Consider the following 57,671-nt stretch of genomic DNA (forward strand, 5'->3'; position numbering starts at 1 on the left):
CACTATATTGTATTTTTATTTTGTTATAATACTCTAAAACTTCTTTTATAGTAGCTCCATATTTTTTCTTATATTGATTAATTTCATATATTCTTGCATTTATCTTTTCCAATTCATCATCATCATAAACAACTTCTTCTGCTAAACTTCTTATATCTCTAGAAGCTTCTTCTATTGTATAAAAAGCTTCTTCTATTAATTGTCTATTTTTTTTAACTTTTTCAAAATTACTTTCGATGTTAGATAATTCTTGAATAACTTTTGAAATTGAATTTATAACGCTATTTTCACCATCAACACCGTTTAATAAAGTATATGATAATTTTAAACCATTACTAATCTTTTCAGCATTTGATAATAAATTAAATTGATCTTTTAAAATCTCTTCTTCATCTTCTTTTAATTTTCCATTTTCTATATCTTCAATTTGAAATTTAAGATAATCTAAAAGCTTATCTCTATCCTCATTGCCATATATCTCTTGAATTTTATTTTCAATTTGTAATAAACTATCTTTTAAAGAAGCAAATACATCTAAATGTTTAAAAATCTCTTCTCCTACAAATTCATCTAAATATATAATATGACTGCTTCTTTGAAGAAGATTTTGATTTTGATGTTGACCATGTATATCTAATAACTTTTCTCTTATTTTTTTTAATTGAGATGTTAAAAAAGTTTTTCCATTAATTTTAATCAAACTTCTTCCACTTTGATGAGTTTCTCTTGAAATGATTAACATATCATCATCACTTTCAATATCTAATTCAATTAATGCATTTTTTAATAAGCTATTTTCTACAGTAAATATAGCCTCAACATAAGTCTTATCTTCTCCAGTTCTTATTAAACTTTTAGAAAATTTACCACCTAATACATAATCTATTGCGTCAATTAAAATAGATTTACCTGCACCTGTTTCACCAGAAAGAATATTAAAACCTTCGTTGAAATTCATAGTTACTTCTTGTATCAATGCAAAATTTTTAATGTTTAATTGAATTAACATATATACCCATCCTTACAATTATAGTGATATTCTTTTTCTTATTTTTGCTACTAATTCTTCTGCTTTTTCTAAGCTTCTAAGAAGTATAAATATTGTATTATCTCCTGCTACTGTTCCTGCAATATCAGTTCCTTCTAAATTATCTATAGCTTCAGCTGCTGCTGATCCTGAACCACTTATTGTCTTTATTACAACCATTTTGTCTACATTTTCTGCACTTATAACTGTATTAGATAGTATATTACTTAATCTATCAATTATATTCTTTTCTTCACCTGAAGATACAACATATTTATAGTTTCCAGATGCTCCTTGTACTTTTATAAGCTTTAAATTTTTAATATCTCTTGAAACAGTTGCTTGTGTTACATCAAAACCTTGTAATTTTAATTCTTCAGCTAACTCTTCTTGCGTTTCTATCTCTTTAGATGATATAATTTCTAATATCTTGGTATGTCTTTTTGATTTCAAATTTCTTCACCATCACATTCCTTAGAATTATTTAATACCTTATTTCTTATTACTCTAAAATAATCATAATCATTAAATAATAGTAATTTTAATGATTTTGGATTCTTTTTCACAGTTATAATAGGATTATCTTTCATTTCTATTGCTCTTTGTCCATCTACTGTTAAATATATTTCGTCTCCACTATTTTCTGCTACTATCTTTACAGTACTATCACCTTTTATTACGATTGGATGCATACTCTTTGTGTGAGCACATATTGGTACTATACTAACGACTTCTAAATCTGGATATAAAAACGGTCCTCCTGCTGAAAAAGAATAAGCTGTTGATCCTGTTGGAGTTGAAACAATAAGTCCATCTCCTTTAAATATAGCATATAACTTTTCATCAATAAATATCTTAAATTTAACCATTCTTGATAGTGTTCCTCTAGCTACAACTACTTCATTTAATGTTTTAATATTCTTTATTGACTCATTTATACTTACTTCACAATTTAGCATCATTCTTTTATGAATTTTACAATCTTTAATCATGAGTTTTTTTAATGCCAAATCTAAATCTGATATTTCTATACTAGACAAAACACCCAAATTTCCTATATTTATTCCTAATATAGGTGCTTTAAAGTCATCATTTAATTCTCTTGCTACTCCAAGTAGTGTACCATCTCCACCTAAAACAATTAGCAAATCTAAAAAACTTAAATCTAAATTTTTTATATCAAAGCTATTATATACCTTAATATTTTTTACATTACAAATAGTTTCAATCTTTTTTGTTACCATATTTAAAATTGTATTCTTATGATCTTTTGATGGATTTATAGCAATACCTATATTCTTCATAACCCCTCCAAAAATCCCTATAATTCTTTATGAGATTCTTCTACAACCCTTTCTATATCTTCAAGTTCAAAATTGCTTTCTTTTTCATTGTCTTTTGTGAAATAAACTAAGTACTCTCTATTTCCTTCTGGGCCCTTTATTGGAGAATATCCTACTCCTAAAATATTTAAATTTTCATTTTTAAGAAATTCAACTATTTCATATACAACTTCTTTATGTGTGCTAATTTCTCTAACGACACCCTTTTTACCTACTTTTTCACGTCCTGCCTCAAATTGTGGCTTTATCAATGCAACCACTTCACCATTATCCTTTAAAAGACCTAATGTTGCAGGCATTATCTTTTTTAATGATATAAATGATACATCTATTGATGCAAAATCTAAAGGCTCTCCAATATCTTCTAATGTAACATATCTTATATTAGTTCTTTCCATGCATACAACTCTTTCATCAGTCCTTAACTTCCAAGCAAACTGTCCATATCCTACATCAACTGAATATACCTTTTTAGCCCCATTTTGAAGCATACAATCAGTAAATCCCCCTGTAGATGCTCCTATGTCCATACATACCTTATCTTCTAAAGATATGTTATAAGATTTCATTGCTTTTTCTAATTTAAGTCCACCTCGACTTACATACTTAAGCGTCGGCCCTTTGTATTCTATATTAGCATTTATATTTATCTTTTCTCCAGCTTTATCAACTCTTTGACCATCGACAAATACTTTACCTTCCATAATACAAGCTTTAGCTTTTTCTCTAGAAGTAATTATACCCTTTTCTACTAAAAGTATATCCAGTCTTTCTTTTTTTTCTGCCATATATTATATTCTCCTTATTAATTATAAAGTTTAAGTATGGTACTACTTATACTTTCAGGATCTAATCCATATTTTTTATAAAGTACTTCTACATTTCCTTGTGGAATAAATTCATCATTATATCCTAATAATTTTATATTCCCATTATAATTTATGCAATTTAGATGTTGTAAAATAGCCGTTCCAAGTCCACCAGATATAATATTATCTTCTATAGTTATAATATCATATCCCTTTTCTTTTAAATCATTTAATAAATCTTTATCTATAGGTTTAATAAAAGTTGCATTTATAATTTTAGGATTTAGTCCTCTTTCTTTTAATATTTCTTTAGCTAAAATTGCATGTTGAAGCATCCTTCCACTAGCAATTATACATATTTTATTTCCTTCACTTATAACTTCCCATTTTCCATAATTTATTTCTGTTAAAACATTTAAATTATGTAAAATATCTTTACCTCTTGGATATCTTATTGCCACAGGTGAATTTTTATTTATTGCCCATTTTAGCATACTATATACTTCTTTTGTACACTTTGGTGCTATTATAGTCATATTAGGTATCATAGACAAATAACTTACATCCATAATTCCTTGATGAGTTTCCCCATCTTCTCCTACTATTCCAGCCCTATCCACAGCAAATATTACAGGTAAATTTTGAATGCACACATCATGTATTACCTGATCAAATCCTCGTTGTAAAAAAGTAGAGTATACTGCAAATACAGGCTTTAATCCATTGGCTGCCATTCCTGCTGCTAATGTGACAGCATGTTGTTCTGCTATACCAACATCAAAAAAACGTTCTGGATAAGTAGTGGCAAACTCTTTTAATCCTGTTCCATCCGGCATTGCTGCTGTTATAGCTACTACTTCCTTTTCTTCTTTTGATATATCAATTAATGCATTACCAAAAGCTTTAGAATATGTATATTTACAAGTTTTATTAATCTCTTCTTTTTTATTATTGCTAGGAGGTATTCCATGATACTTAGAAGGACTTTTTTCTGCTAATGAATATCCCTTGCCTTTTTGCGTAACCGTATGTATTATAACAGGTCCTTCCATATCTTTAACTCTGCTAAATACTTCATTCATTGCTTTTACATCATGCCCATCAACTGGGCCTATATATTTTATCCCCATATTTTCAAAAAACATAGAAGGCACAACTAATTGTTTTATACTATCTTTTATTTTTGATATTTTAGAAATAATATCTTTCCCTAAATCTGAAGAGCTAAGAGATGTATTTATATTAGTTTTTAACTTATTATATCTTTCACCAGTTCTTAATTTATTTAAGTATCTAGACAAACCTCCAACATTAAGAGAAATGGACATTTGATTATCATTTAAAATAATTATCATTTTAGTTTTTCTAAAACCTATATCATTTAAGGCTTCTAATGCCATACCTCCTGTTAAAGCTCCATCACCAATTACAGCAACTACAATATACTTTTCCTTTTTTAAATCCCTTGCCCTTGCCATTCCAAGTGCTGATGAGATTGATGTACTGCTATGTCCAGTATCGAAATAATCATATTTACTTTCATTTCTTTTTGGAAATCCACTTAAACCATCTAATTGTCTAAGATTTTTAAAATCATCTTTTCTACCAGTTAAAATCTTGTATACATAACTTTGATGTCCTACATCCCATACTATTTTATCTCTTTCAAAATCAAAAGATTTTATAAGACTTAATGTAAGCTCTACAACACCTAAATTAGATGATAAGTGACCTCCTGTTTTTGAAACACTCTCTATCAAAAATTGTCTTATTTCATTACTTAATCTTTTTGTATCACTAGCGCTTAAATTTTTTAAATCTTTTGGGAAATTTAAACTATCTAATAACGACTTCATAATAACCATTCCCTTTTTTAATTTAGTCTATTTAAAAGATTATAAGTTAATTCTTTTAATAAACTAGAATCTACACTTAAGTTGTCTAAAATTTTTATACATTCTTCAGTTAATATTTTACAAAGTTCTTCACACTTTTCCAACCCATAAACAGTTATGAAATTAGTTTTATTTAATTCTGTATCTTTATTTATTGCTTTACCTAATTCTTCTTCAGTTCCTATTACATCTAATATATCATCTTTTATCTGAAATGCTAACCCTAATTTTTTACCATATTCATTTAAAGCCTCTATATCTCTACTTGGAACATTAGCTAAAATCCCCCCTGATACTATAGAAACTCTTATAAGTTCGCCAGTCTTCTTTTTATGCATATATTCTAATTCTTCTTTTGATATTTCTTTTCCTTCACTTAATACATCAACAACTTGACCACCTATCATTCCTTCTGGCCCTGCTGCCTTTGAAATTTCATAAGAAGCTTTTAATACATTTTTTTCTAATTGCAAAGAACTTTTCATAAGTAATGTCATAGCTTCATTTAATAAAGCATCTCCTGCTAAAACTGCAATATTTTCACCAAAGATCCTATGATTTGTTGGCTTTCCTCTTCTTAAATCATCATTATCCATACATGGAAGGTCATCATGAATTAAAGAATACGTGTGAATCATTTCTATTGCAGCTGCTATTGGTAATACTTTTTTTATATCATCTTTATATAAAGAATAAGTTAACATAAGTAGTATTGGACGAATTCTTTTTCCTCCTATATTTACGCTATATGCTGCTGACTCATAAACAGTTTTATTATAAGAATTTTTGTTTGCAAAATAATTTTTTAAATATTCATCTATTATATTTTTTAAATTATCTATCTCCATCTTGACCTTCAAACTCCACTTCTTTCTCATCCTTAATTACAGATATTTTTCCTTCATATGAATTTAAAGTCTTATAAAGTTTATTAACTAATTTAACCCCATCTTCATATGCTTTCATACCCTCTTCAAGATTTAAGTTATTACCCTCTAATGTACTTAAAATGTCTTGAAGTTTATTTAACATATCTTCATAACTTTCTTTTCTTGGCATATAATATTCTCCTTACTTAATAGGTATAAAATTCCCTTTAACTTTACCATCACTTAAAGAAATTCGAATTTCTTTTTGGTCTTTTAATCTTGATGTTTCTTTAATGATTTCTTGATTTTCATCTTCTATTATAGCATATCCTTTATTAAGTACCTTTATAGGATTATTTGCGCTTAATAAACTATTTAATGATTCTATTTTTTGCTTTTCTCTCTTTATTTTTGTGTCTATTGCAAAATATAATCTATCTTTTAATTTATCAACTTCTATATACGAGTTTACTATTCTAGTCATTGGAGAATGTAATTTTAAAAGTCTCTTATTCGCTTCTAATTTATCCTTACATTCTCTTAATTTTCTTTGAATTTCACTATCCAATGTTTTAGATATGTCATAAATCCTTGTATTTATATCACTTAAGAGTGGAACTGCTATTTCAGCTGCTTGTGAAGGTGTTGCAGCTCTTATATCAGAAACAAAATCTGAAATTGTAAAATCTACTTCATGACCTACTGCTGAAATAATAGGAAGTTTTGAATTAAATATGACTTCTGCAAGCTCTTCTTCATTAAAATTCCAGAGTTCTTCTATAGAACCTCCGCCTCTTCCAATTATTATAAGATCAATATCTTGCTTATTATTAAAATATTCAATTCCTTCAATTATTTCTTTATATGCACCATCGCCTTGAACCTTTGCAGGATATAAAACTATATCTACTAATGAATTTCTTCTCTTAGTTACATTTATTATATCTCTTATTACTGCACCTGTTGATGAGGTTACAACACCTATTTTTTTAGCATACATTGGAATACTTTTCTTATATATCTCATCAAAATATCCTGCTTTTGATAGTTTCTCTTTAAGAGCTTCAAATTTTATAAAAAGTTCTCCTTGACCTTCTTTTTTAATTTCATCACAATAAAGTTGAAAACTGCCTGCAGCTGTATAAATAGATGCTCTACCTTTTACTATAACTTCCATACCATCTTCTAAAGCAATATTTAAAAGACTTGCTTTACCTTTAAACATAACACAGTTTACTTTGCTATTACTATCTTTTAAAGAAAAGTAAATATGTCCACTGCTATGAAACTTTAAATTAGAAATCTCCCCTTTTACAGAGAGATTATTTAAAATAAAGTCATTATCTATTATTTTTTTTATATAGCTTGTTAAGTCTGAAACAGTTAAAGTTTTAATCTTCATATTCCTTTAAAGCCTCACATGAATTTTTTATTAAAAGTGTTGTAGTTAAAGCTCCAACTCCCCCTGGTACTGGTGTTACAAAAGAAGCTTTATCTATTACCTTATCAAAATTAACATCCCCAGTTATTTTACCCTCAAAAGATGAAGTTCCAACATCAATAACTATTGCATCTTCTTTTACATATTCTCCATCTATAAACTTAGGTTTACCAATTGCCACTACTAATATATCTGCTTTACTACAAACTTCTTTTAAATTCTTTGTTTTAGAATGACATATAGTAACTGTTGCATTTTCATTTAATAAAAGTTGTGCTACTGGCTTACCTACTATGTTACTTCTTCCAAGTACAACTACTTCTTTACCAGTTATATCAATATTAAGGCTCTTAATTAAAGTTACAACTGAATTAGGTGTACATGGTAAAAATCCTTTTTCACCCATATACAATTTACCTTGACTTTCAAATGTAAGACAATCTATATCCTTTTTAATAGATATCTCTTTTATTATTTTCTTTTCATCTAAATGCTTAGGTAAAGGTAATTGTAATATAATTCCTTGAATACTAGAATCATCATTTAATTTATGTATTTCATTTATAACATCTTCATCATTAACCTTTTCTTCCAGTACAATTTTCAAAAAATCTACTCCTAAAGAATTAGCTACTTTTTCTTGACTTGACATATAATAAATTGATCCACCATCATTTCCAACTAATATAGATGCAATCTTTGGAATACTTAATTTATTGTTTTTTCTTTCTTCTACAAAAGTTTTTATTTCCTCTTTTATTTTTAATGCTACTTCTTTTCCATTTATAATTTGCCCCATTTTTTTCGCCCCTTCTAATCTATTTTTTTAAAATTTTATCTAAAACTCCATTTATAAACGAAACACTTTTTTCATCTGAATATTTCTTTGTTATTTCTAATGCTTCATTTATTGCAACTTTATTAGGAATTTCTTCATCATATAATAATTCATATACAGCTAATCTTAATATACACAAATTAACTTTTGATATTCTATCTATTTTCCAATTACATAAGTTATTTGATATAGCTTCATCTATATTGTCTTTATTATTTTCTACACCTATTAATATTCTTTTTATGTATGTTAAATCTAATTCTTTTATATTACCTTCATAATTATCTACAAAATTTTCTAAAGTTTCCTCACAATTATCAGTATTTAATGTCATTCCAAATAATAATTCCATTGCTTTTTCTCTTGATAGTTTTCTGTTCATCTGATCCTCCATGTACTTTAATTTCTTCTTAAATTCTTGTCATTTTTATTAAAATTTATTCTCTAAATAATATCTAGCATGGAAACACCCTCTGAAATTCAGAGGGTGAAATTAAATATTAATTAGATTCACTTTCTTCTTTTTTAGGCATATATATGTTCTGAACATACACATTCACAGCCTCTACCACTAATCCTGTCATAGCTTCAACTGTTCTTTTTACATTGTCTTGAACTTGTGAAACTACCTCCATTATTTTTACACCATACTCGACACTTAAATTTATATCTATAGTTGCTTTATCCTCAAGCAAAGTAACCTTTGTTGACTTACCTAATGATTTCTTACCTTTTAAAATACTTGATAAATTATTTGAGGCCCCTACTGGGTAATCACTAACACCTTCAATTTCTTGTGCTGCAATACCTGAAATAACGCTTACTACTTCATCTGATATCTTTACTATACCAACGTTATCTTCTCTATTCAAACTTTCCATGCTTTTCACCCTCCTAGGTTTTGTAATAACAAAACATGTTAATCTTACGTTTATTATAACAAATATGATTTAATATTACAATTACAATTAAACTTATATTATTTTTTTATACTATAATTATGTTATCTTTGAACTTGTATTATTACATCTTTTATCTTTGATACATTTTGAACTATTTCTTGGATAGCAACACTATCTTTTTCTTCAATAGTATTTGGTGACTTTACTATTACTGTTGCTTTATTATCATCTATCATACATAATGCATCTTCATAACCTTTATTTTTTATATTTAATTCAATTCTACCTTCATTATCTTTTCTTAAAATTCTTTCTTTCAATTCCTTATTTGCATCTTCTTTCTTTTCCTTAGGTGTATTTTCATCTGCCACTAATGCTTTTAAGCTTTGAATTGTTGCACTTTCTTGTTGCTCTCTATCACTTCTAGCTTGAAAGAAATATTCATTTTGACTCAATGTTGCTTTATCATCATCAGTCTTTTTCTCTTCTCCATTTTCTTCATTAACAGCAACATTTTCTGCTGATAATACTGCACTTAAATCAGTTGGATCATTCAACCCTCCATTATTTAACTTTGCTGCTAACACCCCTACACATAATATTAATGCTAACAAAGTAAAGATTATACCTAATTGTTTCCTTTTCATAATATTTTTCCTCCCATCCTTTTATCTTTTAAATTATATGCTACTTCTTCATAGGATATACATTAACCTTTTCTAAACTTAAGTTATATAACTTAGAAATTGCTTGTTCAATATTATATTTTGTTCTGCCATTTTCTGCTCCTTCTGCAACAACAACAACACCTATTATTTTAGGTTTATATGTTCTTAGTATAAATGGTTGATTCCCACCATCTTTACTTGTCATAACCACAGTTGCACCATCATTTTTTTGATTTGTTGTTCTTTTACCTCCTTCCGTATCTGTTTCTTCAGTTTTAGATACTTGAGCATTAGTATCATAAGCAGGAACTTTTTCTTCCCCACTTTCAAAAGAAATCATTACATCAACTTCTCCTACCCCCTCCATCTTTTTCAATATATTTTTTAATTCTACCTTTTGATTTTCTTCATATGTTTTTTGATCTGATGAAATATTTGTTGAAATGCTCATTTCCTTCTCTTTTGTATCCTCTTTTTTCTCATCATTATAAGTAATCTCATTATTCTTATTTATAGATTTATTCTTTGGTAATAATACATTCATTGCTATTAATATAAATGCCAATATTAAACAAATAGAAATAAGATTACTTAATTTTTTTTCACCTAATATTTTCTTTAGATCATTAAAAAACTTATTTTTATCCATAAACTCATCTCCTATTCCTCTATTTTATACACTTCGATTTTATCTTTAGGAATATCCAACTGTTCACTTATAAATGTCACTATTTCTTTATACTTTCTATTTCCATTATTGTTTTCTTCGCTATATTTCTTTTTGGTATTAATTCTTATTTTTTCAATCTTACTTATAGATTTTTCACTTATACCTATTCTTATTTTTTTTATATCAAAAAGCATTTTATTAAAATTCACCATACATTCGATATCACTTTTAAATTTTTTATTTGGATATTTAGATTTAAGTAAATTTTCACAATTCTTATTAAAGTTTTCTTCAAAAGCTTTTTTCCTTAAATCACTATTATCTGTTTTACTAATATCACTACTTTTTATTTCATCTTTATAATTAAGAAATATTTGTTCACAATCAGTAATAGACTCATAGATACTACTTTCCCCTTTTGAAATAATTCTTACTATTGGATTTAATATTATAGTTATTAAAACTAACCCTAATATGAATTTTAAATATTTCTTCATACTATTATTAGGACTTATAAGTTCTATTGCTGTTATAAATATAAGTGCAGTCACTAAAGTTGTTACTAATTCTTTTAATAAAGACATCATATTATCCTCCTACTATAAACAACCCTGAGGATGCAACAAGTGCTATTAATATAAAAAACATTAAACTAACACTTAAAACACAAGATATAATTAAAGTCATTGAATTTCCAGCTGCTGCTACTGAATTAGTTATTCTAGAATCACTTATTGGTTCAATTAAGGCTGCTGCTAATTTATATATAACTGTCATAAGTACTAACTTTACTATTGGATATAAAAGTATTAACACTATAATTAGTAATCCTATTGAGCTTATTGCATTTTTAATTATTAAAGAATACCCTGCTATAGCAGAAATAGCATCAGAAAATGTTTTTCCTACAATAGGTATAAAGTTATCAACTGCAAATTTAGTGGTTTTTAATGTAACTGCATCTATTGTTTTTGATGTAATTCCTCTAACAGTTAAAACACCTATAAAAATAGTTATTATTATTCCCTGCATCCATAAAGTGCACTGTTTTAATAGTTTACAAAGATTTATTATTTTATGGTCATTAGATAAATTGTTAGCAAATTCTAATACAAATCCCATTAAAATAAGTGGTATTATAATATTAGAATAAATTCTAGGTATAAATATAACTGCTGCTAAAATAATTGGATCTAATGTTGCTGCCTGGCTCAATCCACCTACCATAGCTATCATAGTTATAAGTACAGGTAATAATGCTGCCATAAAATCAGTAATATTTAATATAACTTCCTTTGCAACATCTATTGAGATAATAAAACTTTTTGAAAGTATCATTATTATTAGAGCATAGCATGCATAAAAAGCTATTTCCGATATATTATCATTTGAAAATGCATTTTGTAAATTTTTAATTAGTGAACAGATTATAACTATTGTAACTATTGATATAATAAGTTTTAATACGCTTCTTACTTCTTTAAACAATATACTTGTTAATGCCTTGCTTAAAGACTTTATAGAAAAATTACCTTCTCCATTTTTAATATATTCTTTTATATATTGAATTGGATCTAGGTCATTCATAAGCTCTACATTATTTTTCATTTTGTTTATATACTCATATAAATTACTTATTTGTTTTTGTGTATTATTATCTAATTTATCTACAGTTATTTCATCCATAACTGATTCACTTTTTTTAATGTCATTCTCATTACTTGTATTCAACTTCTGTTGTTCTAAACCATATACAGTATTTTTAGATACAAAAATACTGTTAAATACTGTCACCACAATAATACTTATCAAAAAAAATATTGTATATCTTTTTATTATCTTCATATCTATTTCACCTACATTATCTGTAGTATAGAGTTTAATACAGCCATAAGAATTGGGATTGCTAATACTAAGATCATTATTTTACCTGAAAATTCCACTTTAGTTCCTATACTTGAAGCTCCTGCATCTTTGCATAATTCACTTGTAAATGAAGCTAAATAAGCAATCGCTAAAATTTTTAATATAATCCCAATATAAAACATATCTATATTAGCTCTATCTGCTACAGTTTTTAAGAATATAATTATTTCTTGTACTTGACCTATCATAAAAAGTAATATTAAAGCACCAACTGCTAAAGAAATAAATGTAGTCATTTCTGATTTACTGTTTTTAAAAATTAAAGTTAGAAATAATCCTATAAATGCCAATGCTGCAACTTTTACTATCAACATAAAATCACCTACATTACAAACATAGTTTTTACTGTGTTAAATAAATCTCCAATAAGAGAAACAATCATTAATAAAAGTATTACAGTACCTGCAATATTAGTTATAGCTGCAACATCACCTTTTCCACTACTTGTTAATACCTTATCAAGTATCACAAGTAATATTCCTGCACCTCCAATTTTAAAAAGAATGCTTATATCATGCATAAAACTCACCACCTAAATTAAAAATATTGTAATCATAGCCCCTATGCATATACCTAAATATCTATACACTTTTATATTTTTTTTAGATTCTTCTTCTGCTTCTTTTATATTATTTCGTATATTTTCTATTACTAAATTAAATATTTTTTCTTGTCCATAAAGTCCAGATTCACCTAAAGACTTTATAAAATCTTTCAAAAAGTTCTTATCACTATCTAATAAATAAAAGTCATTTTCTAAAAGAATATATTCACTTTTAAAAGCACTATATACACTATCTGCTTCACCATCATATAATTTTTTATTTACATTACCTATTAGTGTTTTTAATGGTTTAATTGTATTTTTTTCAATATTGCTTAATGCTTCAGGTAAAGGTGTACTTCCGTATAAAATTTCATTTTGTAATATTATTAAAACTTTTAAAATTTCTTTAAGCTCATCATATCTTTTCCTAAAAGTTTCTCCGTATGAAAAACCAATATAAGAAGTAGTTAAAAATAGCATAAAAATAAATATTAATTTAAGCATATTTTCTCCTCACCTCTTAATTTATAAATCTTCTCTATAGTACCTACACCATTTCTTGAGCTTAAAATAATAGCTCTTTCAAGTATTCCATCGTCAATAAGTTCTTTAAATACTTTACGTTTATAGATATCGTCAATTGTAAATCCATGAATGCTTGTAATTATATTTACTCCAGAATTAAACGCCATAATTAATGCTTCAGTGTCTCCTTTAGTTCCAATTTCATCACAAATTAATACTTCTGGTGATAAACTTCTTATTGACATGATCATACCTTCTTTTTTTAAGCAATTATCTAAAATATCTGTTCTAATTCCTAAGTCACTTTGAGGAACTCCAAAATAACATGCCCCTATTTCACTTCTTTCATCGATTACAGAAACTTTTTTTCCATTTAATCCTAATGATTTCATTCCATTTGATATGTTTCTAGATATATCTCTTAAAATTGTTGTTTTTCCACATTTGGGTGGAGAAATAATTATTGTATTATAAATCCTACCTCCACTAGTTATATATTTCATAATTTTATTTGAACATCCTATAACTTCCCTACAAACTCTAACATTTATAGATGATATATTTCTAATAGTTTTTACTTCACCATTACACATAACACATTCGCCAGCAATACCAATTCTATGTCCACCTTTAATTGTTATAAAACCTTGTTTTATATCTTCTTCATAAGCATATAGTGAATAATTAGATATTTTTTGTATTATTGACTTCATCTCTTCATTTGACGGATTATAATGTATAATTGATTCTCCTTTATTTGAATAAGCTATTATAGGTTTACCTATTTTTATTCTTATCTCATAAACTTGTTCTACTTTATACTTATCTTTAAGTAAATTAAATATATTAGTAGGAAATATCTTTAAGAAATCACTATCATCTTTCATCTCACTTCCTCCTCTAATGTTTTTCTTAATTATTAATATTTATATAAAATTTAAAATATTACTGTTAAATAAAAAAAGATATGTAAATTTAAATTTACATACCTTTTAAAATTCATATATAAAGCTTTTTTCTTTACTTAAACCTATATTTTATAATGATTCTAACTGTAAAATTTTTATAATTCTCTACATAATAAAAACCACTAAAATACTGTAGTGCATAGATTTTTAACAACACATCATTTGTAAACCTAATACAAAAAATGATTCAACATATAATTTTTTTCTATTATTTAGGTATACTCATAATACCTATAAACATATATTAAATATTAAAAAAGTTATACTTATACTTAAGATTTTTAGAAATGTACCCTTTCAAAATGTAGTACAAAAATAATTGTACGACATATAATTGTTTTTTTGTTCTTTTAGGATACTCATCATAATTTTAAAATATATTACTCTAAAAATTATCTGCAAATTTTTTATTAATATAAATTTCTTAAAAATGAAAAAATCCATAGTAAAACTATGGACAGTTATATATTTATCCTTTGATATTCTTATTACAATATGGACACGGAATTTCATTATTATTTTTCAAAGTTGATTGTTCAGCAAAAATTGTATTTCCACAATGACAACAAGTAGCTTCTACATATTCATCTTCTAATTCGTTTAATTCGTCTATTGAAACCTCTTCAAAAAGTTCTTCTTGAAGATCACTTAAATCATCATCCATAAATCTTATATTTTCTTCTATCGCTTCTTGATTTACAGTTAATTCTTCAATTTTATTATCCATCATTTCTAATATTGATACTACTGATAAAAAATAACTCTTGTATTCTTCACTTTCTATTTTTGATAGATTTGACTTTAAACCATTAATTTGATTCCTTAAATTTTCCATATTTTTCACTTCCTTTTATAAATAAAGTTGCTAAGTTATTTCTTAGCAACTTTATTTAATATTAAAACTTTAAAATATATTTAAGAGATTAAACTCTTTCCATATATTCTCCTGTTCTAGTATCTATTCTTATAACATCACCATCATTAACAAACATTGGAACATTAATTGTTGCTCCAGTTTCAACTGTAGCTGGCTTTAATGAGTTTGTAGCTGTATTACCTTTAACACCTGGTTCAGTATAAGTTATTTGTAATTCAACAAAATTTGGTGCTTCTACTGAGAACGCATTTCCTTTAAAGAATTTTATAACTGCAAACATATTTTCTTTTAAGTATTTTATTGCATCTGCAACTTTTTCACCATCTAAAGGAATTTGTTCAAAAGTTTCTTGATCCATGAAATAGTATAATTCTCCATCTGAATAAAGATATTGCATTTCTTTTCTTTCTATTACAGCTTCTTGTAATTTTTCAGTTGGATTAAAAGTTCTATCTACAACTCCTCCTGAAATTACATTTCTAAGCTTAGTTCTTACAAAAGCAGCTCCCTTACCTGGTTTTACATGTAAAAAATCTGTAACTGTAAACACTTGTCCATCAAACTCAAAAGTTACACCTTTTCTTAAGTCTCCTGCTGATATCATTAAATATCCCTCCAAAATTTATAGAATAATTATAATCTAAATAATATTTAGATACTAAAGTTCAATTATTGTAAACTTCGACATAACAATGATATTTTATCAAAAGAAAGAAATAATTGCAATTATTTATCTCTACTTTCATCAAAAAGTCTACAAAATTATGATAAACAATATAAAAATATTAAAAGCATATTTTTATATTATATCACTTAATTCTATTATCAATGAACTTTTATCTTTATTATGCTCAATTTTATAATTCTTTATATCATAATTTCTTAATTTAACTAAGCTTGCCAGAAGGTCTTTCTTTTCACCTTCTATTTTTAAAGATATAAGCCAACTTCCATCATGCTGTTTTGTTCCTTTTAAGAATTCCACATTATTTAAACTTTTAAACTTATCATTTATATCAGATACACTTACATTTTTATAATCATTTTTAATTATACTTTCTTTACTTAATTCTTCTTCTTTAAAGTTACCTATATTATTTAAGATTATACTTTGGCATAATGACATAATAATAAGAATTATTACTAATACTTTATCTTTTCTCATTATTTAACTCTACTCCTAATATATAATTAACATTATCATTATTTATATTCTTTATATTTATGCTATCATTTATTTTCTTTAATGCATTTATATTATTAATTTTAATTTCTCCACCATTTTTATCTATAGAAGCATTTTCAACTTCATCTAAAAATATATTATTAATCCAACAAACTATGTCATTAAAATTAATACCCATTTCTTCAACTTTATATTCATTATTAATATAATTTATTGATCTATATTTATTTTCCCTATAGTCATATATATTTTTTAATGTAATAGGTAACAAGATTAAATTTAATATTAAAAATAAAAATTCTATTCTTTTAATATTATTTATTTCTTTTTTAAATTGAATATTATAAAACTTTTTTGGTATAAAGTTCTTGTTTTTTATATATTTTTTCATACAATAAATCCTCACAATTAATATTAATTAATTTAATTTTTTTGTTAACATCATTTAATGTAATTATTTCTTTATTTTTTATATTTCTATCTATATAAAAAATATTTTCTTTGCCATTATCTACACGGCCAAAGCTATTTATTCTATTAATTAAAATATCAAGATCATTTTCAACAAATGTACGATGAAAATTATTATCTTCTAATTCTAAATAATAATAAAATCCATAAAAATAGACTATACAACTAAAATCAGATTTATTCTTTTCTAATATTTCTGTTATTATCTCTTTAATAAGAAATTGAATTGGAATAACCTCTATATTATTTGATCCTTTTGATAAAGCCTCTAATCTATTTCCACCTTTTATAGAATAAATTGATATTAATGATTTTTTCCTATCATATTGGTAATGATATAATATATCATTATTCTTATGAAATTCTTTGCTTAGCTTATATTCGATATATGCATATATGTGTGACTTTTTTATGTTTTCAGTAAAATGTTTTGAATATAATTCTTCCTCAACTATTATAAATTCCCTATTTTTACTCATTAATTTTTCAACTTCTTCAAATTGCTCAAATAAATACTCTTTTTGCTTATATATAAAGCTATTTTTTTTAACAATTAAAATAGATTTTTTCATAACACACTTCCTTTAGTCTTTATTGTTTAAGATAATTTTTAATAAATTAATAATCATATTAGAATTCATAATTTATTTCCATATTTTTATACGTTGGAATTAAATATATTTTATTTTCTTTACAAATATATTTAAGCTCTCTAATTGTATTTTGGTCTGTTAATAAGTAAAATTTATCTTTTTTTATTTCATATCTTAATTCATTTAAATTATCTTTTATATTAAAATTTTCAATAAAAATCTCTTTATTTTTTAATTTATTTAATTTCGTATTTAATTTTAACAATGTATCTTCTTCATTAGGAAATAAATTATATATACTACCATTATCATTATATAAATGTGATATTTCATTATTATTTTTCATTAATATAAAACTACAGCTACTTATAAGCATGATTACAGAAAACGTTAACATTGTGCTTATAATAATATTACCTTTGTTTTTTATATACATCTAATAAACTTCCTCCCACTTTTATCGAGTATTTCTATATAAATCAAATTGCCTTTTTTTATTACCTTAAAATCCTCCACTTCTTTAAGTAATATATTAGGAGATTTTCTTTCAGGATATTTCGCTCCCAAAGCATCCTTATCATTTTGAATATTTTTACTTATTAATACAGTATCTTTATACCTATAAAGTACTAAATTTTTTTCATCAAACTCTACTTCTCTTATAGTATCTTTATTTAATATTGAATCTAAATTTATATAAAAATTTTGCATTTTATTATACATCTTACTTGTTTCTTTAGATTTTATATAAAACTTATAATTATCAAAAATCAAATTAGTTCCAATAAAAAGTATAATTGTTACAAAAAAAATATATACAATAGATTCTATTATGGTAAATCCTTTTTTCTTTTTATATTTAAACATATTCCATCCACCACATTTTTGTAAAACTCTGTTTTATATCAACATGTAAATTTTCTCTATCAATCACTCCATCAATTAAAATTTCAAGTTTATAATTATCTTCTTTTAATTTTGAAATTTTAATATCACTACCTTTAGTTAAATTTAAAATATCTTTATTCATTAGTTCATCATAAAAATTCTCGTCAAATTTTAATCCTATATAATTATAATCTAATATTTCCTTAAGATCATTCATTTTAGTATTATATTTTAATTCGTTTATAGTATTATACATTGCTCTATTTAATTCTTCTCTTAATATTCTTTCTTTTAGTATCTGATTGCTTTTAATACAAGTACTTATTGAGAAAGATATTATAAGTGTTAACATAAATATTGCTGAAATAGCTTCTATTAAAACACTACCTCTATTTTTCACTATTATTTCCTTTCTAAAAATCTTTTCTTCTACAAACTTCATTAATATTTATATAATCAATTCCTGGCAATACAGTAATTTCATACATATTATTTTTATAGTCCTTAAACCCTATAGTTTTTCCTTGATTTATATGCCCATTAGATTTTACTTGCATACATTCATTCTTTGTAAATATTTTCATCCAATTTGGTAAGATTACTTGTTTTATACGCTTTCTATCATTGGGTGAAAATATAATTTTATTTCTTATATTATCTACTTGAATTTCTCCATTTATTTTATTTTTCTTACAATATGCTTTACTATAAGTAAATAAATTTTCTACATCATAAAGTACTGACTCCCACTCTATTTTGTTTGAAATAACAGAATTAATATCTTTTACTGATGCAGTTAAAGAAAATATTATTAATATTATAGATAAACTTGCTATAACTTCTATTAATGTAAAGCCTTTATGCTTCATTTTATAATTCCCACCTTTAATCCATCAAATAAAGGAAGAATAAAAATTATAAAAAACAATGTAATTATTACTGATATGACTATTATAAAAAAAGGCTGTAATAAACTTAAATATTTATTAACAATTTTAATTAAAGATTTTTCTAATATAATACTTAATTCTTTTAAACCTTCTCCAACAGACCCACTTTCTTCTCTTACTTTTATTATTGCAATTGTATATTTAGAAAATATATCTGCATTAATTATAGATTCACTTAATGTATTTCCTTTTAGTATATCTTTATTAATTTCAATTAGTTTATTACTTATATAACCAGAATTCATACTAGAAGCACACTGTTTAAGTCCATAAGAAATATTCATACCACTATTAATAATAATAGATATTATGAAAACAATTACATATTCTAGAAATCTATTAAATATCTTAAACTTGCTTAATAAATACATATATTTTTTGCCCATTAGCTTTTTTATTATTATAAATGGTATTATAACTCCCCAGCACAATAAAAACATAATACTAATACTTATATTTTCTTTTATATACATACTTATTTCATAAATTTTTTGAGAAATGATTGGTGCTTTTATTCCTATAGATGAATATATGCTGTTAAAATTGGGTATAACTATTAAAACTAAAAATACAATTAAAGCTAATATACTTATAAATAATATTATTGGATATGCTAATGAACTTAGAATGTATTTCTTTATAAAAGCTCTTTTCCCATAGTACTCTTTAAGAGCATTTAATGCTTCATATAAGTTCCCCGAATTTTCTCCAATAGATATTATCCCTATGAAAAATTTAGGATATAACTCATAATGTTTATAAAAAGCAGCGGATAGTGTCTCTCCACTTTCTATGTTTTTAACAATTTGATCTATACTTCTTTTATATTCTTTAGTTAAAATAATTTCTTTTATTAAATTAAGAGCTTCATTAATTTTTATTCCATCCTTATACAATTGTGCTAGACTTCCAGAAATTAAACTTAGTTCATTAAAATTTATTTTCATGTACCTCTTATTAAGAAAATTATTTATTTTCTTAAAGATACTCATCTAATCCTTCTCCTTTCATAAAGCTTATATAATCCTCAAATGATATTTCTCCTATTTTTAATAAACTTTCTAAATCCTCTTTCATTCCTAGATTAGATAAGCAAGACTTGTCTTTATAAATATTTAGCTCATCATATTTTTCATCTAAAAAATATATAGCACTTATAAGTTTTCTTGATTCATACCCAGAATAGTTACAATATGAGCATCCTATTTTTTTATATAATTTAATTCCTTTATAACTATTTTTAGTATCTTCTTTTTTACAATTTTTGCATAAGGTCTTTATCAATCTTTGAGATATTATTCCTACAATGGAATCGCGTAATAGATACTGCTTTACCCCCATGTCTTCCAATCTAAAGAACACCTCTCTAGGTGTAGATGTGTGAATAGTAGTATATACTTTATGTCCTGTTATTGATGCTCTTACAGAAATTTTAGCTGTTTCTTCATCTCTAACTTCTCCAACCATAATTACATCAGGATCTTGTCTTAATATATTTTTTAAGCCATTTGAAAAATTTATATCTAGTTTTTTATTTAAACTCATTTGATTGATGTTGGGAATTATTGCTTCTACTGGATCTTCTAGAGTTGTTATATTTATATCTTCTTTATTAATTTCTTTCAATATAGTATACAGAGTTGTCGATTTTCCACTTCCTGTTGGTCCATTAACCAAAACTAAACCTTTTTTCAGTGACATAATTTTTCTTACTAATTCTAACTTTTCCTTTGAAAAGTATAGATCCTCTAATCTATAGTTAAAATTATTGCTATACAGTATTCTTATAACTATTTTTTCACCATAAACTACTGGAATAGATGAAACCCTTAAATCATAATTGTTATTATCATAATTTATAAGTATTTTTCCATCTTGAGGCTTTCTCTTTTCTGATATGTCCATATTAGCTTGCAATTTTATCTTTGAAGCTAAAGTTATATACTCAGATAAAAGCATTTTATTTACTAGAATTAACCCTCCATTAATTCTATATCTTACATCTACTTCTTTTTCATGTGGTTCAAAATGTATATCACTAGCATTTCTCATTATTGCATTATAAATCAAAGTATCCTTAAATCTCTCATCTTCCACTCCAAATATAATATTTCTTAAATATTCATAATTGGACTTACTTACTTTATTTAAAATAATTTCATTATTATAAATAAATCTTAAGTATTCTTCTGCATCTTCTTTGATTCCATATCCTAATACAATAGTCTTATTATTTTCTTGTTTTATAGGAATAACTTTATATTTATCACATATCTTTTTATTTATTTTTCTAGAAATGTTTAAATCTGCATCTCTAATTTTATATTCAATTATTTTTATCCCTTCTTCCATTATTTGTTAAACATTCTTCCCTATTATCCTAAATATATTCACTAAAATATAAAAAAATTGCCAAGTATACTTATAAGCTAATCCTTTATATAAGTTATCTACACATTTAACTTTACTATCAATTTTCTAATCTAAAAATGGCTATTCCGCACTTTTTAGTTGAATGTGAATAATTTATAATTGAGAGTTTTAGTTGAAAGTCTTAAAGACTTTCTTATAATATATTTTTTAAATTCCATTACATAATTTTTTATTAACCCTCAAATTTACTCTCTCAATTCTTAACTAATATTTATTTAAATCTAGATTTTATCAAGCTTTTAAGCTTTAAGAATCATATAATTTCTTTTATAAAAAAACGCCAAAATAAAAGATATTCTCTTATTTTAGCGCTTTTTCTACTCATTAAATTTTATAAAATAATAATCGTCAGCTTTATCTGATACCAAACTTATTGTATTATCAGCAGAACAACTATACACTGCTTTATTTTTTGAATTAGTATCCTTACCTATAAACAATATATCTCCATTCTCACTAATACTTATACCTTTATTAACCTCCACAATTGAAGGAAAATCATATACTATTCTCTTTACTTTATTTTTATATATTTTATAAAGAGATTCTTTATCATTATAAAGTTTTCCCACAAAATATATTTCATCACCTTTAATTACAACATCATATAACGACTCAATTTGATCTGTTAATAATGTTGCCTGTTTATTACTCTTATTAAACATCACTATCTCTTTATTATTATTAAAGTCTATTTGTAAAAAAACAACATTTTCTTTTAATGATTTTATAAATCCTAAATAACCTTCATCTATTTTATAAATGAGTTGTTCTTCATTATTATTTAAATTATATATAAAAATTCCATTTATTCCATCATCACTGACGCCATAATAAAGTATACTATTTTCATCATACCAATCATATAAAACACCTGATATAGATACTTTTGATTTGATTTTTATTTCTTTATTTTTAGATGTTTCAAATACTTTTAAACGTAACCCTTCCTCTTCTATAAAGTATGATATATATTTTCCATTAGGGGATATTTTTATGTCTGTAAATTTTGGATCTTTTACTTCGCTTTTTTCTCCATTATGTACAATATAATATTTTTCATCTTCAACGTATATATAATTTGAACTTGGTTTATCATAATCAACTATTGCTTCATTAGAATTACATAAATTATATTTATCTTCTTTGTAATTATATAAATTATATTTGTGTTCTTGATATTTTAATATTGCACCTTGGTTAATTTCAACTTCCTCTGCTACACTAATTGGTTGCTCATTCTTAGGTGAACACCCTAGCATAAGCAGAGGTAAAACAATAAACACTAAAATACTAATTTTTTTCTTTTTTAAAACACTCATTTCTATCCCCTCAATTAATTCCTTGAAAAATCAAGCTGTTTTTTCATATCAGCTTAACAGATTCTAATTCCTAACTATAAAATAATATTTCCTTTACAAATAAATTCTGCTGGACCACTCATATATACTCCATCTTCTAGAACTTCTATTATAAGAGTTCCTCCTGGAGCTTTTACAAATATTTTTTCTCCACTTACATATCCTAATTTTTTAGCAACTACAGCTGAAGCACAGCAACCTGTACCGCATGCAAGTGTGGCTCCTGCACCTCTTTCCCATGTATTTACACGTATATGCTTATCATCATTTACTTTTACAAAATTAACATTAGTTCCCTCTTTAAATAAATTAAATTTTTCTATCTTTTCTCCTAAATTAACTTCATACTCCTTATTTTCTTCAAAAATAACAGTATGAGGTACTCCAATAAGTAAAGTTGTCATATTATATGTCTCATTATCTACAACTATCTCTTTATCAATTAAACTATCTAAATTATTCAATGGTATATACTTTCCATCAAAACATGGCTTTCCCATATATACCTTTACATATTCCACTTTGTTTTCTTTTAATGTTAATTCTATTTCCTTGACTCCATCTCCAGTTTCAACAGAAAACTTAGTCTTGTTTATAATTTTATTTTCATAGACATATTTTCCAAAACATCTTATTGCATTACCACACATATTTGCTCTAGAACCATCTGAATTTATAATTACCATTTTAGCCATTGAATTTTGTGATTTTCTAACTATTATAAGACCGTCAGCGCCAATTCCAAAATGCCTATTACAAACTTTTTTTGCTAATTCACATTCATCTTTAATTTTATAATTAAAGTCTTCAATAAAAATAAAATCATTCCCTGCTCCTTGCATTTTATAAAATTCCATTTTAATATTCCCCCAATATATTTTGTTTAAGTAGATACTATATATAAATTTAACCAAATAACTCAATATTAATTAAACTAACTTTATATTAAATTATTAATTCCATTCTAACATATAATACCAAATATAAATATCTCTATTAAATTTAATCTTTATATGATTACTTTAACATATTATATGAATATTTGATAATAAAGTAACTATAATGTTATACTATTTTAAAGGCATCTTTTTGCCTATAGTCGTATTAAGAAAGGACGAATTACAATGGCACTAGACGGTATCTACTTATATAGTTTAGTTAATAATTTAAAAGAATCAATATTAGATTCTAAAATAGATAAAATAAATCAACCTGAAAAAGATGAAATCATTTTAACTTTAAGAAAGAATCGTAAAAATTCAAAACTTTTAGTATCTGCATCTCCAAGGTTTCCTAGAATACATTTAACTAATTCTAATAAATCAAATCCTATTAAAGCACCAATGTATTTAATGGTATTACGTAAATACTTATTAGGAGGTAGAATTACTAAATTAACTCAAGTAAATAATGATAGAATTCTAGTAATTGATATAGAAAATCGAGATGAATTAGGTTTTAATAGTATATATTCTCTTATAGTTGAAATTATGGGACGACATTCTAATATCACATTAGTTAGAAATAGAGATAATAAAGTTATGGAGTCAATAAAACATATAACTCCAGATATTAATACTTTTAGAGTTCTCTATCCTGGGGTTGAATATGTATATCCACCAAAATCTAATAAACTAAATCCAATGATATTTGAATATAATGATTTTAATAATTTTATATCTAATAATTCAATTGCATTTAATGAAAATTTCTTTTCCAAAACTTTTACAGGAATTAGTAACTTATTATCTTTAGATTTATATTATAACATTATAGAATCTAATTCATCACCTACTAGAGAAGAAATTTATGAATTTTTTAAGAATTTTACATCAAATTTGAATAAAAACTTATCATATAACATTTATGTGAATCTCAATGGAATATATAAAGATTTTTATTTTTTAAAATTATCATCTTTAGAAAATGATTTTTCTACAATACAATATAATGATCCAAACTTACTTATGGATGATTTCTTTTATAAAAAAGATAAACAAGATAGATTACATAATAAATCTTTAGATCTTCAAAAGTTAGTTATTACTAACATAGATAGATGTAAAAAGAAATCTAAAATATTACAAAAAACATTAAAAGACTGTGATGAAAAAGAAAGTTTAAGAATTAAAGGAGATTTATTAACCTCTTATATTTATAATGTTAAAAGAGGTGATACTAAAGTTTCTTTATTAAATTATTATAGTGAAAACGAAGAGTATATTGAAATAAAATTAGACCCTTTTAAAACACCTTCTGAGAATATTCAAGCTTATTATAAAAAATATAATAAATTAAAAGTATCAGAAGAATATGCAAAATCTCAGCTTGATAAAAACCTTAAAGAAGAAGAATACTTAAATTCTGTTCTTACTAACATTCAAAATGTAGAAAGCTATGAAGAAATAGGGGATATAAAAAATGAACTTGTTGAAACTGGCTATATAAGATTTAAAAAATCCGATAAAAAGAATAAGAAAAATAAAACCTCTAAACCTCATCATTTTAAATCTAGTGATAACATAGATATTTATGTAGGTAAAAACAACTTACAAAATGATTACTTAAGTTTAAAATTTGCAAATAAGAATTATCTTTGGTTACATACAAAAGATATTCCAGGATCTCATGTTATAGTTGCTTCATATGATGTACCAGACACAACTTTAGAAGAAGCTGCAATAATAGCTGCTTATTACAGCAAAGCAAAAAATTCTTCAAAAGTTTCCGTTGACTATACAAAAGTTAAGGAACTTAAAAAGCCAAATGGTGCAAAACCTGGAATGGTAATATATCATACAAATAAAACTTTAATAGTCGATCCAAAAAAATTTGAAAATTTAGAATTATAGATTACTATAATATTAAAAATTTTATATTTTTATAAATCCTAAAATCTTATATATATTAGTTATAAAAAAATGATAACCCAAAATTAATTTTGAGTTATCATTTTTTATTTACATAATATTAGTATATATACTAACTATTTTAATCCATTAAATTATTAATTAGTGTATCACCTGGATTTTTAATTTTATTATTATCAAAATACTGATAGTAATAACATTTAATTGTTCCATTATATAACTTTCTATTTTTAGTTGCTTTTAAATCTAACATTTTTTCAAAACCATCAATAGAAGTTAAAATATTAAAATCCCAATCATTAAGTTTTCTCTTCATTTGTCCCATATACTTATAAAGAGGTTGTAATGTTTCTCTTTCACCAATTCTTTCACCATATGGTGGATTTGATACTATAAAACCATTTTTTTTAGAACTTGAAAAATTCATAAAATCTCTCTTTTGGAATTTTATATATTTATCAACACCAGCTTTTTGTGCATTTTCCATAGCTACTTTCAATACCCTATAATTTATATCATATCCTATTAAATTTATTTCTTTGTCTTTTATTGCTTTCTTAGCTCCATCCTTAACCATAGCAAAAGTATTTTTTATATCATCAGACCATTCTTCTGCCACAAAATTTCTATTACATCCTGGCGCTATATTTTGAGCTATCATGGCTGCTTCTATAAGTATAGTACCTGATCCACAAAATGGATCTATAAGATCAAACTTTTCATTCCATCTTGAAATTAAAAGCATTGATGCCGCTAAAGTTTCTTTTAATGGTGCTATTCCTGCAAGTTCTCTATATCCTCTTTTATGTAATCCAGGACCAGTAGTATCTATTGTTAATGTTACTTTATCTTTTAAGATAGCTACTTCTATTTTATATGTAGAACCACTTTCACTAAAAGTTTCAATACCATAATGTTCACTCATACTACTAACTACAGCTTTTTTTACTATAGATTGGCAATCAGGTACACTATGTAATGTAGATTTTACTGATTTACCAACTACATGCATAATTCCATCTTTAGGTATTATTTCATGCCATTTCACATTTTTAGTTCCTTGAAAAAGTTCCTCAAAAGTTCTTGCTTCAAATTCAGCCATTTTAATTAATACTCTATCAGCAGTTCTTAAATGGACATTGGCTATAGCTATATCCATTTCATCCCCTTCAAATGTTACTTTTCCATTTTCAATTTCCAGCTCTTCATAACCAAGCGCTTTTAATTCTTTGGCTGTTATGCTTTCTATACCAAAAGTACTTGTTGCAATTAAATTATACATATTTTACTCCTTTTATAAACTTTATTCTATTAATTATTAGAATCATATATTTTAACAGAATCTTCTCCATCAATTTCATTTAACATAACTTTTATAACTTCGTTTTTAGATGTAGGTATATTTTTACCTACGTAATCTGCTCTTATAGGAAGTTCTTTATGTCCTCTATCAATTAAAACAGCTAATTGTATACCTTCTGGTCTATCTAAATCCATGACAGCATCAATAGCAGCTCTAACTGTTCTACAAGTATATAATACATCATCGATTAATATTACTTTTTTACCCTTTATAGTTGTCTCTATATCTATGCTCTTAACTGTAGGATCTTTTTCTACTATAGTAAGATCATCTCTATATAAAGTTATATCCACATATCCAACACTTACCTTTGTTCCTTCAATTCCTTCAATTTGTTCTGCTATTCTTTGAGCTAATGGATAACCTCTTCTCTTTATTCCTATAAGAACTACATCTTCTACCCCTTTATTTCTTTCAATTATTTCATGAGAAATTCTAATTAATGTTCTTTTTATTGCTTTATCGTCTAATAAAGTTGATTTTAAATTCATAATCCTTCCTCCTATAATTTTGTATTTTATCTTAATTTTTGTAATATTTCTTCAAAATATGGTGGTAAATCAGTAACAAATTCTATATATTCATTTTTACTTGGATGTATAAAACCTAACTTTTTAGCATGTAGCATCTGTCCCTTTAGTTTAAATCTTTGTTTTTTGAATCCATAAAGAGGATCCCCTACTAAAGGGTGACCTAATGATGCCATATGTACTCTTATTTGATGTGTTCTACCTGTTTCAAGTTTACATTTTATTAATGTATAGCCTGCATCATATCTTTCTAGAACCTCATAGTGAGTTACTGCTCTTCTTCCATCTGAAGTTATTGCAATTTTTAATCTATTCTTCTTATCTCTTCCTAAAGGTTTATCAACCGTTCCAAAATCATTTTTAAATCTTCCCTCTACTAATGCATAATATTCTCTATTCATCGAATGATCTTTTAGTTGTGAAGCTAATTTATTATGAGCATCATCATTTTTAGCTACTACTAATACCCCTGATGTATCTTTATCTATTCTATGAACTATTCCTGGTCTTATAATACCGTTTATACTAGATAAATCATTACAATGAAATAATAATGCATTTACTAAAGTTCCATTATAATTTCCTGGTGCCGGATGAACAACCATACCTTGTTCTTTATTAACTACTATTATATCCTTGTCTTCATATAATATATCAATATTTATGTTTTCCGGATCAACTTTTAATACTTCAGCTTCTGGTATTGTTATTACTATTTCATCACAATATTTTATTTTATAATTGCTTTTAATTGATTTATGATTTACTTTAATGTTTCCTTTTTCAATAAGTCCTTGAATAAAAGAACGTGATTTTCCATTCAAAATTTCACTTAAATATTTGTCTATTCTGGATCCTTCATCTTCTTTACTTACTGTTAAAATATTTCCTTCCATAAATAATAGCCTTTCTGTATATATTCTCTCAATATTATAATATAATCCTATACATTACTCAACAAATGTAATATAAATGATTAAAACTACATTAAAAACTTTTTATTTTTTAATGATAAATAAAAATACCTTTAAACTGTAATTATATACCACAATTTAAAGGTAAATACACTTAAACATATGAACAAACTTTATTCTTTGGCAAAGAAACTCTTTATTGCACTTAAATCCTCAGTAAGTGAATTTTTATCATAATCGATTAACTCTTCATTTGAAATGTCTACTGCCACTTCTTCATCTACATCTTTTTCTTTCACATCATTCTCTTCTATAGGCTCTGAAACATTATAATTCTTTATAAAATCTTTTTCTAAATCATCAAAAGTCTGAAGTTGAGTATTCATGAAATTTCTATATTTTGCTCTAAATTTAATAAATTCCTGCTTAACTTTTTCATATTCATCATTAATGCTTATTACATCATTATGAGATTTATCAAGAACTTTTTGAGCAGTTTCATTTGCATTTTTAAGCACTAATTCTGCTTCTTTTTGTGCAGTAGTCTTTGCTTGTTCAGCTGCATTCTGTGCTAAAACTAATGTATTTTGAATTGTTGTTTCTATTTGTGAATAATGATCAATCTTTTCTTGCATATTAGTTAATTTCTCTTTTAAATTAGAATTCTCTTTATATAATTCTTCATAGTTATCTACTATTTCATCTAAAAATTCATCAACCTCTTCTACACTGTATCCTCTTAATCCTTTTTTAAATTCTTTATTTGTTATATCCATTGGTGTTAATTTCATAAACTCACCTCAACTATGTATATTTTTTTATAATTAGCTTATATTTTCCGCTTTTACTGCTTCCAATAACTTCGCCTACAATGAATTTTCCAGTTCCTCTAATAATAATTCTCTCGTCTCTTTTAACTTCATAACTTTTATCTTTTATTTTAGTGTAATCAATTAAAACCTGACCTTGATCTATCACCATCTGAGCTTTTGCTCTAGATAACTTAGATATTTTTGAAACAATCCCATCAATTCTTAAAGAAGAGACTAAAATAACCTCTTCTTTAAATTTTATTTGTGGAAGATCTCCTTTATTTTGTATTTCAGTAATACAACAAGGAGTCTTTCCAATTTTATCAACATTATATAATAAAAAATTTAATATATCCTCATGTATTGGTAAATAACATACATTATCTTCAACTATTAAATCGCCTATTTTATTTCTTTCTATACCTAGTGATAATATTCCACCTAAGAAGTCTTTATGCTCCAACTTTGAAAACTTAGATTTTCCTTCAACTTTAAGTAACCTTATAGGAAAGGAGGTTTCATAAACATTATTAAATGAAATCATCTTTCTTTCACTATCTTTAAAAATACCTTCACAAGTAACTTTAAAATCACTACTTTCACAGTTTTTTTTAAACCATTTCCATATCTTTGGTGAATAAAAACAATTACTAAAAATAGTTATATCTTTATTCTTTGCCAACATATATTTTTCATATAAATTTAATGCTTGAATTTTATCTTCTTCTAAAAAATATTTATTAATTATTTCTTTCATATATTAATAAATTATAGTTAATATAATTGTTTTAATTATATCTAATCCTAGAATTGCAAGTATCGGTGAAAAATCCACCATCATATTTGGCATAAACTTATATTGAAGCTTTCTAAATGGTTCTAATACTGGATAAGTAAAATTACTTATTATATTTAGGAGTTGATTTTGCTTTCCTGGAGAAATCCAAGAAAATATACATTCTATTAGTATAGCTAATTCTATCAATCTAAATAGTGTACTAATAAAATTTCCAATAATAAATACCATGTTTCCTCCTATTTTGACCAATTAAATAATGCTTTTGAATTTAATTCGTTCTTTAATTCACTAGTTACTTCTACATTTGATGGAGCAAGAATATAAACACCTTTTTCTATTTGTTGAAGTTCTCCTCCTAAAGCATAACAAGAACCACTTATAAAGTCTAATAGTCTTTGAGCTATCTTTAATTCTAAAAGTGTAGTATTTACTAAAACTATTCTTCTATTTTTTAATGCATCACATATTTCAGTTGCTTCTTCATAATCAACTGGTTTTGTTATTGTTACTTTCGTTGTTGGTGATGTATGAATGTTTACAACCTTGCTATTTTTCTTATTAGTAATAACAGGTTCTATCATATCTTCTACATCTTCATCTTCTATGTCATCATAGTTTTCATCAAAGTCATCATATTCATCATATTCTTCGTCCCCTAATCCTAAAAATGACTTCATTTTTGTTAACACATTACTCATTATTACTCTCCTCCTGTATTATAATTTCTTTCTCCAAATATTCCCTGTCCAATTCTTACTAAATTAGACCCTTCTTCTATTGCCTCATTGAAATCATGAGTCATTCCCATAGAAAGTACTTCCATTTTTATATTCTTATATTCCTTTACCTTTAAATAATCGAATATTTCCTTAGTTTCCTTAAAGTATTTTCTATTATTTTTTTCATCTCCTTTAGGAATAATAACCATAATACCTTTAACACGCACATAATTACATTTTTCAACTTCTTCAATAAGTGCTAATAAGTCTTCTTTTAAAACACCACTTTTACTTTCTTCTCTACCAATATTTATTTGCATTAATACATTTGCTATCTTTTCTTTTTTACCAAAAACTTTTTCAATTTCTTTCAAAAGTTTTATACTAGACAATGAATGTATTAAGTAAACCTTATCTACTAAATATTTAACTTTATTAGTTTGAAGTTTACCTATTAAATGCCACTTTATATCTTTTGGAAGATTTTCTTCCTTATAAACAAGTTCTTGTACTTTATTTTCACCAAAATCTCTAATTCCTGCCTCATATGCTTCTTTTAAATCCTCTATAGGTTTGGTTTTAGAAACAGCAAGGAGTTTTACATTTTCAGGAATTTTTAAATTTAGGTTTTCTATATTTTCCTTAATGCTCATAGCCTACTCCTCTTTCTATATATTCTCTATCTTTTAATATATTCTCTATAAAACTTTAATTTCCTTTAATAAAGTATATTAAAATCAAAATTTCTTAATTATTTTCATATCTTTTCATAAATTCAATTTCATTTGATGCTCTACTTGGAAGTAATGTTATTTTATCTTTTTCTTCTATTTCTACATAAAGATTTCTAATCATAAGTTCTTTTATATGACTACCATCTTCTAATAATGCCGTTTTTAGCTTTTCTGGATCTCCAATAGCATATATGCTAAAAGGAGCTGATTCCATAGTATTATCTTCAAACCCTATAAAAGCCCAATTGCATATTACTCCTGTCCATGGAACTACCCTATGATTATTAACACTGATAGCTTCTGCTCCGGCTTTTCTAAGTTCATTTAAAACTAAAGCCATATCATTATCGTGAAATATTTTATCTGTAACTTCAAATTGAGAGTCTTCTTCTAAATTAATATTTCCATCATTTATTTTTAATACTATTCCTGGACCTTCAACTTGACTTGAACCTACAAATAAGTCATAGTCTAAAATTTGAGCCTTCATATCTTCAAGAATCTTATCATTTTTTTCATCTTCTTTCATGTATTTATTAATCTTATCTTTAATTTCATTACTGTTTTCTTTTAAATTTCCTATTTCTTTATATAAATTAGCTCTCTCTTCTATAGCATCTTTATATTGTTTAGCATTTAATTCCACAACTGATTGTATCCCACCAAGATTAATATTTGTTGATATTAAAATTCCCAAACATAAAGTTGTAAGAAAAACTAGAAACGTCTGCTTACTTTTCTTCACAATCTTCACCTACTTTAGTGGGACTTTAATTTTTCCAATAAAAGTCTTCTTATTATTGCGAAATTATTGAAAATTCTACCCCCAAATACTATTACTGCAGCTATGTATATAGGAATGCCTAATTTATCTCCAAGATATGCTAATCCTGCTGCAAGTAATGCATTTCCGAAAAAACCTGATATAAATATGTCTGTTTGGAAATTTTTAGATAAATTAGCCCTTATTGCACCAAAAACTGAATCCAAACATGCAAGTATTGCAACTGACATATATGGCGAAAAACTTTCAGAAATATTAACATCAAATAAAAAACCTAATATTATTCCTATCAGTAGACCTATTATTGCAATCAAATCTCTTCCTCCTTATGATTTTTATTCTTTAACTGCTTTTATAAACTCACTTTTTATAGATTGAGTTGTTTTTAAAATCAATATATCATCACTTGTTTTTACTTCACAATTATAATTAGGAAGTGCACCATAATCTAAAGACCCTGGAAATGATATTCCAACATTTAATCTACCTTTATCACCAATAACATTTATAGTTATTTTATCATTAGGATATATTCTACCAGATGATCCTATTGATATCCCATTTCCTGCAACTTTTATACCTGTTTGGGGAGTTATTCTTATATCATTTATAGAAATGGCTTCTGCTCCTGAATACCAAAGTAAATTTACTATGTGAACTAACTCTTCTTCACCTAAACTTACTCCACTCACTCCAGTGTTAGACTCGAATATTGATGTTTTAGGTGCTATTGTAATTATTATTCCCGGACCTTTAACATCAACTATACCTAAATGCATTCTTGAAGTATCTAATTTATTCTTAATTTCTTTTCCTAGATCTCCTTCTTTAGCAGCAGATTCTTCTAGATTTTTAAGTTCCTCTGATAATTCACTATTTGATTTTTGTAATTCCTCTTTTTCTTTTCTTAAACTTTCAAGTTCTGCAATAATATTATTTTTATCATGAGTACTTATTTCATTTGGATCATTTTTATTAGACAAAATTTTAAATTGATATGCTAATAAAAAGCCTAAAAGTGCACAGACTAACGCTACAAAAATTTGTGATTTAGATATTCTCATTTTTACCTCCCTTTTCTATTCATGATAATATACTGGTGAACCTTCATAACTAACATCTATATATCCTTTCGTCAGTGCGACTTCTGGACTAGCTACAATATGAAGCACTTTATTCATTTTATCTAGTAAATTCTCATCATTTCCTAATCTTCCTTCTACTTCACCTATGTATACTTTAATATTAGTTAGATCTTGAAGATCAATAGAACTTATATGATATTCTGTTGGATTATTCCTCACTATATCATAGAAAGTAGTTAATACTTCACTAATTCTATCATCTTCTAAAACTTTTTCACCAACTTTTCCATCTTTAAATTCTATTCCCTTTACTTCTACTAAATTTCTTCCTTTTAGATCATCAGTTCTTTCAAGTAAAACTAATTTGTTACTTAAAATCAACTTATTTTTTCCTTCATCAATATAATAAATGCCTTCTTTTTCTACTACATTTATATTTATTTGTTTAGGAAATTTTTTTGTTATAGTTACACTTCTAACATATGGATTCTTAGTAGCTTCCTTAATTAAATCACTTTTACTTACAAAGAATATATTTTCTCCAAGAACTTTTTCACATCGTTCTTTTATATCTTCTCCTGTTATTATTGGGTTTCCTGTAACTGCTACTTTTTTTACTATAAATATATTTGATTTAGTAATAAATATAATTATTGCCATAATAAAAAAAGAAGCGTTATTATTATTTTCTTTATTAATTTTTTACGCTTAGATTTTACAATGTATCTATTTGTATTTATTTTTTTTGCCATGCCCATCCCTATTCTATGATTAAATATATTTAAAATTCATATTAAAATTTAAGTTTTTTTAATAAATTTCTTATATAATAATACCACTTTGTCTAAAAATTTTCATCAACTTTTTTAATAGATTTTACATAATAAGAAAAATTTAATAAAATAAGAGTCATAATCTATAATAATTATGACTCTTATATTATTAAATTTAAATATCTTTTTTTCCTTCTGTTTGTCGCGATATATTTAAAAGGACTCCCATGGCTGCCATGTTTATTACCAGGGATGTTCCCCCATAACTGATAAATGGTAAAGGAACTCCTGTAACAGGCATAGAACCAGTTACAACTGCAATATTTATTAATGATTGAACTGCTATAACAGAAGTTATTCCAATTGCTAGTAAAGTTCCATAAGTATCTTTAGCACTCATAGCGACTTTTATTCCTCTCCAAATAAAAACTACAAAAAGCATTATTATACATAAACAACCAATCAAACCTATTTCTTCGCCTATTATTGAAAATATAAAATCATTATGTGGTTCAGGCATATATAATGTTTTTTGCCTTGACTGACCTAAGCCAAGACCTGTAATTCCCCCTGCTCCTAATGCATAAAAGGATTGTATTAATTGATATCCATTTCCTGTAGGATCTTTCCATGGATCAATAAAATTCAACATTCTTGCTCGTCTATAAGGTTCAGCTACTGTAAATATAATAGCTGCTGCTACCATAAGTGGTGCAACTATTCCAAATAAATGTTTTAATCGACCACCTGCTGAAAAAAGCACAATAAAAGTAACTATCATTATTACTGATGCTATACTTAAATTTTTCTCCGCTAATACTAAAGCTGCATATATTCCTGAAACACCTAAATATGGTACTATTCCTGTTGAAAAGTTTTTTATTCCATCACCTTTTATTTCTATACTCTTAGCTAAAAATAAAACTACAACATATTTAGCTAATTCAGATGGTTGTAATGAAAGTGGTCCAATTATAATCCATCTTTGAGCACCATTTACTCCTGGAAATAAAAATACAAGTAGCAATAATGGTATACATCCTATCATCATCCATAAAGTATATTTTTTAATTTTATGATAATCAATTGACATTGTAGTACATAAAACTATCATTCCTAAAACTGCCCAAACAAGCTGCCTCTTTAAAAAATACATACTATCATTATTTCTAAACATAGCATAATAAGAACTTGCAGAGTATACCATAACAACTCCAACTGCTAATAGTAAAACTACACTATAGAATATTCCATAATCTATTTGACCAATATTCTTTTTTCTGAGCTTACTAACTCTCATACACAAATCCTCCAAACTTAATTACTAAGTTAATTAAAATATTACTATATATTTGTTGTTAATTAAAGTGCAATAAAGCCTATGATGCATAGTATTAATGTTATTATAGAAAATACTGTAACTAATTTAACTTCACTCCAACCACATTGTTCAAAATGATGGTGGATAGGAGCCATTTTAAATACCCTTTTACCTGTCATCTTAAAAGATGTTACTTGTATTATAACAGATAATGTCTCTATTACATATATGCCACCTACTATTATTATAAATAATGGCATTTTTAATATTAAAGCTATTGTAGCTACGGCACCTCCAAGTGCTAATGAACCAGTATCTCCCATAAATATTTTTGCTGGAAAAGCATTATATCTAAGGAAACCTAATAAAGCACCTGCAAGAACAATTGAAAATACCCCAACTTGATAATGACCTGTTTTAAACCCTATTATAGCAAAAAATGTTAGAACTATAACTGTTACTGATGATGCAAGACCATCTATTCCATCTGTGAGATTTACTGCATTAGTTGTTGCTGCATAATATACAACCACTAATGGAATATAGAATATTCCTAAATCTAATTTAGAATTTATAAATGGAATTATAATATCAGTTCCTACATTTGTATACCCATAATAAGCTAAAGCAACTGAAAATAGTAATAATAATATCATTTTTTGATAAGCTCTTAAACCCAAATTGTCTTTATGAATTATTTTTAATATATCATCTAAAAATCCAATTATACCAAATGCAATTAATGAGTATAATACTATCATGCCTTCGTCAGTTGGTTTATATCCAATTATAAACATTGTCACTGTTGCTGAAATAAAAAATATAAGTCCTCCCATGGTTGGAGTTCCTGATTTTTTTAAGTGACTTTTAGGACCATCCTTTCTTATATTTTGACCAAATTTTAACTTATGCAGCATAGGTATAAATATAGGTCCTAAAACCATTGAAAATGCAAACCCCATTATTAATGCTGATAATACTGTTGGATTTATTAAATCTTTTATTATATCCCCCATTTTCTTATACTGCCATTTAGGCAGTTCACCTCCTTTGTTGTACTATAAACTTTCTATATATTTTACTATATCTTCAAATTTTGCCGATCTTGATGCCTTAACTAAAATAACATCGCCATTTTTAATTGTTTTCTTTAAATACTTTTGTAATTCATCTTTACTTTCAAAAACAAAAGTATTATCACCAAACCCACTTTGGTAATCTTTTTTAAATTCACCTAAGGTTAAGAGCATATCTACTTTTCCTATAGCATCTCTCCCTACATTTTTATGAGCTAATTTAGAGAAGTCTCCAAGTTCTCCCATGTCCCCTAATATGGCAATTTTTCTATTTCCACTGTATGTTTCTAACACATTTAATGCAGATTTCATAGAATCAGGACTAGCATTATAGCAATCATTTATTATTGTACAATTATCTTTTTTTATAAATTCTAGTCTCATTGATGTTGCTTCAAGATTTTTTAATCCTAATTCCATTTCCTCAAATGTAAGTCCAAAATTCTCAGCTATTCTTATTCCTAAAAGAGCATTTTGAATATTATGTTCTCCAACCATATTTAGTTTAAATCTATAACTACTTCCATTGCTATTAACTGCATCAAAAGAAGTACTTTCGTCAGTTAATTCTATGTTTTCAGCATATAAATCGTATTTTTTATCATAACCAGTTTTTTCAACTTTAAAGTCAGTATTTTTTTCAACTTTTTGAAGCATATCATTTTCACAATTAATTATTAAAACATTATCCTTTTCAAAAAAGTCTGTTATACTAAGTTTCTCTTTAAGAATATTTTCTCTTGTTTTTAAATATTCTATATGAGATACACCTATATTTGTAATAATGCCCATATCTGGCCTTGCAATATTAGCTAATCTATGAATTTCATTAAAGTTACTTGTTCCCATTTCAAGAACTGCAATATCATAGCTTGAATTTAATTCAAAAATCATAAGAGGTAAACCTATTTCATTATTAAAATTACCTTTTGTCTTAAATACAGAGTATTTTCCACTTAAAAATGCAGCTACTAAATCTTTAGTAGATGTTTTTCCAGTAGAACCAGTTATACCAACTACTTTTATTCCTAATTTTTCTCTATAATATTTAGCTAACGCTCCTAATGCTGTTTTCGTATCATTTACTTTAATAATAGTTCCTTCATTATTTAACTCTTCTATTTTAAAGTTTATTTCATCTATTATTGCAACAGTTGCTCCAATTTTTATTGCTTTAACAGCATAATTATTACCATTGAAATTATTGCCTTTTAATGCTATAAATAAACTACTTTCTTCAATTTTTCTTGTATCAGTTGAAATTTTTTCAAAATTTCCATCATTATTTCTTACTATTAATTCACCATCAACTGCTTTTAACACTTCATTTAGAGTTAAATCCATAATATCACCTCTTATTATTTATCATCTAATATTTGTTTAACTACTTCTCTCTCATCAAAATGTATTGTTTTATCTTTTAAAATTTGATATGTTTCATGACCTTTTCCAGCTATAACTATTACATCATTTTCTTTTGCAATATCTATAGCTCTCTTTATAGCTTCTTTTCTATTTTCAATAACTTCATAGTTATCTTTTTCTATTCCTACCAATATATCTTCTATTATTTTAATAGGTTCTTCACTTCTAGGATTATCAGAAGTAATAATAGCCATATCAGCTATTTCAGTTCCTATCTTTCCCATTTGAGGACGTTTTACCTTATCTCTATCTCCTCCACATCCAAATATAGCAATTAACCTTCCCTTAGTAAATCCTCTTGCAGTTTCTAGTATATTCTTTAACCCATCTGGAGTATGAGCATAGTCTATGATTATATCATAAATCAAATTATATTCAGTAGCTGTCCTTTCGCATCTTCCTGGAACTATAACTTTATTAATTCCTTCTTTAATAAATTCCATTGATATATTTAACTTGTAGCATGCTCCTATAGCACTTAAAGCATTATATATATTGTATTCTCCTGGTATTGATAAAATAAATTCTTCCTCTTTTTCTAAATTAACTTTAAAACTTATATTTTTGCTTCCCATTTTTTCATCAAATGCTTTAAAATTAGATTCTTTTTTTATAGAATAATCATATATGTTTTTAGCTTTTAATTTGTTTAAATCTTTTATCACTTGTTTTCCATAATCATCATCACTATTGATTATTCTTATATTACTTCTTTTAAATAACTTAAATTTAGAATTATAATAATTTTCAAAAGTCTTATGAAAATCTAGATGATCTCTTGTTAAATTTGTAAAAATACCAATTTCAAAATCCACTCCATACACTCTATCTAATTCAAGTGAATGAGAAGACACTTCCATAACACAATATTCTACACCTTTATTAACCATATTACTAAATAATTCTTGTAACTCAAGTGATTCAGGTGTAGTTCTTTCAGTATGAAGTTTCTCATTTCCAATATAGTTAGCAATAGTTCCTATAAGACCTACCTTCTTACCACTAGCCTCTAAAATAGATTTTATCATAAATGCAGTTGTTGTTTTTCCATTAGTGCCTGTAATACCTATAATTTTCATTTTTTGGCTTGGATTATCATAATAATTTATTCCCATAAGTGCTAAAGTTTTTCTAGTATCTTTAACTTTTATAATGGATACATTTTTATCTATTATTTTCACATTATCTTGTATTATGATAACAGATGCACCATTTTCAATAGCTTTTTGAATATATTTATGACCATCTGTAGCATATCCTTTTATGCAAACAAAAATATCTCCTTTTTCTACTTTTCTACTATCATAATTAATGGAAGATATTTCATTATCTAAACTACCTTGCAATAAATTATAATCTAGTCCTTTTAAAATGTCTTTAAGGTTCATTTTTAACCATCTCCTTAAATAATATGCTTATTATGTTATTTAAATACTATAAAAAAATTACTTAACAATAATTTAGCATGTGAGTAAAACCCACATGCTAAAATTTAACTTAAGTATTCTAATTAGTCTTTATAATCTGAATTTAAAGTTAATTTAATTGATGCTCCCTTAGTTATAACTTCTCCTGGATTAATATTTTGTTCTATTACCATACCATCACCTTGGAAGATAGGTTTTATTCCAATACTATTTAATAACTGATTAGCATCATCTTTAGAGTATCCTCTTACATCAGGCATTACAACATTTTTATTATAAGACCCACTGCTTCCTGTGTAAAGATTTATTTCAGATTCTTCCTTTACTGCATATCCTGGATATGGCTTCATATCTACAACAGTATCCCCTGATTCATCTATTGAAAAATTCAACTTAGACTCTTTTAATATTTTCTTTGCTTCTTCAACCTTCATTCCTCTTACTTCTGGAATAATAGCATCTCTAGATATTTGACTTAAATTCTCATCAGCAAACTTACTGTCTAAATAATTAAATATATCAGTAAATAACATTTTTGCTGGTGGTGTACATACTTGACCTGCATAGTATGTACCATTGCTTGGTTCATCTATTGTTACCATGACTGTAACTTTAGGATCATCTACTGGTGCCATACCAACAAAAGATGATATATATTTTCCTGAAGCATAGGTACCATTTTCAGGATTTACTTTTTGAGCCGTTCCTGTTTTTCCTCCTATATGATATCCTTCTATAAAAGTTCCTTTACCAGAGCCACCTGTTACAACTCTTTCAAGATATCCTCTAAGTTCAGCTGTTTTTTCCTTACTTGCTACTGTAGTTGTTTTTGGATTAAATGATTCATCAACTATTTTAACTCCATTCTTCTCATCATGAGTAATTTCTCTCATAACATGGGGTTGTATTAATTGGCCACCATTTGCAACAGCATTAAATGCAGTCATATATTGAACTGAATTTACAGTATTAGTTTGTCCAAAAGCTATGGTAGCCAAATCTGTTTCAGAAATTTTATCAACCTTTTTAACAATCCCTTTAGCTTCTCCTGGTAAATCAATACCACTTACCTTTCCAAATCCAAACTTATCAATATATTCACATAATTTTTCTTTTCCTATCATATCTCCAAGCTTCATAAATCCAACATTACATGAATTTTGAATTATATCTGGAAACTTTTCAGCTCCATGACCTTGTGTTTTCCAACATTTTATATATCTATTTCCAAAATGTAAACCACCACTACATGTAAAATCAGTATTAGCATTAACAATATTTTCTTCTAATCCAGTAATTGCCGTTATTACCTTAAAAATCGAACCTGGTTCAAATGTATCATTTACAAGCCTGTTCCTCCACATTTTTTGTAATCTGTCGCTTTCATTTACACCATCAAAATTTTCTGTTCCTTCAAATGGATTATTAGGATTAAAGTCTGGCTTATTAACCATGGCTAAAACTTCTCCATTCTTTGGATCCATAACTAATATAGATACTGCTTTAGCTTTATTATCTTCATATGCCTGCTCAGCTGCTTTTTCTGCAAAAAATTGAATATTTTCATCAATTGTTAAAGTTATATCTTTTCCATCTACTGGGGGTGTGAATTGTGATATTGTATAAGGTAGTTCTCCACTATTTCTATCTAGCTCTGAAATTTTCATTCCAGGGACTCCAGATAAATAGCTATTATATTGTACTTCTATTCCAGTTAACCCTTGACCATCAACATTAGTACTTCCAAGAACATGTGCTAAAAAGTTATTGTTAGGATAGTATCTCTTAGTATCTGGTGATACTAAAACACCGCTAATCTTTAAGTCTCTAACTCTATCAGCAGCATCTTTTTCAATTCTTCTTATAAGAGTTGCTGATCCTGCATCTGCTCCACTTGGAAGTTTAGTTTCTAATTTTTCTTTTACCTTTTCAGTTTCTAAATCTAGAGCTTTTGCAATAACAGGAGCAATATCAGCAGTAGTTAAACGTTCTTGACCTGGCTTTACTGTAATTCCTATACTATTAAGATTTTTTATTTTCTTTTCAGTTAAATCTTGTTTTAAATATGATCTTATAGAGTTTAAATCGAAATCAACTCTATATACATTAGCAGAAACCGCCAATTCTTTCCCATTTCTGTCTAATATTCTTCCTCTTCTTGCATCTATTTTTACTTCACTTGTCCATTGTTCTTCAGCTCTTGCTGCATATTCTTGTCTCTTAGCTATCATTATATAAGATAGTCTAATACTCAACACTAAAAATACACAACTTAATCCTGCAACAACTATTGCCATTCTTTTGCGCATTTTTGCTCTATCTTTATAATTTAGTTTTTTCACTATTGATAACTCCTCCATATAATTTCTATTAGATTAAGTTTCTTAACCCAATTAAATTTGTTTTTAAGTAAGTAAAAAACTTTTATCTAAAAATATGAAGCTATTAAACAATTAAACTTTATCACTCATTATTTAAACTCTAAAAAGTAATTATCTAAATTTATCCAAAATTTTAGACAAAAATCCTTGCTTTTTATTAATTTCTGTAGCAGTATTCTTTTCTATATTTGCAAAATAATTTTCAGAAAAATCTACCTTTACTATGTCATCTTTAGTCGGCATTGACATTGATAATTGCTTTTCTGAAGTTTCTTGTATATTTTGTAGAGATCCAAATTTTAAAAGTTTAACTTTTAATGCTTCGTTTGTTTCTTGAGCATTATTAATTTTCCCATTTATTTTCCCTAAATTTTTTTGCATACTATATACTTTAGTATCTCCTGCAATAGTCATAAGACCTAGTGAAACTATTAATATAGATATTATAAGAGTACTTTTTCGCGCTTCTACTTTTTCATTTTTTATTTTAATACTTTTGTTCTTTTTAACTTTTCGTAAATTTTGTTTACTTTTCTTCGGCCTACGTATTGTGCTTTTTCTTGATGGGTTTACTGCTGTACTACCTTTAATATAATCATATTCTTTTACTTGCAATTTATTCACATCCCCGCTTAATTTATAACATAATAAAAATTAAATTCTATAACTTCTCAATAACTCTAAGTTTTGCACTTCTACTTCTTGGATTTTCTTCTACTTCTTCTTTGCTAGGTGCAATTCCTTTTCTAGATACTAACTTAACAATAGGTTTTTTTCCGCAAATACACATTGGGAATTCTTTAGGACATGTACATGGATCATTAAGTTCTCTAAATTTTAACTTAACTATTCTATCCTCTAAAGAATGGAATGTAATTATAGCCATTCTTCCGCCTTTATTCAATCTTTTCACACCATCTTCAATGGTTTTATTAAGTATCCTAAGTTCAGAATTCACCTCTATTCTTATAGCTTGGAAGGTTCTTTTTGCTGGATGTGGTCCTTCTCGTCTAGCTTTTGCTGGAATAGCTGCTTTAATTATGTCAACCAATTCCATGGTAGTTTTTATAGGTGTTTCCATTCTTCTATTTACTATAAAATTAGCAATTCTTTTAGCGAATCTCTCTTCACCATAATCTTTTATTATCTTATATAACTCTTCTTCACTATATTCATTAACTACTTCATAAGCAGAAAAATCATTATCTCTATTCATTCTCATATCTAAAGATGCATCTTTCATATAACTAAAACCTCTTTCACCTTCATCTAACTGATAAGATGATACTCCAAGATCCATCAGTATTCCATCCACTTTAGGTATGTCTAAGTTTTGAAGAATATTATCGATATCATAAAAATTACTATGAACATATTTTACATTCTCAAACCTTTTCAATCTTTCCTTAGCTGCTCTTAAAGCATCTTTATCTTGGTCTATTCCTATTAATAAACCATCTTTTGATAAACGTTCTAATATATGAGATGAATGTCCTGCACCACCTAATGTACAATCAACATAAATTCCATCTTCCTTTATATTTAATGCATCTAAGCATTCATTTAACAAAACCGAAATATGTTTAAATTCCATATTAAAAACTCCTTACATTTCTAAATCATTCATTTTCTCTGTAATCAAATCATAATCTATATCTGATTCATTATAATTACTTCATTTTCTCCTGCTCTAAATATCTGCTCTATATAATCCCCCTATACTTACTATGTCCTTTTCTATACCTGCATATTCTCTTAAGTTTTATGGAATTAATCCTCTTCCTTGCTATCTAATTCTACTATACATGTACCAGAAAAAAAGAATTTTACAAATGCTCTTGCATCTCTATTTGGTAAGGGCAAAATTCTAAGTTTATCTTCTTAATTTTCTCACTCGTTAGTTGTATAGACATAAATGCATTCATCAAGACCTTTTGTTATTCTGAGCTTATCACTTAAATTCTCTCTAAGTTTTGCTAGAATAATTATTCTATTTTAAAAATCAAATGAATGCTGATATTCTCCAATAAACATTAATTTATCCTCACCTTAATAATTTACAGCAATTTAAACTCTATTTCAATCCATTTTAAACCACTTTATAATATTTATTCTATATAAATATTATAATTCCTGCTAAAATACTTATGTCTTTTTAAATTTAATTAAATTTTTTAAATGAATAACAAAATATTTAACTTTTATTTCCATTTTCTAAAATCGTATATTAAGTTCCCAAATAAAAGAAATATAAATAACAATATTAACCAAATCGGTCCCTCAAGTGGAGATTTTAATGAATTTGTAGCAGCTTTATACAAAAAATAAAAATATATTATATATACATTAAATAAAACTATATTAATATACTTTTCTCTTTTATTTCTTTCTATCGTAAATTTTACAATTAACTTAATAGTATATATACTTTTCCAAACAATTATTGATGTAATTAAAAATACTAATACTAAATTCATAAAACTTCTCCCAAAAATTATTTCTATTTAATATATATTTATTTAAATTTAATTAAAAGTATCTTAAATAAATAAAAATTTTTTATTTATTTTTAGAACTACTACTTAATTGTATATATTTTTAAATATATTTTGATTTAATTTTCCAAGTTTTAAAAATTTTAATTTAATCTATATATAAAAAAAGTATAAGCAATATGTTAAATATTGCTTATACTTTTTAAAATTATTTTTTTATAGCTTCTAAAGCCGCCATATTTAGTAAACTCCACGGTTTATTGAAATGTGGTTGGAAAAAGAAATCTGTCATAGCAAGCTCCTCTATTGTCATGTTATTTTGAATAACTACTGAAAGTGTATTCATAAATTGTGTTAAATCTATATTTGATATTATTTGACCACCAAGTACTCTTCTAGTTTCTTTATCAAAAACTAGTTTTAAACTTGCTTCTTCGAATGTGGGCATAAACTCTGGTCTATAATTATCTTTAATTAATACTGAGTCTACATTAAATTTAGTTGTGCTCTGTGCCACTTCTTCTGTAAGTCCAGTTGAAGCTATGCATTTTTCATATATTTTTATACCTGATGTACCTTGAGTACCCATATATTTCAATATAGGCTTTTCTATATTCATAGCTATAAGAGTTCCCATTCTAACTGCATTTGTTGCTAATGGAATATATCTTGTATCACCTGCCGGATTATATTTTACTACACAGCAATCACCAGCTGCAAAAACATCTTCTCTACTTGTTCTCATATACTCATCTATTATTATTGCTCCATTAGGTAATGTTTCTAGCTTTCCTTTTATTAATGAAGTACTAGGAGCAAATCCTATACACAGTATAACTAAATCACCTTCATAAATTCCATTATCAGTTAATACATGAGTTACTTTATTATCCTTACCTTTAAAACATTTTACTTTTTCTCCCAAAACTAAATTTACATTATTATCTTTAAATTCTGACTCTGCTATTTCTGTAAATTCTTTATCTAAATATTTTGCCATTATTCTTTTCTCAGCATCAATTAATGTTACATTTTTATTTTGCATTTCAAAAGCTTCTGCAAGCTCTACTCCAATATATCCTGCTCCAATTATTACTACATTTTTAGCATTCTTACATTTTTCTTTAATAATCTTTGCATGATTATAATTTTTACATAGAACGATATTTTCTAATTCTCCGCCTTCAAATTTAGGTACTATTGGCCAAGATCCTAAAGTTAAAACTAATTTATCATAAGTATCTTCAAAAATCTCCTTTGTGTCTAAATTTTTAACTTTGATCTTTTTGCTATCAAAATCTACATCTAGAACCTCATGTTTCATATTAGTTGTAATTCCAAGAGATTTTAAGTTTTTTGGTGAGTTGTAAAAAAAGTTTTTCTGTTTCAGTAACAACACCACCTATACTTAATGCAATACCACATGATAAAAATGATATATTATCATTTCTTTCATAAACAGTTATCTCACATTCAGGATAACGTTCTTTTAAATTAACAATTGAAGCTGTTCCTGCATGAGTACATCCTATTACAATAACTTTCATTTATATCTCTCCTACCTATTTTAAAATATTATATATTTTTTAATAATTATTATCTTTTAATATATAATACTACTTATTTTCCAAAAGGTAAATAATATTTTAAATATTTTTTATTATATGCAGTTTTGTTAGATATATGAAAATAAATAACAAGTCAAATATACCACGGATATTTTGTGAAATACAATGACTTGGATTCTACTAATAGTTGTGCTATTAGTAAAGTTCCAAGGAAGAAGTAGTTCACAAAATAAACTAGCATACTGGCTAGTTATTTATTTTAATGCGCCTTAATTAACATCTATTTTCTTTTTTATTACCATCAAATAATAACGATAACAAAATGCTTGTAAGCAGTATAATCATTATTATTAGCACTGAATTTAATACTGAAAGTTCTATTCCAAAATGCGTTATTGTAAGTTTTATTCCTGTAAACATTAATATAAATGCAACTCCATACTTCATAAATCTGAACATACTATTCATTTTAGCTAGTACATAGTACATACTTCTTAATCCTAATATAGCAAATATATTTGATATATAAACTATGAATGTATCTGTAGTTATAGAAAATATTGCTGGTATAGAATCTAAAGCAAAAATTATATCTGAAAATTCTATTACAATTAAAACAACGAATAATGGTGTGGCATATAAAACTCTATTTCTTCTCTCAAAAAACTTATTATTGTGTATAGTATTACTCACAGGCATAACTTTTCTTAGTAATTTAACAGCAAAATTATCATGAAATTGTACATTATTATCTTTAGAAAATAACATTTTAAATCCACTAATTAGCAATACAACTCCAAAAATATAAAGAACCCAATGAAATTTATTTACTATAGTAACTCCAAGTAAAATAAATATAAGTCGAAGCACCATAGCACCAATTACCCCATATAGTAAAACTCTCTCTTGATATTCTTCTAGTATTCCAAAACTAGAAAATATCATTAAAAATAAAAATAAATTATCTAAACTTAAAGACATTTCTATTATGTAGCCTCCAAAATATTCAACTGCCGCATTTTCTCCTTTAAAATAAAAAATAAATAAATTAAATATTATAGATAAAATTATCCAAAAACTTAAATTACGTAATGATTTTTTTGTTTCCATAAAATAACTCCTTAATTAATAGTCTTAAAGTATATATATTATTTTTACTTAGAATATATCCTTACATAATAAAAAAATCGCCAAGGCCACACTGTGGAGCGTAGATTTTTTCCCATGTACCTTTTCCAAACATAGTGCAGAAATAATGATATATCATATGATTATTTTTTTTATTATGCCTAACTGGTCTGAGCATAAAAAAAGAACCCTCTAAAGGGTTCTATAAAAAAATTATATTACACATTAAATCTAAAATTAACTACATCTCCATCTTGCATTATGTAATCTTTTCCTTCAAGTCTAAACTTACCTTTTTCTTTAGCTACCGCTTCTGATCCGCATTCAACTAAATCATCATATCCAACAACCTCAGCTCTGATAAATCCTCTTTCAATGTCAGTATGAATTTTACCAGCAGCTTGTGGCGCTTTAGTCCCTCTTTTTATAGTCCAAGCTCTAACTTCTTGAACTCCAGCTGTTAAGAAACTCATAAGTCCTAATAATTTATAGCTTGCTTGAATTAACTTATCAAGTCCAGATTCTTCTAATCCATATTCTCTTAACATTTCATTTTTTTCTTCTTCTTCTAATCCAGATACTTCTTCTTCTATCTTAGCACTTACAACTATTACTTCTGAATTTTCAGATACTGCGTATTCTTTTACTGTTTTTACATATTCATTTTCGAAGTTTCCTTCCATAACATCATCTTCAGAAATGTTACAAGCATATAAAACAGGCTTTGAAGTAATTAAAAATAATCCTTTTACAAAAACTTTCTCTTCATCAGTAAATTCTAAAGTTCTTGCTGGCTTATTAGCTTCTAATTGAACTTTTATTCTTTCCATAATACCATATTCAAACTTAGCAGTTTTATCACCTGATCTTACAAGCTTCATAGCTTTTTCCATTCTTCTTTCTAAAACTTCTAAGTCTGAGAATATTAATTCTAAGTTTATAGTTTCAATATCTCTAATTGGATTAACACTACCTTCAACATGAACAACATTTTCATCATCAAAACATCTTACAACATGAACTATTGCTGCAACTTCTCTAATATTAGCTAAGAATTTATTTCCTAAACCTTCACCTTTTGAAGCTCCTTTAACTAACCCTGCTATATCATAGAATTCTATTGCTGTATATATTTTTTTCTTTGTGTTATACATTTCTTCTAAAACATCTAATCTTTTATCTGGAACACTAACTACTCCAACATTTGGTTCAATTGTACAGAATGGGTAATTAGCTGATTCTGCTCCAGCTTTTGTTATTGCATTAAACAATGTACTTTTACCTACATTGGGTAATCCTACAATTCCTAACTTCATTTATGTACAGTCCTTTCTAACATTTAATACACCTTTAAAAATTATACTCTAGAAAGTCTTTGATTTCAACTAAATATATATTCTTAAAAGTTTCTGTTTACATATATTTATTTAAATGTGCCTTATTCTAAATTTATGTATTATTTGATTTTATATAAATTTCCATGATTAATAATATCCTAAGATACAAATAATATTTATGCCAATGTTTTTGTTTATTTTTAATGACAGGCATATTAAAACAAATAATCTAAGATGGAAGGTGAAGTTTTGAAAAAATATTATAAAAATTTAATATTAAGTTTACTAATTTCAGTATTAACTATAAATTCTTTTGTAATACCTATTAATGCCACACCTAAAGATTCAAAAGACAATAAAAAAGAGGAATTTATAGAATTCGAAAAAAATATAGTTACTGATATATTTTCCTTCTTTTCAAATAAAGGAGAACTTAATTGGTATTATGTAGGAAAAGGTAAAGACAATGTGGCTGAAGGTCCAAAGGAATCATTAGACTTTTTAAAAGAAAATAATGGCTACTTTTTAGGAGATACCTCTAAAAAAGTAATATATCTTACTTTTGATGAAGGATATGAAAATGGTAATACTTCAAAAATACTAGATACACTAAAAGAGCTAAAAGTTCCAGCTGCTTTTTTTGTAGTTAAACCCTATATTGAAAAGGAACCAGATTTAATCAAGAGAATGGTTGATGAAGGACATTTAGTATGTAATCATTCATCTCATCACCCTTCTATGCCATCAATTCATGATAAAACAAAATTTGAAGCTGAATTTACTGAAGTTGAAGAAGCTTATAAAGAAATCATTGGAAAAGATATGCCAAAATATTTTAGACCTCCAATGGGCAAGTATTCAGAAGAATCTCTAAAAATGACAAAAGACTTAGGATATAAATCTATATTTTGGAGTTTTGCTTATAAAGATTGGTTAGTTAAAAATCAACCTGCTGAAAGTTTTGCAATAAATAAAATAACTAATGGAGCTCATCCTGGATGTGTAATGTTACTTCATGCGGTATCAGATACAAATGCAAAAATATTAGATACTGTTATAAAAACATTACAAGATGAAGGATATGAATTTAAACCATTAAATGAACTTCCAACAGAGTAAGGCATATAAAATAAATAACAAGTAAAAGATATGACTGATATTTTGTAAAATACAATAACTTGAATTCTGCTAATAGTTATGCTATTAGTAGGTTCTAATGAAGAAGTAGTTTACAAAATAAACTATTATACTAACTAGTTGTTTATTTGAATGTGCCTAAAATATTTAAACTATTCTTAAACAATGCTATTTAGATATATAAAAGGACTATACATAAAAATAAATTATGCATAGTCTCTTTTCTGTTTAATATTTACTCTTGAAATATAACTGAATTTACTTGATTTACAATTTCATCTTTTTTATTCTTAGATTTATTAAGTAAAATGTCTAATTCTTCTTTTATTTGATTAAAGAATTTTTCATCATATCTTAAAGCATTTAAATTAACTTTTACATTCATTACAGCACTTTCTATAGTACAATGTAATAATATTGCTGACATACCTAAGTCTGATAAAAGCATTTTATTCCCATATTTATTCATAACATATAAATTTTCATAAAATGCAAAAGATTCTCTAGCTAATTTTAACGGTGGCATCATAGCTTCTTTTGTACCTTCCTTAATAGAATTGCTTCTATTAAGTTTTTCTTCCTCTGTATCTTTAGGAAGTTTATAACACTCCATTAACTTTAAGAATCCATTTCTGTCTTCTTCCATCAGCTCTAAACTTCTATATGTAAATTCTTTAGACTTTTCTCTAAAACTATTTATCATTGTTTTAGTCTCTTCATCTAACTCTTCATATTTCTTTTTACCAATTGTTAAAGAATAGACCATTGAATTTAATGCACCTGATAATGCACCTATTAATCCTGCTACACTTCCACCACCTGGTGATGCTTTGTCACTTTCTACATCTTCAATAAATTCTTTAATTGTTTGCTTGTAAAATTCCATTAAAAGTCCCCCTTAATTATTATTGCTTATATTTTTATTATCCAATATGGATATTATATAACCAAGATATATCCAAAACATAATAGATATAAAACTTATTATATAAACTAAATTACTCTCAAACATATTAACTGCTAATATTCCAAGTAACATAGAAGATATTACAGTCATGTGAAATTTTTCTTTTCTCTTTAGTTTATCTAATTTTCTTATTATAAATACCATTATACTTATTAAAAATGTTAACATTAATATCAATGAAAGAATTCCATTTACAGTAGCAATTTGAAGATAAATATTATGCAATCCACCATATTCTATCCCTGGTAAATATACTACTGTTCTCGCATTTCTCACACTCTCTATTAAATTTGACTTTCCAACTCCAAGCATGAGATTATCTTTGATTACTATACTAGCTGATTTCCATAAAATATTTCTCCCACTTGTAAAACCATGTAATCTATCCTCATTAAAAGTTAATAATACACTTGAACATAAAACAGGTACTATTAATAATGCTATTCTTAAATATTTATTCCTTAAATATACAAAAATGAACAAGTATATCATAGCTATTATAAGCAAATATGAACTTCTTCCATTTGCTTTTACCATGGTAACACCTTGTATAATAAGATTTAAAAATAATAATATTTTAATTTTAAAGTTATTACTTTTTAATATTAAGTATATACTTAATATTACTGCTAATCCTGCAGCTATCGACAATGCATTTTGATTTACAAAAATACCAAATGATCTACCCGTTCCAAATACCATATCAACTTCTTTTATAGTTATTTTCTTGTAATCTACATATAATGAAACTATTGATAATGGCAACATTAATATAATATAAAAATAAGATATTATACTAACTTCTTTTATATTTTGCCTCTTACTTTTAAATACATCTATTGTATATATGGATGTAAAGATCATTAAATTAACTATCCATGCTTTAATATTCTCCATATTCCTATAAAAAAATATGTTAAGTATTAAAGTAAAAATTACAAATACAATTAACGGAATATCAAATTTATATATTTTCCTTGTTTTATAATCTTTAAAAATCATAATAAGTATTAATAAAAGTCCCCATGCCAAAACAATATTATTTAACTTTTTAACTACTGGAACACCTTGTATTGTTGGAATATATAAAAAAATTGTGGCAAATCCTAAACTAACTACTATATATAATAACCTAAAATATAATCTATTATCTATAAAACTATACATCTTACTCAAAATGTTCTTCATTTGCTTTTTTATACACTCCTTTTAACTTATTCACTAGTAATTCTCCTGAATAATTTCTAATTGTCATTTTTCTAATATTATCTTCATTGTAAATTTTATAATTGTACTTAATATATTTTAAAGCATTTATTAATTCATTTAAATTGTTTTTTTCAATAATAATTCCATTTTGATTATTTATTATGTCTTCAGCTCCTCCATTTTTAGCACCTATAACAGGCTTTCCACACGCTAACGCCTCTATATAAACAACTCCAAAGGTCTCATGCTCTGAAGGTAATGCAAAAGCATCACATTTTTTCATTTCTTCTGCTACTTCTTCTCTAGATAATGCTCCTAAAAATATAACTTGTTTCTCTATTCCTATATTCTTAGCTAACTCTTCTAGAAAAACTTTTCTAGATCCATCTCCACCTATTCTAAGTAAAACATTCTTATTAAAAAAAGCCTCTTTAAATGATTCTATAAGTAATTCCATACCCTTTCCTTCTTCAAGAAATGCACACGAAAAAAAGATAAATTTATCATTTTCTTTTATTGAATTCCTTTCTTTATCAAATAAAGATAAATCAACCATGTTATGAATAACTTCTATATCTCTATCTGCATATTCATTAAGTTCTTTTTTTAAACCATTTCCTACAGCCACTAGGATATCACATTCTTTGTATGCTTCATAAATATATTTTCTATAACTATCTTTTAAATATTTGGCATACTTTAATGATGAATGTTCTGTAATAACCAGTGGTATATTATATTTTTTGCTTATATACGAAGCTGCAATTCCACCCCACATTGCAGAATGTGCATGTATTAAATCAACTTTTCCTTCTTTTTTTATTATTTCTTTATATAGTTCATCCATTCTTTTATTAAAACTTTTAAACATTAAAGGATTCTTAGGAAAATAATTAAAATCCTTATATCTATAAGTTCTAAGATTCTCTTCTATACTAAAATTGATTTTTCTCTTTTCTTTTATCTTTCCAAATAAAGTAATTGGCCAAATTTCATTATAAGCAACTGTTATTTTTTCACCACTATTAGCTAGTGCCTTAAATTGTTCTTTAAAAAAACTACCATGAACTTTATTTCTAGGTGATGAATACCACGATGGTATTACCATAATATGCATTTAAATCACTTCTCTTCTAATATAGTATTTAATTTTTTAACTATGCTGTTCCATTCATATTTGTAATCTGGTACTGTTTTTATACTATCATTCTTATATAAATCAATTAATTTATAAACACTCTCTTTAATTTCATTAACAGAATTTTTACTTGTAACGCATTTACTATGTTTGTTAACCATGTCTTTAATTGGATCATTACTATCACCATAAATAACAAATATCTTTGCCTTTGTACCAAAGTAATCATATATCTTTGCTGGTATCTGCTTAGAGTTCTTATTACCAAATAAAAGTAAAACTTCAGAATTCAACATATATTTAAGCGCTTCATTAAAAGGTATTCTAGATGAAACTTTCACTATATTTAAACTACTCAATCTTTTTTTAACTTCAATATCATCTATATTTCCAAAAAATAAAATATTAAGTAAATTATAATCCTCTTTATTTTCTTTTCTTATTTCTTCTAATGCTTCTATAAACGGATTTATATTTCTTAATTTAGTAAATATTTCTCCCGTATAAACCATGTTAATTTTGTTAGAATCTATAAGTGTTGGTACTTCTTCTAGTGATAGTTTATTATATAATTCCTTATCAAATCCTCTATTTAATATATAAGTAAAGTTATTTTTTAATCTAATATTTTTATATTCATTTAAATAGTCTTTCTTATTTTCTTCAGTTACAAAAATAAATTTATCTGCTAATTCAACTACATTCTTCTCCATCCTTTTTTCAATGATTTTTTTTAGTACAAAAGAATTTTGACGAGTTGAATCTTTAAGCCAAGGATCACTCCAATATGTAATCCATGGTACATTCTTAAATTTTTTCTTTATATAATAAGCACATAAATGAGAAGATGGTGGTTCATGCATTGAAAATATAACATTAAAACTTTCTTTTTCCATTAAATTAATCCCATATTTTGCTGCCTTCTTAGCCCAACCATAATACATATCAGGTATTACAAGTGCATTTTTAATCTTTCTTAGAATCTTTCTATTTTTTATTGACTCTTTATTTGTATGAATTTTTAATTTTTTTCTAGGCATAAGTTTTTTAAATATTATCCCACCATCAATTAGATGACATTTTATTTTACTATCCATCATAGAAAATAAATATTCATCATAATATATTGAATTTTTAGGAAAATTCACAGTTAATAAATGTATCTCATTACCTGGAATTTCACTTAATTTATTTAAATACTGCAAAGTTTCTATTGCAGCTGAATTATTTATTAGTGGAGAATAACAAGCTATAAATAATATTTTCATATTTCCTCCTATTATTTTTTCTTTGCTACTTTGCTTAAAGCTAACTCCTTCATCTCTTGTACCTCTTTTATATTAAATAAATTACATAAAGAGAAATAAGCTATAATACCAATAGCAGTACCTAAAATTATAATGATTATTTGCGGAATCTTTCCTTCCACAAATTTTATAAATAAAATAATAATTAATCCCATTAAAATTGAATTAGCAATTATCTTAAATATTTTAATAAATAATTTTTTATAATTAAAATTGTGTTCTAAATTTGTAATATTCCTAAATAACAAAATAGAAGTTATAAACATTGCTATTGAAGATGCTAATGCTACTCCTGATATTCCAATAGTTTTAGATAAAATTATACTTAAACATATATTTATAATAACTCCAATAATTCCATTTAGAGTTGTAATCTTTGTCTTTCCCATAGAAAATAATGTTGAATTTAATATATCTCTCATTCCAGTAAAAAATATTCCAAATGTATATCCAAGCAAAGCTGAAGTGGTTAAATTTACAGCATATTCGGTAAATTTTCCTCTTTCATATATAATACTTACTATATCTTTTCTAAATATTATAACTCCAACTGTAATTGGTATTAAAACCAAAGCTAAATATATAATAGATTTCTTTAATAATTCTATAAACTCATGTATTCTTTTTTCATTTATAGCATTAGCCATCATAGGATATGCAACACTTGATATTGATGTTGTTATTATGCTATTTATAAAAAATATAAGCTTTTCTGCATAACCTAATGCAGAAATAGATCCAATTTCTAATGATGATGCAATCCTCTTATCTACTACCATATTTAAAGAATTAGCTCCTGCTGCTATAATTACTGGAATTATTAATATTAAAATAGCTCTGATCCCTTCATCTTTTAAATTAACAAAGAATTTATATTTATATCCATGTGAAACTAAAGAAGGAATTTGAATAATTACTCTAAAAAAATTTCCTATAACATTTGCTATTGTTAATCCAATAATATCATAGCTTCTAAAAAATAGTAAATATAATATCATAGGTAAATTAAAGAATAATCCTAATACTGATGGTATAATAAAATCTTCATTTACTTGTAGTAATGATGTAAAACAAGCATTTATGGACATAAACAATAAGTTAATTAATGTTATTCTAGTTAATCTTGTTGCTAAGATAGTTGTTTCAGCATCAAATCCTGTTCCTAAAACCATAACTATTTCTTTTGAAAAAATACTAGTTACAACAAAAAACAAAAGTGAAATAATAAATAATATATTTATCATATTATTTGCAAAATCATACATTTTTTTGATGCCTTTTTCTGCTTTTATCTTGCTAAGTACCGGTAAAAATGATGTGGAAATCGCAAGCCCTATAAGCATAAATATTGTTTCTGGAACAGTAACTGCTATATTATATGCATCTGTATACATACCAGCTCCAAAATTATTTGCAATAAGCATATCTCTAACAAAACCTATAATTCTACTTATACATGATACGATCATTATTATTAAAGTAGATTTTAATAAAGTATTTTTCTTCATATTTATCACCTAGCTATTATATTTTAATACCTTTACTAAAAATTTAGGTATAGATGTAAGTCTCTTTATTCTCCACGGCTCTTTAATTACTCTATAAAGCCATTCAAGTCCTAAGCTTATCATCCATCTAGGTGCTCTTTTAGACATTCCTGAAAATATATCAAAACTGCCTCCAACTCCCATAAATATTTTACAAGGTAATTTATTTATATATTTTTCAATAAAATATTCTTGTCTTGGACATCCCATAGCAATAAATATTGCCCAAGGTTTTTTTTCTTGTATTTCTTTTATTATGCTGTTACAATTATTCAAATCAAAATATCCATTATGTAAACCACATATATTTAAATTATTAAACTCATTTTCTATATTTTGTGCACATTTTTGAATTACTTCTTCTTTAGCACCTAATAAATAAATAGATTTATTCTCTAAATTAGCTTTTTTTAAAAGTTCTTTCATAACTTCTATTCCAGCTATTTTCTCTTTTACTGGATTTTTTAAAAGCCTAGAAGCAATCACTGTTCCTACCCCATCCGGAATAATAACAGAATTATCATTTTTAAAGCATTTATTAAGTAATTTATCATTTAAACCATTAAATAAAATTTCTGGGTTTCCTGATATAAGATTTATCTTTTCAAATTTTTCTATGTATTTTATTAATTCTTCTTTACTGTCATTAAATATTTTAAAACCAAGTATATCTATAAACATAAAATTCGCTACTTAAATAACAATATTCAAAAAAACAAAGTGGCTACGCCAAGCTTTGTTAGTTAAAAATTGAAAATTAACAGTTGAGAGTTTTGGTTAAAAGTCCTTACGGACTTTATAAATAAATATATAGTTTAAACTTCCATTAGAAATTTTTTCCTTAACTCTACACTTTCCACTTTCAATTCCCAACTTATTTTACTAAATATAATTAAAAGTAGTTTCTCCTTTCATTACTCAATATTTTCAAAAATCAAATATTTATCATTGATTAAACTATTATATCATATAATAAAATCCTTTTTATGTATTAAAATATTAATTTTTTAAAATAAATAATACTAATTAATTTACTTTTTAATAATTTTTATTATGAAAACTTTTAAATATATGTTGATATATGCAATAGACAAAATGATATTGTAATTGGCTTTTAGAATTTTCAAGTAAGAATCTAAATTTTATATTTAGCCTTTTATATTTAAAACAGACCCTATAAAATTAATTTTTATAGGGTCTGCAAGCTCTTAATATAATTTTCTTGTTTTCATTTTTTATTAACTCTAAATTTAACTACTTACTTAAAACTTTTTCTAATTGATTTACAATTTCATCTTCTGGATTTAATTTTTTAGCAATTTCTAAATGAAGTTTTGCTTGTTCATTGTCTCCTAAATTCATATAGCACATTGTTATATTCGTGCAAATTTCAACATCTTTTGACGCTTCAAATGCCTTTTTAAAGTATTTTATTGCTTCTTCATGATTTCCAAGACAAGCATAATTTATACCAAGTTCATTTACTACTTCTAATATTCCTGATTCAATACTTATACTTTGATTTAAATAATATATAGCTTTTTCATAGTTTTCTAAATTTCTATATCCAACAGCTAAATAATAATATAAAAGTGGATTCTCTTCAAATTGATCAACTAATGGTAATAACATTTGTAT

63 protein-coding genes and 2 pseudogenes (2 of these 65 cut by a window edge) are annotated in these 57,671 nt (G+C 25.7%); 2 read left to right on the top strand and 63 right to left on the bottom strand.

The window, feature by feature from the left end; all coding sequences use genetic code 11:
* From recN to dapF, 32 genes are all read right to left on the bottom strand, one after another.
* On the bottom strand, window positions 1–1,009 hold the 5' portion of the coding sequence (recN, locus tag BGI42_RS09305; protein WP_069680041.1) for a DNA repair protein RecN. Its footprint begins 680 nt before the window's first position; the window shows 1,009 of its 1,689 coding nt (coding positions 1–1,009); it begins with the start codon at window positions 1,007–1,009; its stop codon lies off the left edge, out of view.
* Between the two features lie 18 nt (window positions 1,010–1,027).
* Window positions 1,028–1,480 (bottom strand): arginine repressor, encoded by a 453-nt coding sequence (locus BGI42_RS09310; RefSeq protein WP_069680042.1) that lies wholly within the window; start codon window positions 1,478–1,480, stop codon window positions 1,028–1,030.
* Complete coding sequence (locus BGI42_RS09315; RefSeq protein ID WP_069680043.1) at window positions 1,477–2,331, bottom strand: NAD(+)/NADH kinase; 855 nt, start codon at window positions 2,329–2,331, stop codon at window positions 1,477–1,479. Before BGI42_RS09315 ends, BGI42_RS09310 begins: the two co-directional genes overlap by 4 nt.
* A 17-nt stretch (window positions 2,332–2,348) precedes the next feature.
* Window positions 2,349–3,158: a TlyA family RNA methyltransferase gene (locus tag BGI42_RS09320; protein ID WP_069680044.1), complete on the bottom strand. Its 810-nt coding sequence runs from the start codon at window positions 3,156–3,158 to the stop codon at window positions 2,349–2,351.
* A 17-nt stretch (window positions 3,159–3,175) separates the two neighbouring features.
* Window positions 3,176–5,035: a 1-deoxy-D-xylulose-5-phosphate synthase gene (gene dxs, locus BGI42_RS09325; protein ID WP_069680045.1), complete on the bottom strand. Its 1,860-nt coding sequence runs from the start codon at window positions 5,033–5,035 to the stop codon at window positions 3,176–3,178.
* Between the two features lie 17 nt (window positions 5,036–5,052).
* Entirely contained in the window at window positions 5,053–5,922 is an 870-nt protein-coding gene (locus tag BGI42_RS09330; RefSeq protein WP_069680046.1) for a polyprenyl synthetase family protein, read from the bottom strand.
* Window positions 5,909–6,133, bottom strand: coding sequence for an exodeoxyribonuclease VII small subunit (gene xseB, locus BGI42_RS09335; protein WP_069680047.1), 225 nt, complete (start codon window positions 6,131–6,133; stop codon window positions 5,909–5,911). The genes BGI42_RS09330 and xseB overlap by 14 nt, the downstream gene beginning before the upstream one ends.
* Before the next feature lie 12 nt (window positions 6,134–6,145).
* Window positions 6,146–7,345 carry an exodeoxyribonuclease VII large subunit gene (gene xseA, locus BGI42_RS09340; RefSeq protein ID WP_069680048.1) on the bottom strand — a complete coding sequence of 400 codons (1,200 nt, stop codon included), beginning with the start codon at window positions 7,343–7,345 and terminating at the stop codon, window positions 6,146–6,148.
* A complete protein-coding gene (locus BGI42_RS09345) occupies window positions 7,335–8,183 on the bottom strand; it encodes a bifunctional methylenetetrahydrofolate dehydrogenase/methenyltetrahydrofolate cyclohydrolase (RefSeq protein ID WP_069680049.1) in 849 nt (282 codons plus the stop codon). The genes xseA and BGI42_RS09345 overlap by 11 nt, the downstream gene beginning before the upstream one ends.
* Before the next feature lie 19 nt (window positions 8,184–8,202).
* On the bottom strand, window positions 8,203–8,604 hold the full coding sequence (gene nusB / locus BGI42_RS09350) for a transcription antitermination factor NusB (RefSeq protein WP_069680050.1): 402 nt from the start codon (window positions 8,602–8,604) through the stop codon (window positions 8,203–8,205).
* Between the two features lie 118 nt (window positions 8,605–8,722).
* Window positions 8,723–9,103, bottom strand: a complete 381-nt coding sequence (locus BGI42_RS09355) for an Asp23/Gls24 family envelope stress response protein (protein WP_069680051.1) — start codon at window positions 9,101–9,103, stop codon at window positions 8,723–8,725.
* Window positions 9,104–9,225: 122 nt separating this feature from the next.
* Window positions 9,226–9,771: a SpoIIIAH-like family protein gene (locus BGI42_RS09360; RefSeq protein ID WP_069680052.1), complete on the bottom strand. Its 546-nt coding sequence runs from the start codon at window positions 9,769–9,771 to the stop codon at window positions 9,226–9,228.
* A gap of 40 nt (window positions 9,772–9,811) precedes the next feature.
* Window positions 9,812–10,441 (bottom strand): stage III sporulation protein AG, encoded by a 630-nt coding sequence (gene spoIIIAG, locus BGI42_RS09365; RefSeq protein ID WP_069680053.1) that lies wholly within the window; start codon window positions 10,439–10,441, stop codon window positions 9,812–9,814.
* An 11-nt stretch (window positions 10,442–10,452) separates the two neighbouring features.
* Window positions 10,453–11,046 carry a stage III sporulation protein AF gene (gene spoIIIAF / locus BGI42_RS09370; RefSeq protein WP_069681063.1) on the bottom strand — a complete coding sequence of 198 codons (594 nt, stop codon included), beginning with the start codon at window positions 11,044–11,046 and terminating at the stop codon, window positions 10,453–10,455.
* Between the two features lie 4 nt (window positions 11,047–11,050).
* Entirely contained in the window at window positions 11,051–12,307 is a 1,257-nt protein-coding gene (gene spoIIIAE, locus BGI42_RS09375; protein ID WP_069680054.1) for a stage III sporulation protein AE, read from the bottom strand.
* An 11-nt stretch (window positions 12,308–12,318) separates the two neighbouring features.
* Window positions 12,319–12,702 carry a stage III sporulation protein AD gene (gene spoIIIAD / locus BGI42_RS09380; RefSeq protein ID WP_069680055.1) on the bottom strand — a complete coding sequence of 128 codons (384 nt, stop codon included), beginning with the start codon at window positions 12,700–12,702 and terminating at the stop codon, window positions 12,319–12,321.
* Between the two features lie 8 nt (window positions 12,703–12,710).
* A complete protein-coding gene (gene spoIIIAC, locus BGI42_RS09385; protein WP_003374374.1) occupies window positions 12,711–12,908 on the bottom strand; it encodes a stage III sporulation protein AC in 198 nt (65 codons plus the stop codon).
* A 12-nt stretch (window positions 12,909–12,920) separates the two neighbouring features.
* A complete protein-coding gene (gene spoIIIAB / locus BGI42_RS09390) occupies window positions 12,921–13,439 on the bottom strand; it encodes a stage III sporulation protein SpoIIIAB (protein ID WP_069680056.1) in 519 nt (172 codons plus the stop codon).
* On the bottom strand, window positions 13,427–14,347 hold the full coding sequence (gene spoIIIAA, locus BGI42_RS09395; protein WP_069680057.1) for a stage III sporulation protein AA: 921 nt from the start codon (window positions 14,345–14,347) through the stop codon (window positions 13,427–13,429). Before spoIIIAA ends, spoIIIAB begins: the two co-directional genes overlap by 13 nt.
* A 550-nt stretch (window positions 14,348–14,897) precedes the next feature.
* A complete protein-coding gene (locus BGI42_RS09400) occupies window positions 14,898–15,263 on the bottom strand; it encodes a CD1247 N-terminal domain-containing protein (RefSeq protein WP_069680058.1) in 366 nt (121 codons plus the stop codon).
* 88 nt (window positions 15,264–15,351) lie between these two features.
* A complete protein-coding gene (gene efp, locus BGI42_RS09405) occupies window positions 15,352–15,909 on the bottom strand; it encodes an elongation factor P (protein WP_069680059.1) in 558 nt (185 codons plus the stop codon).
* 195 nt (window positions 15,910–16,104) lie between these two features.
* On the bottom strand, window positions 16,105–16,470 hold the full coding sequence (locus BGI42_RS09410; protein WP_069680060.1) for a hypothetical protein: 366 nt from the start codon (window positions 16,468–16,470) through the stop codon (window positions 16,105–16,107).
* Window positions 16,457–16,882, bottom strand: a complete 426-nt coding sequence (locus BGI42_RS09415) for a hypothetical protein (RefSeq protein WP_069680061.1) — start codon at window positions 16,880–16,882, stop codon at window positions 16,457–16,459. Before BGI42_RS09415 ends, BGI42_RS09410 begins: the two co-directional genes overlap by 14 nt.
* The gene (locus BGI42_RS09420; protein WP_069680062.1) at window positions 16,833–17,534 is read right to left on the bottom strand and encodes a hypothetical protein; all 702 of its coding nucleotides are present in this window, start codon (window positions 17,532–17,534) and stop codon (window positions 16,833–16,835) included. Before BGI42_RS09420 ends, BGI42_RS09415 begins: the two co-directional genes overlap by 50 nt.
* 58 nt (window positions 17,535–17,592) lie before the next feature.
* Window positions 17,593–17,991 (bottom strand): hypothetical protein, encoded by a 399-nt coding sequence (locus tag BGI42_RS09425; RefSeq protein ID WP_069680063.1) that lies wholly within the window; start codon window positions 17,989–17,991, stop codon window positions 17,593–17,595.
* A complete protein-coding gene (locus tag BGI42_RS09430) occupies window positions 17,982–18,422 on the bottom strand; it encodes a competence type IV pilus minor pilin ComGF (RefSeq protein WP_069680064.1) in 441 nt (146 codons plus the stop codon). Before BGI42_RS09430 ends, BGI42_RS09425 begins: the two co-directional genes overlap by 10 nt.
* A complete protein-coding gene (locus BGI42_RS09435) occupies window positions 18,415–18,885 on the bottom strand; it encodes a hypothetical protein (RefSeq protein WP_242984720.1) in 471 nt (156 codons plus the stop codon). The genes BGI42_RS09430 and BGI42_RS09435 overlap by 8 nt, the downstream gene beginning before the upstream one ends.
* The gene (locus tag BGI42_RS09440) at window positions 18,857–19,312 is read right to left on the bottom strand and encodes a prepilin-type N-terminal cleavage/methylation domain-containing protein (protein WP_069680065.1); all 456 of its coding nucleotides are present in this window, start codon (window positions 19,310–19,312) and stop codon (window positions 18,857–18,859) included. The genes BGI42_RS09435 and BGI42_RS09440 overlap by 29 nt, the downstream gene beginning before the upstream one ends.
* Window positions 19,309–20,385: a type II secretion system F family protein gene (locus BGI42_RS09445; protein ID WP_069680066.1), complete on the bottom strand. Its 1,077-nt coding sequence runs from the start codon at window positions 20,383–20,385 to the stop codon at window positions 19,309–19,311. Before BGI42_RS09445 ends, BGI42_RS09440 begins: the two co-directional genes overlap by 4 nt.
* Window positions 20,372–21,745: a GspE/PulE family protein gene (locus BGI42_RS09450; protein WP_192875370.1), complete on the bottom strand. Its 1,374-nt coding sequence runs from the start codon at window positions 21,743–21,745 to the stop codon at window positions 20,372–20,374. Before BGI42_RS09450 ends, BGI42_RS09445 begins: the two co-directional genes overlap by 14 nt.
* A gap of 398 nt (window positions 21,746–22,143) precedes the next feature.
* Entirely contained in the window at window positions 22,144–23,148 is a 1,005-nt protein-coding gene (locus BGI42_RS09455) for a hypothetical protein (protein WP_069680067.1), read from the bottom strand.
* Between the two features lie 74 nt (window positions 23,149–23,222).
* The gene (gene dapF, locus BGI42_RS09460; RefSeq protein WP_069680068.1) at window positions 23,223–24,044 is read right to left on the bottom strand and encodes a diaminopimelate epimerase; all 822 of its coding nucleotides are present in this window, start codon (window positions 24,042–24,044) and stop codon (window positions 23,223–23,225) included.
* A 267-nt stretch (window positions 24,045–24,311) separates the two neighbouring features.
* Between dapF and BGI42_RS09465 the strand changes: the two genes are divergently transcribed.
* A complete protein-coding gene (locus BGI42_RS09465) occupies window positions 24,312–26,039 on the top strand; it encodes an Rqc2 family fibronectin-binding protein (protein WP_069680069.1) in 1,728 nt (575 codons plus the stop codon).
* A 139-nt stretch (window positions 26,040–26,178) separates the two neighbouring features.
* On the opposite strand, the gene BGI42_RS09470 is transcribed toward BGI42_RS09465, so the two are convergent.
* From BGI42_RS09470 to ychF, 24 genes and pseudogenes are all read right to left on the bottom strand, one after another.
* Complete coding sequence (locus BGI42_RS09470) at window positions 26,179–27,339, bottom strand: THUMP domain-containing class I SAM-dependent RNA methyltransferase (RefSeq protein ID WP_069680070.1); 1,161 nt, start codon at window positions 27,337–27,339, stop codon at window positions 26,179–26,181.
* Window positions 27,340–27,368: 29 nt separating this feature from the next.
* Complete coding sequence (gene pyrR, locus BGI42_RS09475; RefSeq protein WP_069680071.1) at window positions 27,369–27,911, bottom strand: bifunctional pyr operon transcriptional regulator/uracil phosphoribosyltransferase PyrR; 543 nt, start codon at window positions 27,909–27,911, stop codon at window positions 27,369–27,371.
* A 26-nt stretch (window positions 27,912–27,937) separates the two neighbouring features.
* A complete protein-coding gene (locus BGI42_RS09480) occupies window positions 27,938–28,846 on the bottom strand; it encodes an RluA family pseudouridine synthase (RefSeq protein WP_069680072.1) in 909 nt (302 codons plus the stop codon).
* 191 nt (window positions 28,847–29,037) lie between these two features.
* The gene (locus tag BGI42_RS09485; protein WP_069680073.1) at window positions 29,038–29,655 is read right to left on the bottom strand and encodes a DivIVA domain-containing protein; all 618 of its coding nucleotides are present in this window, start codon (window positions 29,653–29,655) and stop codon (window positions 29,038–29,040) included.
* Between the two features lie 13 nt (window positions 29,656–29,668).
* Complete coding sequence (locus tag BGI42_RS09490; RefSeq protein ID WP_069680074.1) at window positions 29,669–30,433, bottom strand: YlmH/Sll1252 family protein; 765 nt, start codon at window positions 30,431–30,433, stop codon at window positions 29,669–29,671.
* Between the two features lie 3 nt (window positions 30,434–30,436).
* Window positions 30,437–30,703, bottom strand: coding sequence for a YggT family protein (locus BGI42_RS09495; RefSeq protein ID WP_069680075.1), 267 nt, complete (start codon window positions 30,701–30,703; stop codon window positions 30,437–30,439).
* 8 nt (window positions 30,704–30,711) lie between these two features.
* Window positions 30,712–31,173, bottom strand: coding sequence for a cell division protein SepF (locus BGI42_RS09500; RefSeq protein WP_069680076.1), 462 nt, complete (start codon window positions 31,171–31,173; stop codon window positions 30,712–30,714).
* A gap of 2 nt (window positions 31,174–31,175) precedes the next feature.
* Complete coding sequence (locus tag BGI42_RS09505; RefSeq protein ID WP_069680077.1) at window positions 31,176–31,847, bottom strand: YggS family pyridoxal phosphate-dependent enzyme; 672 nt, start codon at window positions 31,845–31,847, stop codon at window positions 31,176–31,178.
* A 94-nt stretch (window positions 31,848–31,941) separates the two neighbouring features.
* Window positions 31,942–32,673 carry a DUF881 domain-containing protein gene (locus BGI42_RS09510; RefSeq protein ID WP_069680078.1) on the bottom strand — a complete coding sequence of 244 codons (732 nt, stop codon included), beginning with the start codon at window positions 32,671–32,673 and terminating at the stop codon, window positions 31,942–31,944.
* Between the two features lie 14 nt (window positions 32,674–32,687).
* Complete coding sequence (locus BGI42_RS09515) at window positions 32,688–33,026, bottom strand: small basic family protein (protein ID WP_069680079.1); 339 nt, start codon at window positions 33,024–33,026, stop codon at window positions 32,688–32,690.
* A 21-nt stretch (window positions 33,027–33,047) separates the two neighbouring features.
* On the bottom strand, window positions 33,048–33,776 hold the full coding sequence (locus tag BGI42_RS09520; protein WP_069680080.1) for a DUF881 domain-containing protein: 729 nt from the start codon (window positions 33,774–33,776) through the stop codon (window positions 33,048–33,050).
* A 15-nt stretch (window positions 33,777–33,791) separates the two neighbouring features.
* Window positions 33,792–34,457: a cell division protein FtsQ/DivIB gene (locus tag BGI42_RS09525; protein WP_084023907.1), complete on the bottom strand. Its 666-nt coding sequence runs from the start codon at window positions 34,455–34,457 to the stop codon at window positions 33,792–33,794.
* A gap of 288 nt (window positions 34,458–34,745) precedes the next feature.
* On the bottom strand, window positions 34,746–35,870 hold the full coding sequence (spoVE, locus tag BGI42_RS09530) for a stage V sporulation protein E (protein ID WP_069680082.1): 1,125 nt from the start codon (window positions 35,868–35,870) through the stop codon (window positions 34,746–34,748).
* Window positions 35,871–35,932: 62 nt separating this feature from the next.
* Entirely contained in the window at window positions 35,933–36,907 is a 975-nt protein-coding gene (gene mraY / locus BGI42_RS09535) for a phospho-N-acetylmuramoyl-pentapeptide-transferase (protein WP_069680083.1), read from the bottom strand.
* Between the two features lie 42 nt (window positions 36,908–36,949).
* On the bottom strand, window positions 36,950–38,311 hold the full coding sequence (locus BGI42_RS09540) for a UDP-N-acetylmuramoyl-tripeptide--D-alanyl-D-alanine ligase (protein ID WP_069680084.1): 1,362 nt from the start codon (window positions 38,309–38,311) through the stop codon (window positions 36,950–36,952).
* Between the two features lie 14 nt (window positions 38,312–38,325).
* Window positions 38,326–39,780 (bottom strand): UDP-N-acetylmuramoyl-L-alanyl-D-glutamate--2,6-diaminopimelate ligase, encoded by a 1,455-nt coding sequence (locus BGI42_RS09545; RefSeq protein WP_069680085.1) that lies wholly within the window; start codon window positions 39,778–39,780, stop codon window positions 38,326–38,328.
* A 122-nt stretch (window positions 39,781–39,902) separates the two neighbouring features.
* The gene (locus BGI42_RS09550) at window positions 39,903–42,161 is read right to left on the bottom strand and encodes a stage V sporulation protein D (protein WP_069680086.1); all 2,259 of its coding nucleotides are present in this window, start codon (window positions 42,159–42,161) and stop codon (window positions 39,903–39,905) included.
* A gap of 150 nt (window positions 42,162–42,311) precedes the next feature.
* Window positions 42,312–42,824 carry a cell division protein FtsL gene (locus BGI42_RS09555; RefSeq protein ID WP_242984721.1) on the bottom strand — a complete coding sequence of 171 codons (513 nt, stop codon included), beginning with the start codon at window positions 42,822–42,824 and terminating at the stop codon, window positions 42,312–42,314.
* A gap of 37 nt (window positions 42,825–42,861) precedes the next feature.
* Complete coding sequence (rsmH, locus tag BGI42_RS09560) at window positions 42,862–43,794, bottom strand: 16S rRNA (cytosine(1402)-N(4))-methyltransferase RsmH (protein ID WP_069680088.1); 933 nt, start codon at window positions 43,792–43,794, stop codon at window positions 42,862–42,864.
* 12 nt (window positions 43,795–43,806) lie between these two features.
* Window positions 43,807–44,189, bottom strand: a pseudogene (locus BGI42_RS09565) (division/cell wall cluster transcriptional repressor MraZ).
* A gap of 212 nt (window positions 44,190–44,401) precedes the next feature.
* The gene (locus tag BGI42_RS09570) at window positions 44,402–44,677 is read right to left on the bottom strand and encodes a hypothetical protein (protein WP_069680089.1); all 276 of its coding nucleotides are present in this window, start codon (window positions 44,675–44,677) and stop codon (window positions 44,402–44,404) included.
* Window positions 44,678–44,903: 226 nt separating this feature from the next.
* Window positions 44,904–46,242 (bottom strand): annotated as a pseudogene (locus tag BGI42_RS09575) (FAD-dependent oxidoreductase).
* A gap of 294 nt (window positions 46,243–46,536) precedes the next feature.
* Window positions 46,537–47,373, bottom strand: a complete 837-nt coding sequence (locus BGI42_RS09580) for a TerC/Alx family metal homeostasis membrane protein (protein ID WP_069680091.1) — start codon at window positions 47,371–47,373, stop codon at window positions 46,537–46,539.
* 236 nt (window positions 47,374–47,609) lie between these two features.
* Window positions 47,610–48,707, bottom strand: coding sequence for a redox-regulated ATPase YchF (gene ychF, locus BGI42_RS09585; RefSeq protein WP_069680092.1), 1,098 nt, complete (start codon window positions 48,705–48,707; stop codon window positions 47,610–47,612).
* Window positions 48,708–48,977: 270 nt separating this feature from the next.
* Between ychF and pdaA the strand changes: the two genes are divergently transcribed.
* Complete coding sequence (gene pdaA / locus BGI42_RS09590; RefSeq protein ID WP_069680093.1) at window positions 48,978–49,847, top strand: delta-lactam-biosynthetic de-N-acetylase; 870 nt, start codon at window positions 48,978–48,980, stop codon at window positions 49,845–49,847.
* A 253-nt stretch (window positions 49,848–50,100) separates the two neighbouring features.
* Here pdaA and BGI42_RS09595 read toward each other — a convergent pair whose 3' ends face one another.
* The 7 genes from BGI42_RS09595 to BGI42_RS09625 all read right to left on the bottom strand — a co-directional run.
* Window positions 50,101–50,751, bottom strand: coding sequence for a cyclodeaminase/cyclohydrolase family protein (locus BGI42_RS09595; protein ID WP_069680094.1), 651 nt, complete (start codon window positions 50,749–50,751; stop codon window positions 50,101–50,103).
* Between the two features lie 12 nt (window positions 50,752–50,763).
* Complete coding sequence (locus BGI42_RS09600; RefSeq protein ID WP_069680095.1) at window positions 50,764–52,020, bottom strand: O-antigen ligase family protein; 1,257 nt, start codon at window positions 52,018–52,020, stop codon at window positions 50,764–50,766.
* Window positions 52,001–53,158 carry a glycosyltransferase gene (locus BGI42_RS09605; protein WP_069680096.1) on the bottom strand — a complete coding sequence of 386 codons (1,158 nt, stop codon included), beginning with the start codon at window positions 53,156–53,158 and terminating at the stop codon, window positions 52,001–52,003. Before BGI42_RS09605 ends, BGI42_RS09600 begins: the two co-directional genes overlap by 20 nt.
* Before the next feature lie 5 nt (window positions 53,159–53,163).
* Complete coding sequence (locus BGI42_RS09610; RefSeq protein ID WP_069680097.1) at window positions 53,164–54,447, bottom strand: glycosyltransferase family protein; 1,284 nt, start codon at window positions 54,445–54,447, stop codon at window positions 53,164–53,166.
* Between the two features lie 11 nt (window positions 54,448–54,458).
* The gene (gene murJ / locus BGI42_RS09615; RefSeq protein WP_069680098.1) at window positions 54,459–55,994 is read right to left on the bottom strand and encodes a murein biosynthesis integral membrane protein MurJ; all 1,536 of its coding nucleotides are present in this window, start codon (window positions 55,992–55,994) and stop codon (window positions 54,459–54,461) included.
* A 9-nt stretch (window positions 55,995–56,003) separates the two neighbouring features.
* Window positions 56,004–56,714, bottom strand: a complete 711-nt coding sequence (locus tag BGI42_RS09620) for a WecB/TagA/CpsF family glycosyltransferase (RefSeq protein ID WP_069680099.1) — start codon at window positions 56,712–56,714, stop codon at window positions 56,004–56,006.
* Between the two features lie 573 nt (window positions 56,715–57,287).
* Window positions 57,288–57,671, bottom strand: the end of a protein-coding gene (locus tag BGI42_RS09625) for a tetratricopeptide repeat protein (protein ID WP_069680100.1). Its footprint extends 705 nt past the window's final position; the window shows 384 of its 1,089 coding nt (coding positions 706–1,089); the start codon falls outside the window, past its right edge; its stop codon occupies window positions 57,288–57,290.

The organism is Clostridium taeniosporum (genome assembly GCF_001735765.2).
Classification (GTDB): domain Bacteria; phylum Bacillota; class Clostridia; order Clostridiales; family Clostridiaceae; genus Clostridium; species Clostridium taeniosporum.

What these genes read in the sequence shown, in the direction of transcription:
- BGI42_RS09315 (WP_069680043.1), bottom strand. Translation starts at nt 2,331, where the DNA reads ATGAAGAATATAGGTATTGCTATAAATCCATCAAAAGATCATAAGAAT.
- BGI42_RS09320 (WP_069680044.1), bottom strand. Translation starts at nt 3,158, where the DNA reads ATGGCAGAAAAAAAAGAAAGACTGGATATACTTTTAGTAGAAAAGGGT.
- dxs (WP_069680045.1), bottom strand. Translation starts at nt 5,035, where the DNA reads ATGAAGTCGTTATTAGATAGTTTAAATTTCCCAAAAGATTTAAAAAAT.
- BGI42_RS09330 (WP_069680046.1), bottom strand. Translation starts at nt 5,922, where the DNA reads ATGGAGATAGATAATTTAAAAAATATAATAGATGAATATTTAAAAAAT.
- xseB (WP_069680047.1), bottom strand. Translation starts at nt 6,133, where the DNA reads ATGCCAAGAAAAGAAAGTTATGAAGATATGTTAAATAAACTTCAAGAC.
- xseA (WP_069680048.1), bottom strand. Translation starts at nt 7,345, where the DNA reads ATGAAGATTAAAACTTTAACTGTTTCAGACTTAACAAGCTATATAAAA.
- BGI42_RS09345 (WP_069680049.1), bottom strand. Translation starts at nt 8,183, where the DNA reads ATGGGGCAAATTATAAATGGAAAAGAAGTAGCATTAAAAATAAAAGAG.
- nusB (WP_069680050.1), bottom strand. Translation starts at nt 8,604, where the DNA reads ATGAACAGAAAACTATCAAGAGAAAAAGCAATGGAATTATTATTTGGA.
- BGI42_RS09355 (WP_069680051.1), bottom strand. Translation starts at nt 9,103, where the DNA reads ATGGAAAGTTTGAATAGAGAAGATAACGTTGGTATAGTAAAGATATCA.
- BGI42_RS09360 (WP_069680052.1), bottom strand. Translation starts at nt 9,771, where the DNA reads ATGAAAAGGAAACAATTAGGTATAATCTTTACTTTGTTAGCATTAATA.
- spoIIIAG (WP_069680053.1), bottom strand. Translation starts at nt 10,441, where the DNA reads ATGGATAAAAATAAGTTTTTTAATGATCTAAAGAAAATATTAGGTGAA.
- spoIIIAF (WP_069681063.1), bottom strand. Translation starts at nt 11,046, where the DNA reads ATGTCTTTATTAAAAGAATTAGTAACAACTTTAGTGACTGCACTTATA.
- spoIIIAE (WP_069680054.1), bottom strand. Translation starts at nt 12,307, where the DNA reads ATGAAGATAATAAAAAGATATACAATATTTTTTTTGATAAGTATTATT.
- spoIIIAD (WP_069680055.1), bottom strand. Translation starts at nt 12,702, where the DNA reads ATGTTGATAGTAAAAGTTGCAGCATTGGCATTTATAGGATTATTTCTA.
- spoIIIAC (WP_003374374.1), bottom strand. Translation starts at nt 12,908, where the DNA reads ATGCATGATATAAGCATTCTTTTTAAAATTGGAGGTGCAGGAATATTA.
- spoIIIAB (WP_069680056.1), bottom strand. Translation starts at nt 13,439, where the DNA reads ATGCTTAAATTAATATTTATTTTTATGCTATTTTTAACTACTTCTTAT.
- spoIIIAA (WP_069680057.1), bottom strand. Translation starts at nt 14,347, where the DNA reads ATGAAAGATGATAGTGATTTCTTAAAGATATTTCCTACTAATATATTT.
- BGI42_RS09400 (WP_069680058.1), bottom strand. Translation starts at nt 15,263, where the DNA reads ATGGAAAATTTAAGGAATCAAATTAATGGTTTAAAGTCAAATCTATCA.
- efp (WP_069680059.1), bottom strand. Translation starts at nt 15,909, where the DNA reads ATGATATCAGCAGGAGACTTAAGAAAAGGTGTAACTTTTGAGTTTGAT.
- BGI42_RS09410 (WP_069680060.1), bottom strand. Translation starts at nt 16,470, where the DNA reads ATGAGAAAAGATAAAGTATTAGTAATAATTCTTATTATTATGTCATTA.
- BGI42_RS09415 (WP_069680061.1), bottom strand. Translation starts at nt 16,882, where the DNA reads ATGAAAAAATATATAAAAAACAAGAACTTTATACCAAAAAAGTTTTAT.
- BGI42_RS09420 (WP_069680062.1), bottom strand. Translation starts at nt 17,534, where the DNA reads ATGAAAAAATCTATTTTAATTGTTAAAAAAAATAGCTTTATATATAAG.
- BGI42_RS09425 (WP_069680063.1), bottom strand. Translation starts at nt 17,991, where the DNA reads ATGTATATAAAAAACAAAGGTAATATTATTATAAGCACAATGTTAACG.
- BGI42_RS09430 (WP_069680064.1), bottom strand. Translation starts at nt 18,422, where the DNA reads ATGTTTAAATATAAAAAGAAAAAAGGATTTACCATAATAGAATCTATT.
- BGI42_RS09435 (WP_242984720.1), bottom strand. Translation starts at nt 18,885, where the DNA reads ATGAAGTTTGTAGAAGAAAAGATTTTTAGAAAGGAAATAATAGTGAAA.
- BGI42_RS09440 (WP_069680065.1), bottom strand. Translation starts at nt 19,312, where the DNA reads ATGAAGCATAAAGGCTTTACATTAATAGAAGTTATAGCAAGTTTATCT.
- BGI42_RS09445 (WP_069680066.1), bottom strand. Translation starts at nt 20,385, where the DNA reads ATGAGTATCTTTAAGAAAATAAATAATTTTCTTAATAAGAGGTACATG.
- BGI42_RS09450 (WP_192875370.1), bottom strand. Translation starts at nt 21,745, where the DNA reads ATGGAAGAAGGGATAAAAATAATTGAATATAAAATTAGAGATGCAGAT.
- BGI42_RS09455 (WP_069680067.1), bottom strand. Translation starts at nt 23,148, where the DNA reads ATGAGTGTTTTAAAAAAGAAAAAAATTAGTATTTTAGTGTTTATTGTT.
- dapF (WP_069680068.1), bottom strand. Translation starts at nt 24,044, where the DNA reads ATGGAATTTTATAAAATGCAAGGAGCAGGGAATGATTTTATTTTTATT.
- BGI42_RS09465 (WP_069680069.1), top strand. Translation starts at nt 24,312, where the DNA reads ATGGCACTAGACGGTATCTACTTATATAGTTTAGTTAATAATTTAAAA.
- BGI42_RS09470 (WP_069680070.1), bottom strand. Translation starts at nt 27,339, where the DNA reads ATGTATAATTTAATTGCAACAAGTACTTTTGGTATAGAAAGCATAACA.
- pyrR (WP_069680071.1), bottom strand. Translation starts at nt 27,911, where the DNA reads ATGAATTTAAAATCAACTTTATTAGACGATAAAGCAATAAAAAGAACA.
- BGI42_RS09480 (WP_069680072.1), bottom strand. Translation starts at nt 28,846, where the DNA reads ATGGAAGGAAATATTTTAACAGTAAGTAAAGAAGATGAAGGATCCAGA.
- BGI42_RS09485 (WP_069680073.1), bottom strand. Translation starts at nt 29,655, where the DNA reads ATGAAATTAACACCAATGGATATAACAAATAAAGAATTTAAAAAAGGA.
- BGI42_RS09490 (WP_069680074.1), bottom strand. Translation starts at nt 30,433, where the DNA reads ATGAAAGAAATAATTAATAAATATTTTTTAGAAGAAGATAAAATTCAA.
- BGI42_RS09495 (WP_069680075.1), bottom strand. Translation starts at nt 30,703, where the DNA reads ATGGTATTTATTATTGGAAATTTTATTAGTACACTATTTAGATTGATA.
- BGI42_RS09500 (WP_069680076.1), bottom strand. Translation starts at nt 31,173, where the DNA reads ATGAGTAATGTGTTAACAAAAATGAAGTCATTTTTAGGATTAGGGGAC.
- BGI42_RS09505 (WP_069680077.1), bottom strand. Translation starts at nt 31,847, where the DNA reads ATGAGCATTAAGGAAAATATAGAAAACCTAAATTTAAAAATTCCTGAA.
- BGI42_RS09520 (WP_069680080.1), bottom strand. Translation starts at nt 33,776, where the DNA reads ATGAGAATATCTAAATCACAAATTTTTGTAGCGTTAGTCTGTGCACTT.
- BGI42_RS09525 (WP_084023907.1), bottom strand. Translation starts at nt 34,457, where the DNA reads ATGGCAATAATTATATTTATTACTAAATCAAATATATTTATAGTAAAA.
- spoVE (WP_069680082.1), bottom strand. Translation starts at nt 35,870, where the DNA reads ATGAGAGTTAGTAAGCTCAGAAAAAAGAATATTGGTCAAATAGATTAT.
- mraY (WP_069680083.1), bottom strand. Translation starts at nt 36,907, where the DNA reads ATGGGGGATATAATAAAAGATTTAATAAATCCAACAGTATTATCAGCA.
- BGI42_RS09540 (WP_069680084.1), bottom strand. Translation starts at nt 38,311, where the DNA reads ATGGATTTAACTCTAAATGAAGTGTTAAAAGCAGTTGATGGTGAATTA.
- BGI42_RS09545 (WP_069680085.1), bottom strand. Translation starts at nt 39,780, where the DNA reads ATGAACCTTAAAGACATTTTAAAAGGACTAGATTATAATTTATTGCAA.
- rsmH (WP_069680088.1), bottom strand. Translation starts at nt 43,794, where the DNA reads ATGGAATTTAAACATATTTCGGTTTTGTTAAATGAATGCTTAGATGCA.
- BGI42_RS09570 (WP_069680089.1), bottom strand. Translation starts at nt 44,677, where the DNA reads ATGAATTTAGTATTAGTATTTTTAATTACATCAATAATTGTTTGGAAA.
- BGI42_RS09580 (WP_069680091.1), bottom strand. Translation starts at nt 47,373, where the DNA reads ATGGAAACAAAAAAATCATTACGTAATTTAAGTTTTTGGATAATTTTA.
- ychF (WP_069680092.1), bottom strand. Translation starts at nt 48,707, where the DNA reads ATGAAGTTAGGAATTGTAGGATTACCCAATGTAGGTAAAAGTACATTG.
- BGI42_RS09595 (WP_069680094.1), bottom strand. Translation starts at nt 50,751, where the DNA reads ATGGAATTTTACAAGCAAACAATTAAAGAATTTATTGAAGATGTAGAA.
- BGI42_RS09600 (WP_069680095.1), bottom strand. Translation starts at nt 52,020, where the DNA reads ATGAAGAACATTTTGAGTAAGATGTATAGTTTTATAGATAATAGATTA.
- BGI42_RS09605 (WP_069680096.1), bottom strand. Translation starts at nt 53,158, where the DNA reads ATGCATATTATGGTAATACCATCGTGGTATTCATCACCTAGAAATAAA.
- BGI42_RS09610 (WP_069680097.1), bottom strand. Translation starts at nt 54,447, where the DNA reads ATGAAAATATTATTTATAGCTTGTTATTCTCCACTAATAAATAATTCA.
- murJ (WP_069680098.1), bottom strand. Translation starts at nt 55,994, where the DNA reads ATGAAGAAAAATACTTTATTAAAATCTACTTTAATAATAATGATCGTA.
- BGI42_RS09620 (WP_069680099.1), bottom strand. Translation starts at nt 56,714, where the DNA reads ATGTTTATAGATATACTTGGTTTTAAAATATTTAATGACAGTAAAGAA.